Source organism: Paraburkholderia sp. WC7.3g (assembly GCF_050436345.1).
GTDB classification, from domain to species: domain Bacteria; phylum Pseudomonadota; class Gammaproteobacteria; order Burkholderiales; family Burkholderiaceae; genus Paraburkholderia; species Paraburkholderia podalyriae.
This window is the reverse complement of the sequence record NZ_JBNDMA010000004.1, coordinates 1,324,770-1,381,437: the sequence shown is the minus strand read 5'-3', so window position 1 is coordinate 1,381,437 and position 56,668 is coordinate 1,324,770. Positions and strand designations below refer to the sequence as shown.

The following is a 56,668-nucleotide window of genomic DNA, read 5'->3' as shown; positions in this document are numbered from 1 at the left end:
CAAGTCCACCATTTCCACGGTCCCGGCGTCGCGCGCTTGGCAATCTCACGCAGCGTGTTCGTGTCAATGTTCATGCTGCGAGTCTTCCTGAATGATGATGGAGATTGACATGACCCACGCTGAGAACACGTACAACGGATTTCAGTACCTGGTTCGAACGTTTGCGAAACAAGGCGTCGGGGGCGAGCACTTGCAAATATTCGGATTCAACGGTTTCGTGCTTATCCCTAGCGAATTTGATGCAGAGCAACCCATGCAAATCCCCGTTCAATGCCTCGAGGAAGAGGGGTATCGTCAAGAAGACTGGGCGTTGGATGCGGCGATGGATGAAGCGAAGGCGATCATCGACGGCAAGCGTGCGCCGAAAGACCCGAAAAACGGTCCATGGAGGATGATATGTCTGACAAGCAACACACCGGAAGTGCTAGCGAAAGCGAAAGCCCTGCCATCCCCGCGCCAACTCCAAAGGTCAGCCGACCGATGAGGAACAAGGATTGGTGGCCGAATCAGCTGGATCTTTCGGTGCTTCACACGCACTCGCACCTGTCCTGCCCGTTGGAACAGGAGTTCGACTATGCCGAACAGTTCAGGAGTCTTGATGTCGAGGCGCTGAAGCAGGACCTCATCAAGCTCATGACCACATCCCAGGATTGGTGGCCGGCCGACTACGGTCACTACGGGCCCTTGTTCATCCGCATGTCCTGGCATGCCGCCGGCACGTATCGCATCGCCGATGGTCGCGGCGGCGGCGGCGAGGGCCAGCAGCGGTTTGCGCCGCTGAACAGTTGGCCGGACAACGCCAATCTCGACAAGGCGCGCCGGCTGCTCTGGCCCATCAAGCAGAAGTACGGCCAGAAGATTTCCTGGGCCGATCTGCTGATCCTGGCCGGCAATGTGGCTTATGAATCGATGGGCTTCAAGACCTTCGGCTTCGGTTTTGGCCGGCCCGACGTCTGGGAGCCCGAAGACATTTTTTGGGGTCCGGAGGACACGTGGCTGGGGGACGAGCGCTACAGCGGCGACCGGGAACTCGCCAAGCCGCTCGCCAACGTGCAGATGGGCCTGATCTACGTCAATCCCGAGGGACCGGGGGGCAACCCCGATCCGCTCGCTGCGGCCAAGGACATCCGCGATACTTTTGGCCGCATGGCCATGAACGATGAAGAAACCGTTGCGCTCATCGTGGGCGGCCACACGGTCGGCAAGACGCATGGTGCTGCGCCGGCAGCAGGGAATGTCGGTCCGGAACCAGAGGGTTCCTCGATCGAGGAGCAAGGCCTGGGCTGGAAGAACAAGTTCGGCAGCGGCAAGGGTTCCGACGCGATTACCAGCGGGCTTGAAGGCGTATGGACCAACAATCCGACCAAGTGGGACAACGGGTTTCTGGAGAACCTGTTCAAGTACGAGTGGGAGCTGACGACGAGCCCTGCGGGCGCGAAGCAGTGGACGCCCAAGAATCCCGAGGCGAACGACACTGTGCCCGATGCACACGAGGCGTCCAGGCGGCACGCGCCGACGATGCTGACGACAGACCTGTCGCTGCGAATGGATCCGATCTACGGGCCGATTGCGAAGCGTTTCTACGACAACCCGGACCAGCTCGAGGACGCGTTTGCCAAAGCCTGGTTCAAGTTGCTTCACCGCGACATGGGTCCCCGCTCACGCTATTTGGGCCCTTGGGTCCCTGAGGCACAGCTCTGGCAAGACCCGATACCAGCCGTCGATCACGAGCTGGTCAACGAACAGGATATCGTCGCCCTCAAGCGCACGGTCCTCGACTCTGGTTTGTCCGTCCCTGAGCTGGTTTCCACAGCCTGGGGCGCTGCCGCCAGCTTCCGTGGCACCGATAAACGTGGTGGTGCCAACGGCGCGCGGATTCGCCTGGCGCCGCAAAAGGATTGGGAGTCCAATGAGCCGCCGCGGCTGGCAAAGGTCCTGACAGCGCTTGAGCGCATCCAGAAAGACTTCAACGGCTCGCAGTCCGGTGGCAAGAAGGTCTCGCTTGCCGATCTGATTGTCCTCGGCGGGTGCGCTGCCGTCGAGGAAGCGGCCAGAAAGGCGGGATACGAAATTACCGTCCCGTTCGCGCCGGGTCGCACCGTTGCCTCGCAGGAACAGACGGATGAGAGCATCTTTGATGTGCTCGAACCGATCGGCGACGGGTTCCGCAACTATTTCCGGGCGGAAGACCCCCTGTCGCCGGAGGCCCGTCTGCTGGACCGGGCCAACCTCTTAAAGCTGACCGCGCCCCAGATGACGGTTCTCGTCGGCGGCATGCGCATGCTCGGTGCAAACCACGGGCAATCGAAGCACGGCGTGTTCACCGACAAGCCGGGTACGTTGAGCAACGACTTCTTCGTGAACTTGCTCGACATCGGCACAGCGTGGAGACCTTCCGCCTCGGACAAGAACGTGTACGAGGGCAATGATCGCGCTACGGGCAAGACCAGGTGGACCGCGACGGCTGCCGACCTTGTCTTCGGAGCGCATTCTCAATTGCGCGCGCTGGCCGAGGTCTACGCGTGCGACGACGGGAAGGAGAGATTCGTGCGCGACTTCGTGGCGGCGTGGAACAAGGTCATGAATCTCGATCGCTACGACCTGCTCGGCCGGGGAAACGGTCGACGCGCGGTTGCAGCCGCGCTCTAGGCGAGTGTGACGACACCCGCTGCAGCAAGGCGTGGGCGCACCTCCCGAGGGTCGCCTGCGCCTCGTTGCTCGGGCGCGTTGCTCGGCATCATGTGAGGCAAGTCCATGGATCAAGACACCGCGAACCTGATCGCTCGCCTCAGCTCGGTTGCTGTCTCCGTGGAGGACTTGATTCTTGCGAGCCACGAAGTTCATAACCTTCCGCCTGAGAAACGGAACTGGGAGGGGCGGACGAGCTGCGTTGCGCGTCTCTTTAGAGGGCAACATTACAAGGCGTTTGCGGTTCATTCCAGGCTGCAAGCCGCGGCTGCCCTTATCACAAGCGGCAAACTCCCTCTGGCCCTTGTCGCTGAAATGAGCGAGGGCGGCCGAATGGTCGCTGAACCGATATTTACTGCTGCTGCGCAAGAACCAATTCTCTTTACGGAGAAGGAGCCGTTCTTCAATACCGAATCCTTTATTGAGGCTGTACTCCGACACAGTGGCGCGGAGGGACATGCCTAACCGCCTTGCCGATTACACGGCGGGGATTATTTCAAATCGGATCCGCGGCGCCGATCTTCCAGACAGCGCAGGACGCGCTAACGTGATCGCAGTGCACATTCGCGCGATGACGCTATGGCCGTCCGAAACGGGTCGACTGCTGCCCGACGCGCAAGGACGAGCAATCAACCTGCGCGGTGCACGAATCTGGCGTCGTGCTATCTTTGGAGCCGTTTGGACACCTTCCGCACAGGAGGGATCGTGGACGTCGCCGCGTGGCTGTGCAGCCTCGGAATGGAACGGTATCAACGTGTGTTTCGCGAGAACGCCATTGATGCGGACGTGCTGCCCAATCTCACTGCGGACGATCTGAAGGAACTCGGTATTACTTCCGTTGGCCATCGCCGCAAACTGCTCGATGCGTTGGCTGAACTGCGGGCGCGAACCGGGTTCCCGCAGGCGGGCCCGCGCCTGGGTGAGGCAAACGGAGAGCGTCGGCAGGTCGCCGTGCTCTTCGCCGATCTGTGCGGCTTCACGGCGATGAGCAGTGAAGTCGACCCCGAGGAAGTACTCGTGCTGCTCGATCGATACTTCGAGCAGGCCGATCGCACTATCGAGCAGTACGGCGGGCGCGTCGACAAGCACGTTGGTGACTGCGTGATGGCGGTTTTCGGGGCGCCGGTCTCGCATGGAAATGATGTCGAACACGCCGTGCGGGCGGCGCTCGCAATCAGCGACGCGATGCCCGGCCTGTCGCGCTCCCTCGGACGCCCAGTCTCCGTACATATCGGCATTGCCGGTGGCGAAGTCGTGGCAAGTGGCACCGGCAGCTCGACCCACAGGGAGTACACCGTAACCGGCGAGACGGTCAACCTCGCCTCGCGTCTCACCGACGCGGCCGGGGCGGGTGAGATCCTGATCTCGGAAGCCGTGCGGCGGCCGCTGGCCGACCGCCTCGACTGCGCCGAACGCGGCGCGCTTTCCGTCAAGGGTTTCGCGGAATCAGTCCCGGCGTGGTGTATCGCTGGCCTGCGACGCTCAACCCGGGGCCGACCGTTCGTCGGCCGTCGTGACGAGCTGCGCCAGTTTCGGGCGGTGCTACAGGAGTGCCGCAAGACCAGATGCGGACACACTGTTCAGGTATGCGGCGAGGCGGGGATCGGCAAAACACGCCTCGTTGAGGAATTCCAACGTGAGGCACGAGATCTGGGTTTCGTTTGCCATAGCGGCCTCGTGCTCGACTTCGGCTCGAGAAACCAGCGCGACGCCATCCGGTCCCTCGTGCATGGCCTCCTGGCACTCGACGTCGAAGGCGATGGGAATGCCGGTGCGGCCGCCGTCGAACGGGCGATCACCGACGGTTTGATCGATGCCGGCGACGCGCTCTTTCTCAAAGACCTGGCCGATGTACCGCTGGCGTTCGACGACCGGACTGTCTATGAGGCCATGGACAATGCGATGCGCGTTCGCGGCCGACGGAATGTCTTGACCCGGCTCGTCCAACGCGCGAGCCGCCAGCAACCTCGGATACTGGCCGTCGAGGATATTCACTGGTCGGACGGATCGACGCTGCGGGACCTCGCCGGACTATCCGTGACGGTGGCGGAGTGTCCGGCTGTGCTGGTACTGACAGCGCGGACCGTGGGCGATTCGCTGGACGAACCGTGGCGCGCAGCGGCCAGCGGCCAGTACACGCTTGTCGATCTGGGTCCCCTAAGCGCCGGCGAAGCGCATGCGATGGCGGGATTTTTTGCTGGTGCAGAGGCGGGTCTGGCGGAACGCTGTGTCGAACGGGCCGCAGGCAACCCGCTGTTTCTCGAGCAGTTGCTTGACAATGCGGCAGAGAGTGCGGGAACCGGCGTGCCGGGTTCGGTGCGAAGTCTCGTGCAAGCGCGGCTGGACCGGCTTGATTCCACGGATAAATATGTCTTGCAGGCGGCGTCGGTACTCGGCCAGCTCTTTGAGAAGGAAACGCTCGATTATCTTCTCGATGGTACCGGTACAGCGTTGGAACCCCTCCTGACGGGTGGCCTGTTACGGCGCCTGGGCAGCGGATTCATGTTCCATCACGCACTCATCCGCGATGGCGTCTATGACGGGCTCCTGAAGAGCCGGCGTCGTGAGCTGCATCGTCGCGCCGCGCAATGGTACGCCACGCGTGAGCCCGTGCTGCGGGCCGAGCATCTCGATCGCGCGGCGGACGGCGAGGCGGCGCGCGCCTATTGTGACGCGGCGCGCTCGCAAGCGTCCGGATACCGCTATGAATCCGCGCTCCGGCTTGTCGAACGAGGGCTTGAACTCGCGGATTCGCGGACAGACCGCGTCGCACTCGAGTGCCTCCGTGGCAACATCCTGCATGACGTCGGTAACATGACGTCGGCACTCGAAGCATTCGAAAACGCCCTCAAGGCTGCCGCGACGGACGCGCAGCGTTGCCGGGCATGGATCGGGCGTGCCACGGTGAAGCGGGTCCTGGACGATCTCGATGGTGCATGGGCCGATCTCGACTGCGCCGCCGCAGTTGCCACCGCCGAAGGCCTCCTGCACGAGGAAGCACGCATTCACTTCCTGCGTGGCAACCTGTGTTTTCCACGCGGCGACATCGACGGCTGCGTACGCGAGCACGGGCGCAGCCTTGTTCTCGCGCGCGAAATGCGCGACGCCGAACAAGAGGCGGCTGCGCTGGGCGGGCTCGGAGACGGAGAGTACTTGCGCGGCCGGATGATCAGCGCACACGACGCCTTCAGTCGCTGCGTCGAACTCTGCCAACGCCACGGGTTTGGACGGATTGAGGTTGCCAACCGTCCGATGTGCGCGATTATGGCGTGGTTTGCAGGCCAAGTGAGAACCGCACTCGATGCCGCACTCGCCAGCGTCACGGCGGCGGAAAAGGTTGGCCATCTCCGGGCGGCCGCCGTTGCCCACCACGCTGCCTGGCACTGCCTGCACGATCTCGCGGAGTGGGATCGTGCCTGGGAGCAGGTTGGCCCGGCGCTCCAGTGTGCGCGTGAGCTGAAATCAAGGCGCTTCGAAGGCGAGGCTCTCGCGTTTCGTGCGGAATTGCATCGTATCGCCGGCCGTCGGGGTGAAGCACTCGACGATATCGGAGAGGCGCTGGCGATCAGCCGAAAGACCGGCATGACCTACCTGGGCGCAACCTATCTTGGCATCCTTGCGCACGCGACAGATGACGTCGCTGTCTTCGAGCAGGCACTCGCAGAAGGGGAAGCTTTGCTCGCCGCCGGGGCCGTGAGCCACAATCACTTTCTCTTTCGACGTGACGCGATCGACGCATGCGTCGACCGGGGACGCTGGGACGACGCCGCGCATCATGCTGCGGCCCTTGAAGATTACGCGCGCCGCGAGCCATCGCCCTTTTCGGTTTTTTTCGTGGCACGCGCACGCGCGCTTGTCTCATACGGGAAGGGCAGCCGGGACCTGGCATCGTTGAACGAACTCCAGCGGCTCAAGCAAGAGGGCGGGAAGTCTGGTTTCGTTCACGCTATCCAGGCGATCGACGCCGCACTGTCAGGCGAGATGAAGCACGCTGACTAGGATCGACGCGAGAGCAGGGATCGGCGTCGGCGCAAAGACTTGGGGAAGCATTTCAGAAAAAAGCGAAGCCACCCATCGACTAACAAAGGTGCGAATGTACGCTACCGCACGTCGCGGGCTATTCTGGTGCGCATCCTTACGCTTCGCCGTCTACTCTGCTGGGGGCATGAAAGGTGTCGATAGCGTAGCGCATGCGGACACTCCCGGCGCCGCGAATGCGAAAAAATCTCCCGCTATCCGCCGAATCGGCAGCAGCACGCTTTTACTTCTGAACCTCACTGGCAGCAGGGGACTTCGAGGGTTCGCCGTTCCACCGACAGGCACCGCAAGCGACCGGCCGCTTGACACCCCTGCAACCGTCCTGTTCGGGTCTACTCGTTTTCAGTGCAATAAGTGACGGTACGCAGAGCTAGCAACGGTGGGGGAGCGATCCGTACGTCATTGATTAGGTTGACGTTTCTGTTCACGGTTGGATACGTGTTTGGGGGCGTCAATGCGTGGGCGATATCAGCCGACGGCGCTTGTTTTCGCTGAACGTTGTGTCGGTAGGATTTGCCCGGCGTAGCGCTCGACGGGGAAGCGGAAGATGCCCCTCAGATTGATGCCTTCCAGCCGGGTGGGCGCGATGCGGCCGATCAGTTCTGCCGGGATGACTTGCCTCCGATTGGCCGAGCGATCCAGGACCGTCTGCATCTGCGCGGTGTTCCAGGCCATCACAATATTGGTCAGCAAGCTCAGCGCATCGGCCACCGCCTGCATCTCGTCGACGCGCCTGGCCTGCGCGGGGCCCACTCGCCCGGTGTAGATCGCACGCTTGAGTGGGTTGACCGCCTCGCCGCGATTGAGCACCCGCCGCAGTTCTCGCCGAAACGCGGCGTTGACGAAGTAGTCTGCCAAGAAGGTCGTTCGCAGCAATCTGCCGAGTTGTACACCGGCGTCGTAGATCGGATCGCCGCGGGCGGCGGAGCCGAAGCGAGCCAGTGCTGCCACTGCGCTGACGTGGCCGCTCCTCACCGAGGCGCTCAAGTGCACAAGCGCGTCCCAGTGCGACTCGACAAGCGACGTGTCGACGTTTCCCCGATGCGGTGGTCGAGCTTGGCGCGAAGCCTGGTGACCTCGGGATCGTCGTCATCTGCCGGCAGCGGCGAGAGGTGGAGATCGTCGTCGACGCGTAGCACGCCGGACCGGGCAGCCTCTGCCACCGCATCCACGCTGGAACGTACGCGCGCCAACAGCGGTTCAAGGAATTCCGCCGGCTTGGCCGGCAACGACAGACGTGCATAGTGGCGCGTCGCCTCGGTCTTCCAACGCTCTGCAGGCAGGAACAGACGCTCTCGGCCACGGAAGCCCAGGCTGTGTTCGATCCACACCGAGCCGTTGCGCACCGAGCGGCGCAGTGCGAAAAGCGCGGCTACCTCCAAGGCGCGGAACGCTCGTTCCCGGTCGTAGCCCGAGATGGCATCGCGCCAAACTGACCCGAGGCGAGGTGCAGCGGCATCGTCAGGCAACTTCCTGACACCGCGCTCGTACAGGCCACACAACTTGGCCAGCGCGGCGGTGACGGGATGCTCCCCAGTGGCCTGCCATGGCAGCCTGGCGATTGCCACCAGCAGCGATCTCACTGGGCGGATGGCTTCGATCAAACGCTCACGCACAAGAGATGCGCGGCTGGCGTAGAACGAAGTAATGTTGTCACCGGCCAATGCCCGGTAGGAAAGGGCGGGAGCCTTCGAGTTGATAATCATCTGGAAGGCCTCCTTTGCCGCCCCCAAGGTAGTGGGCGGCAAAGGTCTACAGTTGCGGTGCGAACCGCCAACCGACCTGTCAGGAGGCGCATATGAAGTATTGCGGCATCGATCTGCACTCGAACAACGCCGTGGTCGCTGTGATCGACGACCAGGATCGGGTGCTTTACTGCAAGCGGCTCACCAACGATTTGCAGCTGATTATGGCTGCGCTCGAGCCACACAGGGATGAGCTTCAAGGAGTAGTCGTGGAGGCTACGTTCAACTGGTACTGGCTTGTCGACGGACTGATCGCTGCGGGCCTTGCCTTGCATCTCGCCAACACCGCGGCAATTAAGCAGTACGAGGGCCTGAAGTATGCGGGCGACGAGCGTGACGCGGTGTTCCTCGCCCACATCTTCCGTCTTGGACTCCTGCCTGAAGGCTACATCTATCCACCAGCGGAGCGGGCGTTGCGCGATCTCGCCCGCAAGCGGCTACAGCTAGTGCAGCAGCGCACGCTTCACATTCTGAGCATCGAGAGCCTACTGGCGCGGCAGATCAACCTCCGGATGAACGGCGAACACGTCCAGCGACTGGATGATAAGGCCATACGCGCATTCGGCTTACCGGCGCATGTCGAGCGCGCGTTGATGGCCAACATGGTGGTTCTGCGCACGCTGCGGAGCGAGATAGTTGCGCTCGAAACGATCTTGCATCACGAGGCGCGACTACGCCCGGAATTTGTCATGCTGAAAACCACTCCGGGTATCGGTAATGTACTCGCGGCCACGATCATGCTTGAGACCGGCACCATTGCCCGCTTCGCCAGCGTTGGCCAGTTCAGTTCCTACTGCCGGTGCGTCGACAGCAAGCGGATCTCGAATGGCAAGAAAAAAGGCGAAGGCAATGCAAAGAACGGCAACAAATATCTCGCCTGGGCGTTCATCGAAGCGGCAGCTGGGGCGCTTTGCTACTGTCCTCAGGCGAGAAGCTTCTATGACCGGAAAAAGGCCAGGCGTCTTCCGGTAGTCGCGATGAAGGCACTTGCGCACAAGCTGGCGCGTGCGTCCTATTACATGATGCGTGATGGCAAACCTTTCGAGGTAAAGCGATGCTTTAATTAGGTTTGGCGGGGGGCCGAGAGCCCGTTAAAGTTGTTGGTCCGAAACCATTGAGTTGATTGTGCCCGGTCCCCGGCCATCCTGCTGCTGCGAACCCTGAGACGCCCAGGTCGTGAGCCGACAGCTGTCTGGTACCCGCAAGCGGGCAACCATAGAATTGATATGTATCCCTCTGGACACAGGCCTGGCACCGACGATTCTCTGGGGCTCTACTGAGCCAGGGGTGAATGCCGGAACGCGGGCGTTCATCTTGATCCCGATGGGTGACTGGTGCGGATCAGTTCCGCAAACCAAACGACGAGAAACCGGACGCGCCACCAAGCTTCGCATCGCCCCGGGATGGCCAATTCGGCTCTCAGGCGCAGGGCTTGGTCCCTGAAGGGAACGTCTTATCCCTTTACTTCGGCCTTCCAATGGGTGACGACTTTACTTCGTTCTCCCGCGAAGTAAAGTCGTCACTTCGCATCAGTGCGCATTAAAATCGTCAATTCCCGTTCGTCCTAGACCATGAAACCTCAGGCAGGTGGAATACATGGTCGACGTTTTGCGAAGCTTCGAGCCGCTCGCGCTACCGCGTCCTCGCGGCGCGCACCGGTATGACGTCTTCAGTCCAAAGCTCGGGAGACGCCTGACGCTGTACGGGCGCAGCGCCTTCGAGGCCTGGCTGATGCTCGAAGCGGATCCTGCTACGAGGACATTCTGTGAGTCGCCTGGCTTCATGGCAGTTGACGGGCAACGCTGCATCGTCGATTTCTGGGCACGGTCGGATGACCGTGAATGCCTGGTACTACTATCGGAAGCAACGCTGGCGAACGATCCCCCACAGAGTCGTGTTGACTTCGATCCGGAAGCCGTCGCCGTGCGGCACATCGATGCGGCAGAAAGGTCATCTGCGCGTGTCTGGACCGGAAACTGGCAGCGCATGCTGCCCGTCCTAGTCGCCGCACGCGGCCTCGTCAAGCCTTCACTGCTCGGCGCGATCGAGCGGTTTGTCGGTCGATTACGATGCGCCCGTTCAATCATTCGATGTCGAGCAATGGTGAGGTAGAACATGAAAAATGTCACGCTCGGACATCTGTTGCCGACCGCCAGAAAGCAGGCCGAGTTGGGGGGACGACGAACGCATTGTTGCGCTTCTCCGCGATCGATGGATTGACTACCCGCGCGCCACGCAAGTGTTGCAGCAACTTGAGCGTCTGTACGAAACGCCTCGTCGCGATCGGATGCCATGCCTGCTCCTGCATGGCGACTCAAATATCGGCAAGACCAAAATCACCGCGAAATTCCGGCGCTCGCATCCCAACGAATTTGACGACAGGACTGGGGTAGAACGCTGTTCGGTCGTTTCCATGCAGATGCCGCCGACGCCAGACCAGCATCGTTTTTATTCGGGCCTTCTTTTCGAGCTAGGCGCTCCGCACAATGCCGCGGCTGGTCTGGCGTCCCTGGAGCGACTGGCTCGTGACATTCTCAGACGCGTATCCCCACGGATGTTGGTTGTCGATGAGATCCATCATCTGCTGGCGGGCAGCTATCGCGAGCAGCGTGCGTCCCTGAATCTTCTCAAGTTCCTCGCCAATGATCTGCAGATCAGCATGGTTCTGGTCGGAACCCGCGATGCAGTATTGGCGCTTCAAACTGATACCCAGATGATCAGCCGTTATACGCCATTTGACATTCCGCGCTGGCGCGAAAGCGACGGTCTGCGACGGCTGCTTGCCGCATTTGAACGAGTGTTGCCGCTGCGCAAACCCTCGGACCTCGCCCGACGCGAGATCGTTCAGTTTGTCTTGAGCGCGAGCGGGGGATTAACCGGTGAAATATCTACGATGCTGAACAACGCTGCGGAACTGGCGATTCGCAACGGCGACGAATTGATCGACATGACACACCTTGAGCATGTCTACCGAATCACGCAGTAACGCGGTCCTGTGGCCGGTCGCCCCGAGGCCATTTTATGAAGAAGCTTTCGGAAGCTGGCTAGGCAGGGTTGCGACGCGTTATCAGATCAGCGTTGAGACGCTATGGGAATTCAGCGTTTTGGAAGATACGCCTGTATTGGGAACTGCAGGATGGATACTTTTCCCGGCGATTTCGCAACCAGCACTACGGCGATTCGCGACGCTCGCACGTCTTGATGACGGCAGGTTGAGCCACATACAGACGCCACCGGCATGACTCGCTGACCGTCGCTGCATGCCGTACTGCTTCAGATGTCTCGTGCTAAATGACGCGGACGTGTCAGCGCCACGCTGGAAACGTGAGTGGCTTGATCCGACAGCCGAATTCTGTAGCGTGCACCACATGCCTCTTGAAACAGTGCCGGCGTCCGTGTTTCGGCTATCAAATCACTTCGACGCCGCGCTTCGGGCGATCAGCCGTTACCGCGAAAAATGCTTGTTTCGCGCCACCGGCCGCCTGCGCTAGCAGAATTAATGGACAGCATTAGCGCTTGAACGGACACCGCTAGCAAAATTAACGATCTTCAACACCTGTCTTTGACGTTTAGCCATCGGAGACGCGTCGTAGCAGATACACGACAATCACTGCGGAACCGCTGACAAAAATTGCGAGCCCGATCGCTTTACGCGCGAGCGTGTAATGCACAAACCAGGAACTGGTTCTGCGCAACATCATTCACTCCATGGGCGCCTTGACGGGCGCGTCGCGTCGGGAGAGACAGCCCCCTATGTTGCCGCAGCGCAGGCCGTATCGCGACGTGTACTTGCCCTGATCTTTGCTTGACAGTCTTTACCACTTCGAACTCTTTGAACTGAGGAGAGCTGGATAGAGCGGGTAGGTGCCGGTATCCGGGCATTCTGAAACCAGCAACCAGCCTGTCTTCGAACCGTGAACCGCAATTATCGCCCAGATTCAAAGGCACAGAGCAGATGCTTTATGGTCTACTAACAGGTTCTTTGCACCAGCCGGTCCGGACGCAAATCCAGGCGCACATGAACCGGCCCGTTTGGGCATTGGCGCAATGCAGGGATGTCCTCAGGAGCTGCGGCGAGCCTTTGCCGGTTGCCGCCATTGTTCAAGGAAAAACTGCAAGCCGCCCAGCTGCTGTGCGATGTAGCCGCCCGTGGCCATCGATTCCGGTGCGCGCCGGTCGCCTGTAGGTGGGTACTCGGCGGAGAAGTCTGCTGTACCAAACACGATGTCCCAGATCGGGAACACGGCGCCGTAGTTGCAGGAATTCCTGCCGGCCGCGCGCAGGCCGTGATGCAGCCGGTGAAAGCGCGGCGAGACGATCAGCCGGTCTCCGAGCCAGCCGAACGAAAGCTTGATATTGGCGTGGCTCAGGCTTTCGATGAAGCGCATGAACAGGAACAGCAGCGGAAACTGCAGCGGCGGAATACCGATCGCGAGGCCGACGATGCCGAACCAGATTGCGGCGACCAGGTCGTCAAGCAGATGGTTGCGGTCGTCCGACCAGAAACTCATCTGTCGCTGCGCATGATGCAACGCATGCAGTGCGTACCAGCTACGGTATGAGTGCGACAGGCGGTGACGCCAGTAATCGGCACAGTCCAGAATCAGCGCGTACGCGATGAAGGTAATGAGCGGATGTCCGAGAAGCGGCGGTATCAACGTCTCAAGCGTTGGCGGTATGTAGCCGTGATCGACCACGAAGCCGTTCACCCACACCTGCACCTGGTAGAACAGCAGGAAACTGACGACAGGCAACACCCCGACGCGGTTGAGGATCGTATAGAACGCGTCGGTTACGACGGCTTTGCGGTCATCCCAGCGTTCGATCGGAAAGAGTGCTTCGAGCGGCCAGCAAACCGCATACGTGACGATGACCGCGAAGAGGCCATAGACGCAGATCAGCGCCCAGTCGAAGGAAAGCTCTTCCCATTGCATCCAGCCGAAGTGATACAGCAACGGCAGAACGAGATACTGGTCGATTTCACCGGCCAGCATATTGAAGAATCTGTCGAGAAATATCAGCATGATGGGCGTTAGAGCGTTTCGGCGGTAACGAGACCTGGGCGGCTCATTTCGGTGGTGAGGAAGATGCCGTGCGGCGAGCGTCCGACCTCAATGGTCTCGTAGTTGCCGCTGGCTGGATCGAGTACGGCGACCTGCTCCCGGAAACGCAGCGTCACCCATAGCTTGCCGTCGGGGCCAACAGCAATATCATCTGGCCCCGCAGCGTGGAACGGATAGGTACGACGAAGCTCGAGGGTGGTTGGATCGAGCGCCACCAGCGAGCCGCCGATCCGGTTGCTCACGTAGAGCGTCGCGCCGTCGGGCGCAAGAAAGACATTGTGCGGGCCGACGCCCGTTTTCACCCGCCGCAGCACGTTACCCGTCACTGGATCGACTTCCGCCACATGGTCGCTGCCCATCACGCAGACCAGTACCTTGCCGTTGTGCCAGAGCACGCCGGCGGGGGTCGATCCGACGTTCGACTTCCAGCGGATCGTCAGGTTCGTCAGGTCGAATGAAACGAGCGTGCCGGACTCCTGCATCGAATTGAAGCTCCAGCGCGAGTCCGGCGAGAAGTCGAGGTGGCTCGGCATGCCGCCCGGCGAGAAGCGCTTGACGAGCGTCAGGTCGTCGGGGCGGTAGATGTCGACATAGTTGAGCCGCAGTGCATTGACGACGAGGTAGCGGAAATCCGGCGTGAAGCCAAGCTGGTACGGATCGGCGATCACCTTGTGGCCAAGCGCCAAACCGGTGTGCGGGTCGACTATGAACAGCGCATTGCCGCTGGCGTCGGCAATATAGAGCTTGCTTCTGTCGCGCGAAAGCGCCCAGTGACTGGGTTCGCGCAACGTTGGCAATGTCCGGACGATCTTGTGCGACGCCATGTCGATGACCGAAACGCTGGCTTCGCCGGAATTCATTACGATTGCGAGAGAGAGAGGCGCCGCGCTGGCGATACGTGAATGAAGGGCGAGGAAAGGCGACAGGCCGAGACTCAGGGGAATGGCCAGACTACGGCCAAGTACTTCGCGACGTGAAAGCTTCATGGAGGGCATGCATGAGAGAATTAGCCACTCATTCTGCTGGATGGATTCACCGTCAGGCAAGGACGAATTGCGAATGGCGCTGATATGGAGCGACGCTACGACCGCTTCCTGTCAGAGGCCTAACAAATTTCTGGCGAAGCTGACGATCCGCACACGATTTGGCTGCATTTGACCGAGCTTCCTGCGGGTCCGGGCGCGCTTTGCCAAGCACTCGCGTCGATCATCTGCGGCGTTTGGCCGCCCTGTATACCGCCATCACGCGCTAAAAAATCTGGAGTAATAGCATTGCCACGTTCGTCCAGAGAAATCGGGAAGTGTCCATGAACAGCACTACCGGCAAAAATACGCTCACAGATCGCACGACTGTTGCGATTCGCGATGTGCTGGCCGGCAAACGACGCGGCTTGCGCTCTGCGCTGCTGTTCGCCGGACCCGCAGTGATTGCCTCGATCGCCTACATGGACCCGGGCAATTTCGCGACCAACATCCAGGCCGGCTCCCAGTTTGGCTACACGCTGCTGTGGGTGGTACTGATGGCCAACCTGATCGCCATGCTGTTCCAGGCGCTCTCTGCCAAACTCGGCATCGTGACGGGCCGTAACCTGGCGGAAATGTGTCGCGAGCAACTACCGCGCAAGGCCGTCTTCGTCATGTGGTGTGTCAGCGAAGTTGCTGCGATGGCAACCGACCTGGCCGAATTCCTCGGTGGCGCAATCGGCCTCGCGTTGCTGTTCAAAATGCCGTTGATGTCCGGCATGGCGGTGACCGCCGTGGTGACATACGGCATCCTGGTGTTTGAAAAAGGCGGTTTCCGGCCGATGGAGATCATCATCGGCGCGCTCGTTGCCGTGATCGGTCTGTGTTACCTCGTCGAATTGTTCATTGCGCCCGTTGCATGGGGGCAGGCCGGATTGCACTCGATCTTGCCCTCAATGCCGAACCGGGAAGCGCTGACCGTTTCGGTCGGTATCGTGGGCGCCACCGTGATGCCACATGCGATCTATCTCCATTCCGGGCTGACTCAGGGCCGGACTCCGGCGAGCAACGCGGGCGAGCAACGCGCACTGCTGCGTTTTTCGAACCGGGAAGTCATCGTTGCGCTTTTCTTCGCAGGTCTCGTCAACATGGCCATGGTAATCATGGCCAGCGCGGCATTCCATGCCGGCCACCGCGACGTCGCGGAAATCGAAACTGCTTACCATACGCTCACGCCGTTGCTCGGTGCGGGCGCGGCGGCGGTTTTCCTGATTTCGCTCATCAGCTCGGGTATCTCCAGCTCCGTCGTCGGTACCATGGCTGGCCAGATGATCATGCAGGGCTTCGTCGGTTTCCGGATTCCCATCTGGGTGCGACGTCTGGTGACCATGGTGCCGGCGTTCGTGGTGGTCGGCCTCGGCGTGAATGCCACCCAGGCGCTGGTGATCAGTCAGGTTGTGCTTTCTTTTGCGTTGCCGATCCCGATGGTGGCGCTGGTGCTCTTCACCCGCCGCAAAGACCTCATGGGCGAGTTCGCCAATGGCCGGATCACGGATATTGCGGCGATCGCCGCGACGGTCATCATCCTCGCGCTGAATGCGGTGCTACTGCTTCAGACGTTCGGCGTCAGCATTCCGGGCCTGCCTGCACGCTGATGCAGCCCGCCCGGACTCGTTCGGGATGGGCCTCCGCGTCCGGCTCGCTTCTGCTTCGGCCGCGCTCCCGGTGCGATGGACGGCGAAGTTTGTTCGCTAGCCATCGACTGACTCGCAGCAGGTAAGCAATCGCGGCGAAGCTTAGTGCGACAGTCAAACGGCTTAGTCCATAACTCGAGTTAGGGCCGCCTGACCAACCGTCGGCTCGGCTCATCAACCCGCCCCTCTAATCGACACAGCCAGCACTCTTTAACGGCTGCTCTCGCCGACATTTGGGACATTCGAACTTTGGCGCTCAAGGGCTCCTATGGGTCGACAAGAGTCAGTTGTGTTGGCTTGGCGTGGCTGCCGGGCGCTCGGGCGACTGAATCGTGACAGGGTCGCCGAGCGCACCGAAGGTGCTGTCCGAGCGCCGCGCTTGGGGCACGGGAGACTCGACGTCACTATTGATAAAAGCGTATCCGGGAGCGGACATGACGGAGTTGACGGTCAAGGGCGCGGTGGGCGGGATGGGTCTGCTCACGCAGCATGAAACGGAAAGCGGACGCCTGTTTCGCTCGTTATGTCTGAGCGCGAGCGAGGACGGCAAGAGCGTCGTGCTGATCGACATCGACGAACGCAAGGTTGGCGTGCAGCGCGAATACCGCTTTGAAATCACGACCGGCGAACTGATCGCCCTGATTCGCGCCCACGGCGCCGAGCTGACCGGTGAAAACCATGGCAACGCCACTGGCGCCGGCTGAGCGGGCCGACCCCATTCCGCGCGAGCGGTACCTGACGGCCGCCGAGTTCCATCAGCTCGGCGCCGTGCCGGCCGAAGCGGAGTGGTTCGCGAATCTCGACAACCCGCGCACGCGGCGCGCGTACCAGATTGATCTGCGGGACTTTATGGGTTTCGCCGGGATCCGGCAGCCGGACGAGTTCCGGCTCGTCACGCGCGCGCATGTGCTGGCGTGGCGGAAAGCGCTCGAGACCCGCGCGCTGTCGGGCGCGACAATCCGGCGCAAGCTCGCCGCGCTGTCGTCGCTGTTCGAATACCTGTGCGAAAAAAACGCGGTGGATTTCAACCCGGTCAGGGGCGCGAAGCGGCCGAGGGTGGAGAGCGGGGAAGGGAAAACGCCGGCGCTCGGCGACCACCAGGCGCGCGCGCTGCTCGACGCACCCGATCCGGCGACGCTGAAAGGCAGGCGCGACCGCGCGCTGCTGTCGGTGCTGCTGTATCACGGGCTGCGCCGCGAGGAACTGTGCCTGCTGACCGTGCGCGACATCCACGCACGCCGCGGCGTGCCGCACCTGCGCGTGCACGGCAAGGGCGGCAAGACTCGCTACCTGCCGCTGCACCCCCGGCAGCGCCGAACGGATCCACGCGTATCTGGAAGCAGCCGGCCACGGCAGCAAGCCCGATGCGCCGCTGTTGCAGCCGGTGAAACACCGGCAGGGCATGACCCTGGGCGCGGCCATCACGGCCGATGGCGTCTATAAATGCGTGCTCGCGTACGCGGCGCAGGCGAAGATCGCGATCGACGGCTTTGGCGTGCACAGCCTGCGCGCGACCGCCGCGACGAATGCGCTCGAGCACGAGGCCGACATCGCCAAGGTGCAGGAGTGGCTCGGCCACGCGAACATCGCGACCACGCGCCTGTATGACCGGCGCAAGCACCGCCCCGAAGATTCGCCGACGTTCAAGGTGGCATATTGAATCAAACGGCGCCGCAGTCGCGAAGAAGCGCAAGACGGACAGGCACGCACGTGGAGTCGTCGAACGGGACTCGCGATCGCAAGCTCCTGCTGGAGAACCCATGAAAGACGAAATCGTACCCACACCACCGCTGAACGAAGCAGAAATCGATCAGCTCGATGATTTCCTGACCAGCGATTCCGCTTCCGACGAGGCGATGGGCGTTTCGATGATGGACGGGTTTATCACAGCGCTCGCCTCGGGGCCCAACCTGATGATGCCTGGCACCATGCTGGGTTGGATCTGGGATGCGGCGCATGGCGAAGACCTGCCGACGTTCGCCAATGCTGAGGAGTCGAAAGGGCGCTGTCACATTGCCGAAGTGCTCGCGTAAGATGGCCCGATGATGAAATCGAAATCCCTCTATCACGGTCACCGCTTTCCGGCTGCAGTATCAGTTGCGCGGTGCGTTGGCATTTCCGCTTTCAACTGAGCCTGCGCGACATTCAGGAGTTGTTGTTCGAACGCGGCGTGGTTGTGAGCCATGAAACCGTGCGACGCTGGTGCGATAAGTTTGGCACTCGCTTCGCGCATCGCGTCAAGGCCGCGCGTCGCAAGCCCGGCAGCACCTGGCATCTCGATGAGATGTTCGTGACGCTGCGCGGTGAGCCTCATCTGCTGTGGCGAGCGGTTGACGAGCATGGTGCCGAACTCGACATTCTGTTGCAGAAGCGGCGGGACAAAGCCGCTGCGAAACGCTTCTTCAAGCACGTGCTTCGGTCATGTCCCGTGCCGCGCAAGATCGTCACAGATCAATTACGAAGCTATCCGGCCGCGAAGGCCGAGATCCCCGAGTTGGCCGGCGTCAAACACGTGTTCGTCAAGGCTGCTGCACGGGTGAATAACCGGGCTGAGAATAGTCATCAACCTACTCGTGAACGCGAACGACGCATGCGCGGGTTCCGCGACCCGAAGCGAACGCAAGCTTTTCTGTCGAGCTTCGGTCTGATTCGCCAGCACTTTGCTCTCAAACGACATCTGCTGCGCGCCTCTCTTTATCGCAAACAACTCGCCGCCCGATTCGCTGCGTGGCATGCATTCACCGAGCTCAGCCAAAATCCGTCGACCGCTTTCTGAGTAATCTACCTCTTTGGCACTGCGCCGGCTCACCACCGCCAAGTTGACAGCGCCATAATATTGCCTCGGCTTGAAAAAAACATCCTTATTGCGACAGAACCCCGGTATTTGCGCCTTTGCATATGCGACCGGCAGGATTTCGGACGTCGTGCGCAGGGTTCACTTCCGCTTGTTACTGGTCGTGATCGGAGTAAACATGCAGTTCGGATCCTTGTGCAACTTGTCGTTGCAGCATGAAAGCAAGGCTTTGACGGACTTGATATTCGCCTCATTCCACTGTGCTTCACTCATATTGTTGTCCGCGGGCATCCAGTGGCTCAACGGGTAGGTGTTTGCCAACTGATTGTTGCCTGGTGGTGGATTATGATCGGGGAGGAGCACGTTGCCGGTTGCGAAGCCCAGGAAAACATCACAACTCTTTCGGCTACCGATCCGGTGGCAACCCGTGCATGTATTGCCGGCAGTATTGATTGCATCGAGATGGTAGCCCTCGAATGCCGGACCTATGTTTGAATACTTTCCCCATGGATCCGTCGGCACCAGGTGCCAGACCTGGGCGATGTATGGGCTCATGATGTAAGGCCCTGCGTCGTGACACGTAACGCAATTCGCATTTTTGAAGACATCGCCCGGGCTTTTCCAGAATTCCACCGCTGAGATCTTCCCCGCTGGCGGCACCTTCTCGTTCGGCGGGGGTACTCGTGAGGTATCTTTTCTGCCGTCTGCTGACTGGAACCAGCACGTCTTCCCGTTGCCGGTATTATGCAAAACGACATTCACCTCGTCGTATCGAACGTCCTTGTCGTCGAGTAATGTGTTCCGCTTGCAGTACACCGATATCTGCGTGTCGCCGTAAGAGAGGTTTCGTATCTTGGAGTATGGAGCGCATTGACCAGGAAAATCTGAAGTCGGGCTAAGCAATGATGGTCTGTCGCACTGGTGCGGAATTTCGCTTGTCACGAGCTTTCCATTGACTGTAATGGGAATGTTCGTACCGTTACTACAGTCGAAAGCCCGCATATCCCCGATTTCGTTTATGCATTGCTGGGCGTATTCAAGTACTGTCTGCTCATGCCGCTCGGCGAAGAGCGAACTGGACATGAAAACGTATAGCGCCAAGATCCGACATACGATTTTCATTTTCAGGCTCCGCGTTCCGTCCGAGCCTGTACGACCTTGGAAATCGCCTCTTTGTATTTGACGTACCCGGTGCAACGGCACAGGTTTCCACCCACCCATGTCTCGATGGTTCGTTCGAGGTGGCTTGTTTCTACGCGATGACCCTTGAGATGATCCAGCATGGCGGTGGCTGCCATCAGAAAGCCGGGGGTGCAGTAGCCACACTGGAAGGCGAACGTTTCAAGAAAGCTTTCCTGTAGCGGTGAGAGGCGGCCCCCCTGCGACAGGCTTTCGACCGTATAGACGTATTGGTCTGCAATGGCGCTTACGGTCGTTGTGCAGGCGAGGGTCTTCTCCATTAATGCATCAGGCCGGTTGCGCAGGCCTACAGTGCAGGCACGGCAAACTCCGATCCCGCAGCAAACTTTAGTGCCAGTGAGATCCAGTCGTTCGTGAAGATACTCAGCCAGACTCATGTCGGCATCAGCGGCCGCAATCTTGATGGGGTGCCCATTTACGTAGATGTTCAGATCACCATGATTCACTTGAGCGCCTCCATAATGATTGCCGGCGTGACGGGAGTCTGCCGGAAGCGATGGCCTGTGGCCATTGCCAGAGCGTTTAGCAGTGCCGGCGCAATTGGACAAATCACCGCCTCGCCGATGCCGCGAGCGCAATCGTGGTGCTTGTCAGCAGGCGGATCCAATATGATTAATCGCTGCCTGCCGGGGATATCGCACATAAGCGTTATCAGATATTGGTCGAGGTTCCACTTGCCATTTCCTGGCCCTTCGGGACCCAACGGACAAGCCTCGGTAAGTACATTGCCGATTGCCATTGCGACGGCACCTTGTGATTGCCCCTCGACGATTTGCTTACATATCAATCGACCGGCGCTGAGTGCTGTCACTACCTGTTCGACATGGACATGTCCGTTACCAGGATTAACCGATACGGCAACAAGCGCCGCGGAAGGAGCGTAGTCTGTTCGGCCGTATCCGACCGCGCCGGGTGGCGCAGTGACTTTCTCGCATTTCAGTGCGGCGAGGTTCAGTATGTCGTGACCGACCGCTATGAAATCGCAATCCATATCGAAATCGCCGGACTGAAAGACGTATCTCCCTTTCCAAAAGTCTCCGGCGTAAGTGATGTGGGCGGCGGCCACCATATCGAAATGTTCCTCTTTGATCTTGGCAAATAGTGCAGACCAGGTGAGGGGCCGATAGCCGGGTGCCGTCAGCGTTCCATTTACCCATTTGATGGTCCTGGGATCCGGACCGGGGGCCTTCCAGATCTTCCGCGCGGCGGGAAGTACGCTCTGCAGTAACAAGGCTTGCGATGCGGGATCAACGGCCGCGAAATGGTGGAATGCACCGAGGCACGCGCTCGATGAACCGAACGGAAATGAAATTGCGCCGCTGCGCGAGTCGTCCCATTTCCCCAGGCCCTTGAAATCGAAATCACGAATCGAAGCGAACGCGTCGACTTCACTCATTAAGATCTGATGCGCGTTCTGGCCTAGATGATCTGCGGGGGCGAGCGCGAGCGTCGTTGCTGCTCCGTTTCCCATATCCGTATAGTGAGTCAAAACTCGCAGTTTCCCGTCCTGCTTGATTTCGACCATGGCGAAGATCGGGTCCTTCCCGGTTCCATACGCCTGGTTCGACATCGCAAGCCCGACGCCATACTTCAACTTGGAGGACGCTCGCGTTCGATCCTTGTTCACCCATAATGGATCCAATTCGAGCGTGGTCAGCAATTTGTCTAACTGGAGATCAAAGAGAATGGGCGCACCTGTGATCGTCTTGCCATGACCCTTGCGAAGAAGGTTGGCCCGACGGATATCGAATGGACTCTTGTGCAAGGCTTGAGCGGCCTCGTCCAACAAGGTTTCGATGGCCATGTACGCCTGCGGACCGCCAAATCCGCGTTGCGACCCACCGAACACCTCTGGCGTGTAGTTCGCTTGCGCTCGCGCCGCTGCACGCGGTATCTCATAGCAACTCATCGCGCTCAGGGCCGCAAGGTCCGCGACGGAAGCGGACAGGTTTCTCTTGCCCCCCGCGTTCAGGATGAATTGGCTGTCGAGCGCCTGAATCTTCCCGGCATGGTCGACCCAAATTGACTCTTCGAATTCTGTTTCCGACCGCTTCAATCCGACCTGAAACTGCTCGTAGCGCGTCTGCTGCCAGCGCAGCGCGCCTTCGGCAAATGGTGCTGCCAAAGCAAGATAGACCGGGAACCACGACTTGTCCCGGCCGCCAAAACTGCCACCGGGGTAGCAACCGACCACGTGTACCTGCCTGATGCCGATGTTGCTGCCGGAAAAGATGCCAGCGGCCGTTGCGCCGTCGTCGCTCGGAGATTGCGTTCCAAGAACGAGCTGGAGGAAGCCTGTGCTGGCGTCATACCATGCGAGCCCGGCCTCCGGCTCCATAAAGACCGGATCGATCGCCGGAGTCATGAAATGCGCTCCCGACGATGTTCCGAATTCGTACCAGTCGCCTTGCTTCACCTTTCTTGACGCCAGCGCGCATATATCCTTGCGCACGTCCCTGCAGCGCTGCTTGAACTCGTCAGACGGACCGAAATGCGAGTTCTTGTCCGTCGTCATGTTGATGTTCCAGAACGACTTTTCATCGTTCCGTACATAGATTTTGGGCGTTGGGTATACGGTGGGGTTCGACTTGTCCCGGTCAACTGTAACGCCGTATCGAATTACCTCGTTGTTGAAGTCGAGAATCTTTCGTGCTTGCCGGTATGTTTCGAAGTCCCTGAAGATGAGTAGTGCAATGGGTTGACCGTAACAATCGGCGGCCTGTCCCGTTTGCGAAAACAAGAAAATGTCGGGATAGGTTTGAGGGTCCTTCTCCTGATGGAGACTGATGTTGTTGGCTTTGAGCGTGTCATTGTCCACAACGCCGACAGGCTGGATTCGTTTGGGCAGTACGCGAAGATCGTAGCCTTCGACTATTTTGTCGATGCAATTACATCTGAGCGCGTACAGCCAGTTTTCCTGTTTGGGCCAACCGCTAAAGTCTCGTGCCTTGAAGTCGCGTGCAAAGATCCTCGACCCTGTAACCTTGCTAAGTCCGTCAATTCGCCACCGTGCTGTACCTGGCTCGGTCGCCCAGTTGTTCGCGCTACTCGGACTCTCGGCTGTTGTCGGTTCGCTCGACAAGCCTGACGCTTCGTGGTTGCTTGAGGGCGCCGACGCGCAGCCGCTCATCAATGCCGGAATGCCGCTTACGGTAATGGTGACAACGCTTCCACCCATCACCTTCAGAAAAGTTCGACGGCTAACGGGAACTTCGCAAACCATGCTGCCCCCTTCAAGTATCGTTCGCCGAGACCTTACGGGTTCAAACGGTTCCGCAACGCCGCTGTTACCCTCTCGGGCATCGAACTGATGTATCGCATTCGCAAACGCCAGTTCGATCTCGCCAGCGTGCCCTTCAGAGATACCACCTCGACCTCGATTTGGATGGCGGTTCTTTCAGCTCGTTGAGGCACTCGAAAAATGGGCGATTTCTCTCCCGCCTACCGAATTTGCACCACAACCTCGAAAGATAGGAGGGGCTGCGGCGGATGCCGCGCTAAAATCCCCCCGAGAGACATGTCAGAATTCCACGCCGCTCTTGAGCCACTGGTCACGCGGCGTCCGACGTCGCTCTCTCCGGGTTCCCACCTTGGCACGCATTTGATACGTTAACGGGTGGCCTTGCGCCGTGATCTGATTCCAGCCGCCTCCCGATGTCACGTCGAAAGCTCCGATGTAACCACCGGGCATGAGCGCGGGGACTGGCTTCTGCAGATGCTTTCCGTAGTCGAACTGCGTGCTCCCCGGCGGGCGGAACGCCTCGAACCACGATGGAAAGACAAAATCTGAAACCGTTACTCCGTTGATGTCATAGCCAAGTTGATCCGCCTCGCAGGCATCGCAGACTTCATACGCGTAGAGGACGCCCTGCGCGGCGCTAGGCTGCACGAATACCGTGAGGTTGATCTCCGGGTCTGCGAGCATTTCCAGCAACTCGTGGCTTGCAGTCACTGTCCACTTGCTGTTGTATTGCTGGTCGGTCTTGGCAAAGACCTTGCCGAGCGGAAGCCCCTCGTTGGTCACGTCGTGGTAACCGAGGGCGCCCGCTTGGTCCGAGTTGTCGAGGATTGTGAGCCACCAGGAACCTAGCAGGCTGCGGAAATACCTCGCGCTGAAGTCATCGCGACGGATAGCAAAAGCGTTGATGTAAGAACCTCACCCGCCCCCTGGAGATCATGCGCGGCACCGACACGTTCACCGAGAGTCTGTTTTCCGTGCGCAAGCTGGACGATTTCGTTCCGACCTCGCATCCGCTGCGCTCGATTCGCGTCATGGCGAACGAGGCGCTGGCTAAGATGGATGGGGTGTTTGCCGGGATGTACGAGGCCGACATCAAGGGAGGTCGGCCGAGCATCGCGCCGGAGAAGCTGCTTCGGGCGATGCTGCTGCAGGTGCTGTACAGCATCCGGTCTGAACGCCAGCTCATGGAGCAAACGCAATACAACCTGCTGTTTCGGTGGTTTATTGGTCTGTCGATGGACGATTCGGTCTGGGTGCCGACGGTATTCACGAAGAACCGCGAGCGTTTGATCAGGCACGATGCGGTGGTCGAATTCTTCAACGAAGTGCTGTCCATCGCGCAGAAGAAGAACTGGTTGTCGGGCGAGCACTTCAGCGTGGACGGCACGCTGATCCAGGCGTGGGCGGGACACAAGAGCTTTGTGCGCAAGGACGGTGACGACAGGGATAACGACGGCGGCAGCGGCGCGGGCGACTTCAAGGGCAGCAAGCGGAGCAACGAGACGCACGAGTCGAAGACTGATCCCGATGCACGGCTTTACCGCAAGGGCAAGACTGCCAGCGAATTGCGTTACATGGGCCACACGCTGACCGACAACCGCCATGGACTGGTGGTCAACGCCCGCGTGAGTTGTGCTGACGGACATGCCGAACGTGAAGCGGCCAAGGTCATGATCAATGATGCGCGGCAAGCAGCGGACGAAGCGGCTGCGCAAATCACGCTGGGCGCAGACAAGGGTTACGACGCACAGGAATTCATCGAAGCTTGCCAGCAGATGAAGGTCACGCCGCACGTGGCGCAGAACACCTCGGGTCGCCGTTCTGCGGTGCCCGATGCGATTGCGCGCAGTGTGGGCTACGCGATATCGCAGCAAAAGCGCAAGCTGATCGAACAAGGTTTTGGGTGGGCGAAGACCGTGGGGCGCATGCGCCAGGTGATGGTGCGCGGGTTGAAGAAAGTCGACCAGATGTTCGTGTTGAACATGGCCGCCTACAACCTCGTGCGCATGCGTTCGCTAGGACAGGTCCGCCCGTAGTGGCAGCGATTGCGGTAATGAGGGCGAAAACAGGCCTCAAACTGTCGAAAAATAAGCTGGATTCACGTTGAAATTTCGTAATGCAGAAAATTGCGCGGCGGTAGCCGCGCAGAGCGATGGACGTTGCTTTTGGAGGGGTGTATTTCCGCAGCCTGCTAGGGAAGGCTTGGCATTCTTGGGAACGAAGTTGAGATCTGCGTCGATTCCCCATGTCGGCGCAAAGTGCTGGTGAACCTGAGTCTGCAGTGCGGGCAGCGCAGTCTTCACCTCGTCGTCAGTCAAAACCGTGCTTGCATTGATCACTGAAACCCTGATATTTGCCATGTTGCCCTCCTGTGGAACTAGCCGTTCGGCGGCGTTGGCCCAAGAATTCAAAACCAGTCATCGCACGCCTGGGCGTTCGAGCGCTGACCACTTGCCTTGCTAGACGTCCTCGTTTCCCCTCAATCGTGGCGCTACCTTGCACCGCTCATCCGACGGCGTGGCGCCACTCCTGCGATATTGCACTGAAATGGCGCGTCGTGCGTATGTTATGGGCATAGGTATTTCTGTCGACATTGTTTCCGACGCGCTTCATAAGGATACGTGCGAACGGGTATAACTAGCACTACTACATATCAAGGATGGGCGATTTGTGGAGGCTATTAGGCACAAATTTCCTGCACACTGTACTGTGTCACAGTTTCTCGCCGGCGAGAATCCGGTCATTCGTGCGGGCTTTTTCCCGCTCGACGAGCAGACGGGGGAGTCATCGTCACCTTTCGCAAAAACTTCAAGATCGCAAAGCGGGAGAGGTTTAAAGACTTTCGATCATGTGTCGGGTGCTGAGAAAAGAGATCGCCAAAGAATCACCCAAACCGTTCGCCTGGGCGGCGCGTCAGTGGCGCGACGCCTTTTCAAAGGCAATCGTATCGATAGTCGCGTGAGTAGGAAATGCAAGCTTCAGCAATTTCTTGTCCGAAAGTGATCCCGAATTGGCCGGGCAGTGCTCGCTGGCTCTGTGCACGATGCCAAATGCCTTGATGGAGGTGTCGCCCGACAACGTGAATGTTTCAAGACGATGACGAGTTGTGGTCCGCAAGAAAAATGCCTGAATGGGCGCACATTTAGTTGGGGAAAGCGCTCGCTGTAATCGCCGCTCGCAACTACTAGGCTGGATGCAAGTTGGCAAATATCCAGACGAGTTCGATCTGACTGGACCCGTCTGGTGATTTGTGCCTCAGTGGAGGTAAAGAAGGCATGGCGCACGAGTTGGCACATTCGCAATCGCCAGTTTCGGCGTGTTGCAAAATCCGAAACTTAACGGCAGTGTATATCTGTATTTGCACTAGTTTCCGGATGAGTGGCTTAAAGCGGTGCTGTTTGAGAAGATTCGCTTGCATGTTTTCCGATTGGTTCCGAACATCTAAGAGAACTGTGCCGCAGGGAAACTTCATAGATGCGCATTTGAATGACTGACCGACGAACAGCATCTGACGCGGGGGCGAATGCTTAACGACATAGCGCCGCTCATAAGCCGGTTCGACAAGATCGGACCCTCCCAGTGCTTTGTTATTGAGTCCTAGCGCCTTGCGACCGTATACGAGGGACGCGGCTTGCCGCATGTTTAACGGAGAGTATCGGTGCCGCGCTGTCTCGTCACCACTCAGCGCGCGTTGCGGGGGCATGTTCCTACTGCACAGGAAGTCGTGTGCGATGCGCCGGACGTACACGTCATCGACGCGCACGATCCGGAAATGGCGTTGATCGAAACGAGCGAGGGTGCGCTGCTGAGCTCAGGGAACGGCTCGCGGCAACCATTTCGTGGACCCTGAGACGCGCCATGGCTTGCACTAGCGTGTGTCGTCAGGGAAGGGTGAGTGCGGGTCTGGCGTGAGGTGCAGGAATCGATGCCGGCCTGACCACATGTCATCGTGGGAGTTCCGTCATGAATACGCGCCGTGCACTCGGGCTTCGCGCGTGAAGTTGAAGGTATCTGCCCGGGCCGCGCTTGCCCAGCCGGGGGCCGGGAAGATACCGGACCCGGAACGATCAATGCAGTCCGTATCCTCAATCACCTGGGAAGGAGCGCATCATGGAACAGAAGCTGTTGTTGTTCGATCACGTTGTCGTCCTTATGCTTGAGAACCGGTCATTTGACCATCTGTTCGGCTACCTCGGGAAGGGAGAGGGTTTGCCGCCGGATGGTGCAGTCAACTATCTGAAGCCCGGCGATACAACATCGCCTGCCTTCCACACGAGAAAAGGCGGGGATTTCACCTCTGTTGCCCAAGGGCCTTCGCACTCGCTCAAACAGACGAACGAGCAGCTATACGGCACCACGCGCGTCCCGGTAGGCACGCCTGCTACAGATGCGAAGCTCAACGGCTTCGCCTCATCGTTCCGGACGTCCCTGGAATACGACCTCAAGCGACAACCTACGGAGAGTGAACTGCAGCAGGTAATGAATTGCTTCGATCCGGTGCAGTTGCCGGTGCTGTCGACCCTTGCCAAGGAGTTTGTCCTCTGTGACCAATGGTTCGCTGACGTACCTGGACCTACGATGCCTAACCGGGCGTACGTACACGCGGCGACATCGCAGGGGTATACGTATAACGCCGGTTGGAAGCCGAAGTTCACGTGCGACACGCTCTATGACCGTATCAATGCGACCGAAGGCATGTCGTGGCGCGTCTACTATCACGACAACAACGATGTGCTGGAACTCTATCCGGACGTCAGGAAGACACCTCAGAACAATGCTCTCTTCGAGAGTAACTTCCTCAACGACGTCGCGGGCGACCGCCTCGCCACCTATTCTTTTATCACTCCGGCATTCATTGGCTCGCCCGAGCAGCCCGTCAACAGCATGCACGCCCCGGCAGACGTCCGACCGGCAGAAAAACTAGTGGCCGACATCTATAGTGCCCTTCGCGCGCACGAGCCAGTCTGGCAGAAAACGTTGCTGATCATTGTGTTCGACGAAACCGGAGGCTACTACGACCACGTGCAACCGCCGAAGGCCGTGTCGCCGGACGGGATAGCCGGATTGACCGAGCCAGCCTACCTGGTTCCATTCGGCTTCGACCGGTTGGGACTGCGCGTGCCGTGTATGCTCGTCTCGCCTTGGTTTGAGGCAGGGGTGGACTCGACCGTGTACAGTCACTCGACCATTCCTGGCTCAATGATCGAGGCCTACAGGTTGGGGAAATTCCTGACGAAGCGCGACAAAGGCGCGGCGAAACTAACGGACAAGTACCTCCTCAAGAATGGCGAGCGGACATGGCGTAGTGACACACCGGATGTGACGGTTCCGATCCAGCCGGAGGCCATGGACCTGATGCAAAAGGAGATGCTTGCCGGTTCCGTTTATCTGGACCCCCACCCGGAGAGCCGTAACGAGATGCGAACGCGTGACATTCGTGACCCTCAGCATGCTAAGCAGTTCATCAGGACGCAGGTTGCCAAGAATCTGGAGCACTATTTCGCATCGCGTGGCAATGGCAAAGTCGGCGAAACCTTATCAGCCGGTAATCAGGCGGCTGCCCCATCGGTCAGCGCGTCGCGCATTGACGAGTTGAAAGCGTCCGCGGGCCATCGCCATCCACGTGGTGTTCGTCCGTAACCAGCGCAGTTGCGCCTGCCTCCCGAGGCCGATGGACCGCTGGTGTGCACAGGCCGCTTCAGTGGAGGGGCATCATTGACGGGAAAGTGGTCCGCAGGGCATGGTACGGCACGGTGGTGTTGGCGCGCCTGTCGCATCTAGTACGGGGCGGTTGAAGTAGATGTGGACGGCCGCGCCCGTCTTCTTGAGCAGGAGCGAGGGCGCGCCTCAATGCACCATGCGAGGTCTTTCCGAGCGGGTCGTTTCTCAGCCCAGTTTTTTTGTCCGAGCTTCGCAGCGACGGATCAACTCTAGTTCCAGCCGAAGGGCGACGAGTCTCTGAAGGCCAGCGTCGCGACTAAAAGCACGCGGTGTGATACGGCAAGTAATGCCAAGCCGCTGCAGGCATCCACAATGCGAGTCGAAGCTCGCAATGCTGATCTTTACTTCTGCTTGTGAAACGCTGCGATTTCTTCATCACACTAGCCGTCTCAGTTCGTTTAAGTACTAGCGAACCGCGCAACTGATGACGACTGCCGGAAATCGATGACCGTGATAAAGCGATTTCGTCATTTTCATCACGATTTGTTACGCGACCAGCTCAGCAACGTGACAACGCCGTCTGGAGTGTTGCTTCAACAACAATTACCAACACCCGGCTGGCAGGAACTACAACAGGGTTCACAACAGCACGGGGCGCAGCCGCAATCCTGACAACAGTCGTATTCACAGCAGTTTTGTTCGCAGCAACCGCAGCCGCCATACTCTGCGGCGCGATATCCGAGCGCCATGCCGGAGACCCCTTCGAGTGCCCGAGCCCCGCTAAAGAGCGCCGCGTTGACGACGTCGATCCCGAGCTTCAATGTCGTACCCAGCGCACCGAACAACGTTTGCGCCGCGCCGCTCGCTTCTTGAGCCGCTGCCGGCCAGCCGGAGGGCGCCGGTATCGCGGCCACGGAAGGGGGGAGTGCCCATGCGGGGATGCCGGGAATGCCGGGCATGCCGCGTGGCAACCCCACCGGCACCATCATCATCATCTGGCCACCCGTCAATCTCGACGCGTCCAGTCGTTCCTTGTAACGCTGAAATTCGGATTGCGCACTCGTTTGCGCAGCGGATGGGGAGGATGCCGGCGTCTCGGGGTCTGGCTTGCCGGCCTGCTCGTCCTTCGGTTTCGTGGCCATTTTCGATCTCCTCAATGAACGCGGATGCCCGCCTCCGTCAGCAACTGAACACTTCGCACCACCGCACGCGCGCCACCATGTTCGATACCAGAACCGTGACGGTTGCGCCCGGCTTGGTCGTGATGATGCTTTCCTTCACCCGGTAGTGCGCGCCGGCCTGTTCATGGCGCTCCCACCCAAGCACCGTCCCCTCGGAGTCGCGCACCAGCACGGCAACCGCCGACGTAGCGGTGGGCGTGACCGGTGCATATTCGACCGAAAGATGAACGCAACATCCGCCACCGATGAACGCGGTGTTGCTGTTGGCCGCTGCGTTGCCCTGACCCGCCGCGGCGGACGTGCCGAGCAAGGCCGCAAGACCGGTGCGCGTGCTGTCGCCGGTCGTCTTGGACTCGGCCACCAACTCCCGCGGTTCGGTGCGGCATTCCCTGCAACCGCATCGGCATTGCGCACTGGGTTGCCCGCAATGGCGACAGTAACCTGTCCGCATCGGCTCGCGCGGATAGGAAAAAGCCGGCGCCGGCACGCGCCACGCGCCGGTGTATTGCTGAGCGTACTGGCTTGGGTTCACCTCGACCTCCTTTGAATGGTCAAGAAATCTCGCCGGCTGCCTAGCAGCAGATCGATTCACACCATCTGACGCGCGCGTCAACGTTGCTGACCGCCAGCGTCAATTTTGTTCCGGCCTTCACGTGCAGCAGGCCTTCCTGAACGTGGTACCCGACCGCGGGCGTCGAGTCGGTCCACGTCGAAGAAGAGCCATCCGATGCCGTAGTCAACGACACCGAGGGGCTCGCTGCGCCGGTCTCAACCAGGTACTCGACGGACAGCAGCACCTCTTCGTGTCCGCCCACGAACGCCGATTGAGGCGTCGTCGATTGCTGGACTTCGAGGTGACGCGGCACCCGCAGCACCGGGTCACAACCCGGCGCGACCGACGGGACGTACCATACCGGGATATAGAAGGCGCACACGGGGGCTCGCGCGGGTTCGCAACCCGCCGCGGCACTCCAGTTTCCATGTTTCATCTTGCCTCTCCTCAGCAAGCGCGCCCCACGCTTGCGGACAATGTTACGGTTGGTCGGGCGACGGCGCCGCAGGGGCCGCTGCGGGAGGCGGTGTCGAGGGCGCCGCGGGTGCGCTCAGGTCGCGCACGATCTTCAGCGCATCGTCGACGATCTCGAACCCCGAGTTCAGAAAGCCCGTCGCCATCGATGCGACCTTCGAAGCGATCTGCTGATCGATCAACGCACTCGACGTGTCATGAACCAGCTTGGTGACAGAAGCCAATGCAGTCGACATCGTTTATCTCCTTGACGTGTGTGCCGGTTCCCCGTGTCGGCTCGCTGTGTGGCCAGACGCGACCTGGCGGTCGGCCAGACGCATCACGCGGGTTGCTACCTCGATGCCCCAATCGAGCGTCGTGACGGGACTTCGTGCCATATTGACGCCCGCACGGGCAATGCTGCCAACGGCACCGCGCGCGAGTCGCATCGAGCCGAGTACCACGTTGTGCGTGCCGTCAACCGCGGCGTTTGCATCGTATTGCATCAGCGCCAGCCAGGCGGCCAGCTGCTTGGGAAACGCCTGGTACAGCACCAGAGGGGACAAGCAACTGCTTTGCGAAATGACGCCGCTGAAGATGCCACTCGCGAAATCCTTAAATTGTGGGTCGGCGGCCGTCAACGTGCCAATGTTCTTCAAAAGGAAAAGGGCGAAATCCCTGAGGTTGGGGTTCTTGGCGATCGACAGAAATATTTCGGCGGTCTGCCAGTCGAGTCCATACTGCTCGTTCCACCGCGTCTCATAGCGCTTGAGCGACGTGCATGAAAAATCTCCGGCGTCCAACGCATGGCGGCACGTTTGCGCAGCACAAAACGCACTTTCCATGGCCTTGTGGATGCCTCCGCCATTGAGCGGGTCAGCTTGGTTTGCCGCATCGCCGATCAACATCACGCGGTCCGCAATGATGGTTTTTGGCCGATAGAACGCGGCCGACCCGCCGGAGACCGGACCGCAACGTGTCGCGTTTGCGAGCATGCCGGCCACCTCGGTGGCGAGAAAACGCCGGAAGTGCGCACCGAGGTTCTCGAGCATCGGAAAGCTCTTGTCGAACGCGTAGCCGAGGCCGACGTTTGCGAATCCGCTGTCGTCGACAAATAGCCAGCCGTAGCCGGGAAAATAGTCGCGCGCGAAGTAGACCTTGATCTGCGCACCGTCCCATTCGACGTTCCTGAAGTAGGCCCGCAGCGAAGCAGCAATCACGCCATCCTTCAAGGTGTTGCCGATTGCGCGGGAGACCGCCGAGCTGACACCGTCGGCGCCGATCACAACGCGGGCGCGATATTCGGTCGGTTTGCCGCGCGTCTCACCCAGCACGCAGATGCAATCGGGCTCGTACTCGATATCGTGCACGCGCGTATCGGGCTGAAAGTGAGCGCCATGATCACACGCGTTGTTGAGCAGAATATGATCGAAGCGTTTGCGATCGAGCAGAACCGCGAAATCCGGATATTGCGTGTGCGACGGGAAGCGACCCGTCAGCACGAGTTCGCCGTTGATGAACAGATCGCAGGATTTCAGGCATGCGTCGGTGGCCGCGAGAACCTCGTTGACACAGCCGAGTCGGTCGAGCCAGTAGATCGCCTGTGGCGTCAGACCGTCGCCGCATACCTTGTCGCGTGGAAACGTGGATTTGTCGATCAGCAGAGTGGTGATGCCGTCGCGCGCAAGAAAGCTCGCGGCACTACTGCCGCCAGGACCTGCTCCCACCACGATCGCGTCGTAGATCATCGCCTTTGCGCTCACGTCGCCCCGACAACTAGGATCACGGGAATGCGCAGCTCGCTGCCCGATTCGACGACGACCGCACCATGGTAGACGTCCGGCGGCAGATCGGATGGCAGCGTACCCTGGAGCACGAATTTTTCGAAGTCCACCGGTGCAATGGTTTTCTGAGTCGGTTTGACCACCAGCGTATCTGCTTCGAATCGCGCCCCTTGCATGTGGCCGGCGAATCCTTCCACCCGGAGGGACACTTTCTTGGGTTCGGTCGTCGAATCGTTGTTCACCGAGAACGACACGCGCACTTCGCTGCCCGGTATCAGCGCCAGCCGATTGGTCACTGCGTAGCCGCCATCGTCGGGTACGGCGGATTGCGCCGGCGCAGTCACCGAAGCGGACGGCCACGCGCCGCCCTCCGCGCTCGGGCTAGGCTCCGCGGGCGCCGCGCCGGGCATCGATCCGACATGCATTGCGGCGTTGCTCGCGCGCTCGCGAATTTCCTGCTGGGCCACCGCGCCGACTCGGCTGATGAGCGTCACGCCCAGACTCACGCCTGCCTCCGCAAGATCGAGGCCTTTGCTCAGGATCGCGCTGAACTGATCGAGGTGCCCGCGCAGATCGGGAGCGGAACTGGTTGCCGCCTTGGGCTGGTGCGCCGCGCGCGCATTGGGCTCCTCCAGATGCGGCGGTGTTGGCGACCCATTGTCGGGGGAACTGGCGGGCCGCGCCTCGTGCGCGGGACTAGTTGCATCACCGGTCCCGGAGGCTGCCGCTGCATTACTGGTGGCCGACATCGCATGACTCCTTGCAGGGCGCTACACACCCGCAGCCATAAACAGGCGGTATGCAGACGTAACTGACGTGCTGCCGGACGTTGCAGCAGCGACCTTCGCATGGACGGCATGAGTCGCATGGTTGCGGCCAGGGCGAATGGGGCATGTCCCAGATTGCCCGATGCGCGATGTGCCGTGCCGAGAGCGCGCCCGCGTACGCGCGATACGCTGCAGCCGAGGCAAGACCGGCGAGGGCATTGGCAAGGTCGATCAGATTCTCGCTGAGGTTGCGGACACCCGGGCCGGCATCGGGAAGGCTATTGCGTGGCATGGCGTTCAATCTCCACTGGCAACCGAACTGTCAGCGCGGACATTGCGTTGCGCCGCTGGGGCAGCCGCGCTGCCGCGGCCCAAGGCGTAATGAAAGCGTGGCGCGCCGGCACTCAGTCGCGCGGGGTGTCGCGCTTGAGCGGATTGTGCCGGCCAGGGTGCGTCGGCGCAATGCTCGGCGTCACAGGCACCCGTGGGAGGGGCGACGCGAGTGATGGTCTGCGTGCACCGCTGCGTGGTGCGCGTGGGGATCGCCGGATTGCCGGCCGCTGCGACATCGGGAAAGCTGCGTTCCGTTGAGTGCGATTGTTCGCTTCGCGCGCAGTTGCGCGGCACGAGCTTCATTTCGCCATCGATTTCGAATCGCATGATTTCGAAGCCTAGCAACCGCGTTCGAATGCGGTAACGCGCCGGCAGATCGAATCGCTGCTGGAGCGACAACGCTAGCGGCGGCACCCGCCGCACGGACACATCCAGTTGGGGCAACCGACTGAGCGTCAGATTCACGGTCGGCAGATGCGTGACGTTCAACTGGTCGACGCGCAGCGGATCGACGTGACGGATGTGATCGACCCGCAGCGACTCGACCAGCAGTGGCGCGATCTGGTTCAGTTCCTTGATATGGACCGCGGCCGGCGCGATCTTCTGCACGTCGGCGATCGTCAGTGGCTGGATCGGGATCGGATCGACGTTCTGTACGGATTTGATATCGACGTCCATCTGTTGTCTCCAGAGCGGTTTGCCGACGAGCGACGCCGGTTAGGCGGCAGGCCATGTGTAGTTGAGGAGCAGCACGCGCGCGTCGTCGCGAATCGCCGCTTGTGCCGGATCGCGCACGCTTACCGTCACGACCTGCGTCCCGCCGTTGCCGGGTGCCTGATAAAGAAACCATGGATCGGTCGCGCCGCCTTGCACCACATCGTCAACCAGCCATTCGAAGGCCGGTGCGGGATCATGTGACGCGGTGGCGGTGAAGAGCCGCATCTTGTTGCTGTCGTCGATATAGTTGTTGTTGAAGCCTTGCTGATAGTAGAGATTGACCCGCCTTGGCCATATTTCGACCGAGGGCCTCGGTGTCGCCGCGGGTCCGGTGCCGACCAGCGTGACCCACGCGTAGGCCTTGCGCAGCCGGTCCTCGCGCGCGGTCGCGACGACGACCTCGGTGAAACAGTTCGGCAGCGCGCCCTTGGGCGGAGCGCGATACAGGCCCGTCGCATCGATCGATCCTGCACCGGGGTTGCCCAGCACGTCGTGCACTTCCCACAACGCGCCTTGCCCCGAGTTGAATACCGTTGCGGCGAAGCGGGTTTCCGCGTCGATCGGATTTGCCGTCCATTCATCCTCGAAGTTGAGCGTGACCGCTGGCGGCCAGACTTCCACCTGGTGGCAATATTCCACACATCGGTAGGCCTCTCTCACGCAAGCGCTGCACGCGCTCTGGTTCGCCGTGCCGTGCACGGACATTGGGCGCCGCTGTGGTCTGAGTATCACGATTCGTGCTCCGCCACGCAAAGCGTCATTCGCTGTCGGAGCCGTCGACGGCCTCGGCGAGCGCGTTGACGGGGACTTTGCCGGTCACGCCAATCTCGGCCTTGCATGCGCCGGTGCCATGCAAAGTGCTGCTGATCCCTTCCTTGCCGACGACCCCACCGATGCTTATATCGCGGGCATCCAGCTTCACGTCGATCGGATTCAGCTGGAAGCGGGCCGGTCCGACCGACGCGACCACCACGCGCCGACGCCTATGTCGCAGAAACGGAATGGTCAACGAGATGGGCAACTCCTTCAGCGACACTTCGACCGGCCCGGTCGAAAGCGAGAACGACGCACCGCCACAGCATTCGAACGCGAGCGGTGCCGCGTCAATGCGAAGGTTCAGATCCGGGTGCGCGTGAAGGGTGACGCGGGTGCCGAATTTCATGTTTTTCCCCCTTCCGCGACCGGCGCGTGGTTACCTTCCGTGTCGAGATCGGGGTACACACGCTCAGCCAGATCGCTGAACATGTCGTCGACCGTCTTGTTCAGATGCTCGAAGCCGTCCAGCGCCTGGGATATCTCAGTGCAGTTCTGACCTTCGATCTGGAAGTGCACCATCGGTCCCAACCGGATGGACATAGTGATTCTGGGCATCGCATCCTCGCTCATCGCTCATCGCTCATCGCTCATCGCTCATCGACTGGCCGACGCTGATCTGGCTCCGCATCCGTTGCCGAGTCAGTCGTGCGCTGGCCGCGAAGCGCCGTTTCCGGCACGGTGGGCGTTTGCACCGTCCAAACTCGCCTCACACGCGTTCGCACCATTCGCACCATTCGCACCATTCGCACCATTCGCACCGTTAGCACCGTTAGCACCGCTCGTGCCGTTGGCACCGCTCGTACCGTTGGTACCGCCTGTAGCAGCCCCACCGTTTCCGTTTGCGGCGTGCGCACCCGCGCCGTTAGCCTCTCCCACCCCAGCTTCCATTTCGCGCAGAAGCGTGGACAAGCCGTCGAGTGAAGCAAGAACCGTCCCCAGCGCATTTTTTTCCCGCTCACCGAGATCGCGGCACACCCGTTCGATCTGCGCGCCCAGCACCCGTCCTTCCAGCGTGCCGCGGTATTCGCGCCCGCGTTCGCGCAACACACCGCCAAACTGCGTAATGATCGACAGCACCCCGTAAAGCAGGTCGCTCGGCAAATTTCGATCGTCTGGAGCGTCTTCATTGAACACTGGTTTGCACCGTGGGCAAGCGAGTTGCTGTTCGTCGCGGCCGATTCGCCAGACACCATAGAGCGCAGACGTCGATTGCTTCGGTATCGACCGGCAACCCATGCGATGCAATCGTCCTGCTGACGCGTCGAATTGAAAAGGCGCCTGCGAGGCCTCGGCGCGGTTGTCGATTCTCAGCAACGGTTGCTGTCCGTGAAGCCTTCCGACGCTGTGCAACTCCTGGATGTGCAACGCGATCAGATCTGCCGCCCGCGATCCATCGACACCAACGTCATCACTCATAGACTGCCCAGCCAGACGCGGTTTTCAGTTTCTGCTGCCGATGCTTGTCGAGCCGTGTCAGGTAGTAGCGCGTGAGGAATGCGATCAGGAGATCCCGCCCTTTGCCGGGCGGACACAAAAATCCTGCGCAAAGTACGCTCGGGGTATTTGACCTGATTCATGAACGTCACGCGGTCATGCGCCAGATCCGAAAAACAGTCGCCGTGGTCGTCGATGAACATGATCAACGCACCGGCGGTGTAGATCAGTGCAATATAGTTCAGATCGAGTTCAGGCAGTAGAAATGCCGATAACACCAGAATCGCGTGACCGCTGCGATTGCTGGCGCATTGCCTCAATGCGTTCAATTCCGAGCGCCCGGGTCGCGCGTCGCTGTACGCTCGCGCGAGGCGTAATTCGACGTCATGCTTCTGCGCTTCATAAAGCCGGGCGGTTTCAAAGGTGAAGCGCAACAGCGGGTTAATGAACGGAAGCTGAAGTTATGGAAGCGGTTGCGAGCATACGTTCGAACACCTCGAATGGCGAATGAAATGCATGCGTAGCACGCGGTCGGCTGTTGAGGCTGTCGGCGATGGCATCGAGTTCGTCCTGGCTGTAGATCGAGAGGTCGGTGCCTTTTGGCAAGTACTGACGCAGCAGCCCGTTGGTGTTCTCACAGGTGCCGCGTTGCCAGGGGCTGTGCGGATCGCAGAAGTACACGCGCACGCCGGTGGCGGCGCTGAGCTCCTGATGGCGGGTCATTTCCTTGCCCTGGTCGTAAGTGAAGCTCTGGCGCAGGGGCGCAGCGATCGAATTCAGCTTCGCAGTGAAGCCGGCCAGGGCCGAGGCGGCGGTGGCGTCGTCCATCTTCGCCAGCAGCACCAGGCGACTGGTGCGCTCAACCAGCACGCCGACGGAAGACTGGTTGCCGGCACCCTTGATAAAGTCGCCTTCCCAATGGCCTGGCATCACCCGGTCATCGACCTCAGGCGGGCGCACATGGATGCTCACCATGTCGGGGATCTGGCCGCGCCGGTCAGTGCCCCGCTTGCGTGACATACGCGTGCTGTGGCCGTGGCGCAGACAGGCGATAAGCTGGCGGCGCAGCTCGCCGCGTGGCTGGGCATAGATGGCGGTGTAGATGGTCTCGTGCGAGACATGCTGGGTCGGATCGTTGGGCCACATGCGCTTGAGGGTACCTGAGATCTGCTGGGGCGACCACTTCCATTCCAGCAGGGTGAGTACCACGCGCCACGACACGCTTTGAGGGTGCAGCTTGGGACACGGGCGCGCAGCCTCGCGTCGGCTCGTGCTGAGCGCCTGCGCTGGTGCAGACGCATAGCCCACGGCAGAACACGTGTTCCTGGTCAGCTCGCGGCTCACGGTTGACGCCGCGCGCCCGAGTGTTCGGGCGATGACCTGAACGCTCGAACCCTGCTGCTTCATGCTTGCAATCGTCATGCGTTCTTCAGGCTGCAGTTGTTGGTAACTTCTTTTTTGCATTGGCACACCTTACACGAGCAAGGTGTTGCACTTCAAATTTGATCGCGCCCCGCAAAATGGCCTGGCGTGTCGTCGCATTCATGATATCGCGCCCGCTAAAAAGCCTCGAGACGATCACATAGAAAAGTCTCTCGCGATCGTTGCGCAAATCGAACCAGCCTTCGGCGAGCAATACGCCCAGGCGGTCAAGATAGTCGCGCGTCGTCGCATCATCGAAGTCGTCAATGAAACTGTCCGCCAGAAAGCAGCACGCGCCGAACAGGCTGCCGACATGCTGGCGCCGTGCATCATATTCGAACCCTGCAACTTCCGTGCAAGCATGGCCGACCACATTCATCTTGGTGGTCAGTTCAACCATCTTGAGGTACTCGTCACGCGATCCAGTCAGCATCGACGGATGATAGCCGCGTACCAAGGGCTCCAGATGCTGCGTCACCACGTGCCGATACGACCGGATCAACTGGTCGAGCCGTTCGCGCGCCGACCGGGTCGGATCCCAGTCTGCTTCCATCTGCAGAGATGCACCGGACCGGCTCATCGGTACCGCCTCCTTTCAGGAAAGCGATTGCCGCGCGATTAAACACTGCTCTCCAATATAGGTTACGAATTGAGACTTGAAAATGTGATTTGCAGGGAGTGGCCCGAAGAAAACGGCCTGAACTGTCTCCAGATAAAATTCGGATGCCGTATCGACGATATCGTGCTCATCACAAAAGCGGCGGTGCACCTTGGCATCTCTCGTGTTGCCAGTCAACACGCCGCAGCAGTCGATCAGGTCCGCTATGAAATGTCGCGCAGAATCATCGTCGAGGTGGAAGCGGTTCTCGCTATCGCCAGGAATATTCATATTCTCTGAAATTGGATTTCCTCGACCGTCTTCGCCGCACTGGACGAGATATGGGTCGCCACCGTGTGTAGCGTCACCGGCCGCGAGGACGAACGAGCTACCAATCGACCGGAGGACCGTGCTTCGAACCCCACGGACGATCAAATTTCCACGAAAGCAGATGTGCATTGTTCTGACGAACAGTTGCTCACGACGCGTGTCAGGCAATGGCGAACATACTCGCCGTGAAACACGAGCAAGTGCCATTGAAAGTCGCCTCGCCATTTCGTAAAAGCTACGTCTTTTCAGGAACTTACAGTCTTCACTCCGACCTGGTTTCGAAGCTGGCGCAATCTGTGCTTTATTTGCTGCAAACGCCTGATCGTTGTTTTCGTCTCTTTCGGACCCGGCGAATTCGATGGATCGTTCTGCTCAAGTGGGACCGTGCGGGCATCGAAGCTAGATAACAATTTGTGATTACGTCGGCACAGTTGGACAAGCCGGCGACAGTCGGCGCGATATGGCTGGCACGCGTGCGAGGTGCAATACGGCACGACAGCGCGCGAACATGCAAGCAGTTGCGAGAGGCAATCCGCGAGAAAACACGGTGCATGAAGCGGTGCATACGGAGTTGAGACGTGACAAGGTATCTCCTAGAGGATTAGTCAGGAATGCGAAAAATGGGCATTAAGAATATTCCGGCGTTGTTCGTCTTCGATTCGAGCACTGACTTTGCCGAGTCTTAACTGGCCTCACTTCATGTGACAGTGTGACACGTCAAGACTTCATGGCCTGACGGGGTCGTGCCATAGCCAGTTTTTGACAAGAGTTCGTTGACGTCACATGGTGAAGATTGTTTGATGGTGTCCGTGACTACGTAGGTATTTGGTTCTAGCGCTCCCCGTTGCGGGACCAATCGATGTATATGGAGGTGGCAACTTGGTCCCAGCTCAATCTACCATAGAGTTCAAACTGCTCTCATGTCATAGCGGTCCGATTCGTCGCGCATCCGATCTGATCGACCGATTGGACCGAGTAACGAAGAAAGTCAAAGAAGTCGTCCATGCCAGACGGTGCGTGATCCTTCACGAGCGCAAAGGAAGGACAAGTTCTCAAGGGGTCGTCTATCGCGACGGTTCCGCTGACGGCCAACCTGAGGGGCTCCTGGGGCAAACGTTCTGCGGCCCGGCGATCGACATCGAGCAGTACCTTGGATGCTTTGCGATCTCGGAACCACTCGACCATGCCTTCCAGTGGCGTGGCCTCGGGGGCGTATTGCCTGCTCAGGTGTGTCTGCCGGTGCGTGACGTGGCGTCCTATATGCAGGGGGGACAAGGCGTGGCCGCATGCGTTCGCTCGGGTGTGCACGGCATGGGCCATGTGGTCACCATTTTCCAGTTCGAATGTTCGACCGTCAGTACGCATCTCGCGCTGCTGGTGAATTTCATGGCGCTGCATTTGCATTCAATCCTCACGTATGAGGCGTTTGAAGCAGTTCAACCTGAGGTTGAATGCAGTCCACCGGAGGCTTGGCCGGGCCAGCAGTCCGATGTCGCTCAAGTCAGATTGACCGGCAAGGAACGCGATGTGATCAAGTGGGTGATCGAAGGCAAGACGGCGTGGGAGATTGGGAAAATATTGTGTGTCTCCGAGCGGACCGTGAAATTCCACCTTACAAACGTTTATGGAAAATTGAACGTTTCCAACAGAGCGCAGGCGGTGGCCAAAGTTAGTCGACTGGGTTTGATTTGAAGGGGAACCACGATGTCGTTCAAGGACAAGACCATTGCATTTGTCGCGAAGCACGGTTACACGTACCGCAGTTACGTGCTCTCCATATTGTTTCTGCCACCGGCCGCCGTCTATATCGCATGCAGGAAGCCAGGGGTACCGTTGCCGGGCCGCATCGTGCTCGGCGTGATGGGGGTTGTCGCGCCACCGTTCATCGGTGGGGCGACGCTGATGATGCTCAAGTCGCTGGTGGATCTTGTCCGCAGATCGCTTTGGGCATGACTACGCAATGAGCGCCGCGATTACCGACGGCCCGTCGATGCATGCTGATCCGCTGGTACACGCGAATTGGGTACAGCGCAGAGTTCCAGCCGACTCGCAACATTCGCGGATTTGTTCCCGTAAAGGGTTTGCCCCATCGGACAGGTTTTCCCTGGCGATCAAGTTGATATTCTGCGCAAGTGGTTTCCTTCGCCAACGTCTCCCACGGCCCCATTTTGAGCAGCGAACCTCCATTCATCAAGACCATGAACGCCGTCAAACTCGAAGCCATTGAAAAGAGTTACCCCATGGGTGCGGTCAAAGTCACCGCGTTGCAGGACGTCAACCTTGAAATTCGAGGTGGCCGGCTCACGGTGATTTCAGGAGCGTCTGGCAGCGGCAAGTCGACGCTGTTGAATCTGATTGGCTGTGTCGACCGTCCCGGCCGCGGACGCATCTTCGTCGCAGGCGAAGAGGTTAGCCAGTTATCCGACGACGCGTTGTCGGACTTTCGCGCACGGCGCCTCGGCTTCGTCTTCCAGAACTTCAATCTTCTGCCGGTATTGACGGCCCACGAGAATGTCGAGTATCCGCTGCTGCTCGCAGGCATCCGTTTGACTAACGCGCAGCGGGCAGAGCGAGTCAGGGAGTTACTTGACGCGGTAGGCCTCGCCGACAAGGCGGGGCATCGCCCAGGCCAGCTCTCGGGTGGTCAGCGTCAACGCGTCGCGATCGCGCGCGCGCTAATTGCGTCGCCACAACTGGTGCTGGCCGACGAGCCCACCGCCAATCTCGACAGCAAGACGGGCGAGGCGATCATCGGCTTGATGCGCCGGCTGCAACGTGAGCGACGGGCTTCGTTCGTGATTTCCTCGCACGATCCCCAAGTGCTTGCCGAAGGGGACGACGTGATCAAAATCGCCGACGGACGCGTTGTCAGCGTGTCGCGCGCAAGCGCAGCGGAGGTTGTGGCATGAAAACACTGGCACTCGCAATACGCAATCTGCTTCGTAATCGGCGACGTTCGATCACGACGCTTCTGGCGATGATCGTCGGCGCACATGCGGTCCTACTGTTTGGTGGCTACACGCGCAACATCACCTATGGCTTGCAAACCGACTACGTGAAGTACGGCGGACACCTGCAGATCGAACAGGCGGGCTATTATCAGTTCGGAAGCGGCAACCCGGCCGAATATGGGATCGCCAACTATCGAGAGATCATCGACGCGCTGAAGTCCGACCCCGTGCTCGCGCCGATGGTGCTCGTGGTGACGCCGACACTGCAACTTCAGGGGATCGCCGGCAACTTCAAGCAAGGGGTATCGCGTACCGCACTGGCGCTGGGTGTGCTCGTCAACGATCAGAATCGGATGCGCGAATGGAACGACTACCATTTTCCTGTGACGGTACCGCCGCTAGCGTTGACGAGAACTGAAACGGACGCGGCGATCGTCGGCATGGGCCTCGCGCGGGTGCTGCAACTGTGTGGCCAGTTGCACGTGCGCGATTGCGCGCCGCAGACGAACCCGACGGCCAACGCGGGCCCTGGTCTGCCAGCGGATGTAGCTCAACTTGCACGCACGACGCAAGCCGCGCCGACTAGCGCCTCGCAACAGTCGACTATCGAGCTGCTGGCCGCCACCGCGCGCGGCGCTCCGAACGTTGCGGAACTGCACGTCGTTAAGGCGGAGCAGCAGGGCATCAAGGAATACGACGACATGTACGTGGGCCTCCATCTGGCTCAGGCGCAGCGCCTCGTCTATGGCGGCGATCAGCCGAAGGCGACAGCGATTGTCGTACAACTGGCGCATACAGGAGATATGCCCGCCGCCAAGGCGCGGATCGAGATTCTGCTGACGACGAAGTTCAAGCGTGAGGAGACCGAGGTGGTCGACTACACGACGCTGAATCCGTTCTACGGTCAGGCAGTTGCGATGTTCGCCACGCTGTTCGGTTTCATCGCACTGCTGATCGCTGCGATCGTACTGTTTACGGTCGGCAATACGATGAGTATGGCGGTCTTCGAGCGTACCGTCGAAATCGGCACTTTGCGGGCGATGGGGCTGCGCCGCGAAGGTGTGCGCCGTCTATTCATGTGTGAAGGTCTGCTGCTGGGCGTGCTGGGCGCGTCGCTGGGCGTGCTCAGTGCCGCGGCACTCGCCGCCGTCATCAACCATAGCGGGCTCTCGTGGACACCACCGGGCCGCTCGCCGGTGCCATTGATCATCCGGGTGTGGGGTGAGAACGATCTGATTGCGGGGACGGCAATCGGCCTGCTGCTGGTTTCGATGCTCTCCGCGTTGTTCCCGGCGCGACGTGCGTCGCACATGAACATCGTCGATGCGCTTCGCTATGCGTGAGGCATAGCTCGATGCAAAGGCTGATGCCAATCCGGTTCAATCCACCTATCGTTCTTGCGCAGGGGTGAGGATCATGCAAAAGTTGGTCAAGCAGTTTCTGATTGCTTTCATCCTGTCGTGCGGCTTTTGCACCGCGTTCGGCGAACAGGCGCCGGCCAATCTGAATCTGGTGTTGACGCAGCAGACAAGCACAGGCAAGTACGTCGTCGCACTCGAGCCGCCCAAACCGGGCGTGCACATCGGCCAGATCCAGACGTGGCGAATCACGCTGCGCGACGCGTCGGGACAACTGGTGCGAGGGGCAATGATCGACGTCAGCGGTGGCATGCCGCAGCACGGACACGGGCTGCCGACGCAGCCGCAGGTCGTGCAGGAGCAGGGAGATGCCGGGCACTACCTGCTGGAAGGCATGAAGTTCAGCATGACGGGCTGGTGGACGATCAAGCTGGAGGTCAAATCGCCGATCGGTACGGATGTGGTGACATTCAATGTCGTGCTGCCGCCATCGTTGTCATGACCGGGCGCGAAGTTCGTGATAGGTCGAACCATCTGGCATCACGCAATTTCGAAGAGGTTGACATGCGAAGGATCGTAATGTTCTGGCTGCTATTGCTGATGGCTTGCGCGCCGCTTGGCGTCGTGAATCTCGCTCTTGCGGCGTCGGCCAGCACGGCGGCCGCCCAGGCCGACCGCCTGCCGCCCTATCAGCCGCGTTTTAACCGCACCCGACCGGTCGTCGTGGTGGTGGCCGAGAACTACTACACCGAACTCACGGACTATGTGATCCCGTACGGCATATTGACCGCCTCCGACGCGGCCGACGTGATTCCGCTCGCGACACGACCAGGTCCGATCCGCATGTTCCCTGCACCGATGAATGTCAACCCGCAGGAAACGACTGCGCAATTTGACCAGCGGGTCCCCGAAGGCGCGGATTACGTGATCGTGCCGGCGGTGCATCGCGATGACGATCCGACGTTGGTGTCTTGGGTTGCGGAGCAAGCGAAGAAGGGCGCGACGATCGTCGGCGTGTGCGACGGCGTGTGGGTCGTGGCGAGGGCGGGTCTGCTCGATGGCCGGCGCGCGACGGGGCACTGGTACTCGATGAGCGATCTGCGCATGAAATTTCCACGTACGCACTGGGTCGAAGGCAGGCGCTATGTCGCCGACGGGAATGTGGTCACCACCACCGGCGTGACTGCCACTATTCCGGTTTCGTTTGCGCTGGTGGAAGCCATCGCCGGGCACGAACGCGCGACCAAACTGGCGGAGTCGCTGGGCAGACAGTCGTGGTCGTCGGAAATTCCGAGTGAGGAGTTTCATCTCGGGTTGGCGTCGATGATGACGATCGCCGGTAACTACGTGTCGTTCTGGTCGCATGAGGATTTCGGTATCCCAATCGCGCCCGGCGTGGATGAAATCTCGCTCGTGCTGAAAGCCGACGTCTATTCCACGAGCTTCCGCTCCACCGTCTATACGGTGGCAGCTAGCCGGGATCCAATCCGGACGAAACGCGGGCTCATGATCGTGCCGGACCGGGTGGCCGGCGTCAATGCGCCCAACCGCATGCTGCCCCCGCCTGATTCGACGCAGCCGCTGCGGGCGCTAGACGAGTCGCTCAAGGCGGTCGCGAACGACTTCGGCAAGCGCACGGCCGCGTGGGTCGCATTGCAGATGCAGTACCCCGGCTACTAGTCCCCGCGAGTCGCGGCCGCGCGCCAACAGCGCGGTTCCATCCAACGTGTCGCCGCCGGCCTGCTATGGGCAGGCTGGTTTCCTACACCCTTTGAAAATCGTGATCGAAAGAGAGCCTCCCATGTCCAAACTTCTGATCGTCCGTTGGGCCACCGCCCTGACGCTGGCTGCAGCGCTCTGGTCCGCCGCGAAGGCCGCGTCCGTTCCTACCGATGCGCAGAGTATCCTGACCGCGAGCGACGCGATTCGTAATCCCGCCGAACCGTTCTCACTGACGGTGACGTTGACACAATACACCGATGGCAAGCAGACGGATTCCAACGCATTGCAAGCGTACTCGCGCATCGATCCGAGCAGCGGCCAGTTCCGCAGTCTGATCCGCTTCGAGGCGCCCGCGCGTGACGTGAACAAGCTGATGCTGAAAACCGGCAATGACCTGTGGTTTTTCGATCCGGCAAGCAAGGCCAGCATCCGCATTTCTCCACAGCAGCGGCTGCTCGGACAGGCCTCCAACGGGGACGTGGTGACCGTCAACTTTGCGCAGGGCTACAAGGCGCGCATCGAAAATGAAGAAGACGTGCAGGACGGCGATCGGCAGACGCGCCGCGCGTACAAGTTGGCCCTTGCCGAGAGTGTGCCGGACATGACATACAACTCCGTCGAGATGTGGATCGATACGACGACCCAGCGGCCGGTCAAGGCACGCTTTTTCAGCGATAGCGGCAAGCTGCTGAAAACCGCTTTCTATCGACGCTATCAGGAGCAGCTCGGTGCGCTAAGACCGACCGAGATCGTCATCATCGACGGGCTCAATCCCAATCTCGTCACGGTCATGCGATACACGGACTTCACCTCGCGGCAGATTCCTGACAGCTGGTTCCAGCACGATTTCCTGTCGAGCTTTCAGCCCGAATGATGCGAACGTGGGCGGTCTTTCTTGCGATGTTCTGGCTGGCCGGCGCTTGCCATGCGGACGAGGCAGAGGAAGCCGGGCTCAGATTGGCCGATACCACGCCGGCCCAGCAAGTGGACAAATCTGACTATCAGTTTAGCGTTGAACCGGCGTTTCGTGTTGCGACCATGCGGCCCGACGACGCCACGCAGACCGCCGAGCGTCTCTCGATGGATCTGGCGGTGCAGAAAGCGTTCGCGAAGGACTGGAAGTTCAACTTCGCGGACCATCTCGATCTGAACGGCCCGCAGCGTTTCAGCGGAGACCCTGGCGCGATCAATACGCTCAAGGAGCTGTATGTAAACGGACGTATCGGCGAGGATGGTCAGAGCCTTGTCGATATCGGGCGTATCAACATGCGGCTGGGCGTGGCAACCGGCTATAACCCCACCGACTATTTCCGTGACAACGCCGTGCGCTCCGTCACATCAGTCGACCCGGCGAGCCTGCGTGAAAACCGCCTAGGCACAGTGATGCTGCGGGGCCAGCGGATCTGGACAGGCGGTTCGGTGACCGCACTGGTTGCTCCGAAGCTTGCGAGCGAGCCAAACGATGCTGCCTTCGCCGTCGACCTCGGCGCGACCAATCAGAACACGCGCTGGTTGATGGCCGTAAGCCAGCACGTGATCGCCGATCTCTCGCCGCAATTTCTGCTGTATGGCGACGGCAAACCCGGCAGCTCTCCGCACTTCGGCGTCAACCTGACGCATCTGCTGAACAAGGCCTGCGTCGGATATGTCGAGTGGACCGGAGGCCGTAGCCCGTCGACGCTTGCGCGCGCGTTGCAGCAACCGGAAAGCGACGTCGCCTTTCGGTGGCAAATGTCGACGGGTTTGACCTGCACGACGACACACAACCTGTCGGTGACGTTCGAATACGAGTACGACGGCGCGGCGCTCGACAAGGCTGGCTGGGAGGCGCTGCAGAAAGGTCCGCCGCAACAGTACCTTGCTTACCGCAACCTCGCCAACGCTCAACAGGACCCGACGACGCGAGATAACCTGTTCCTGATGCTGCGCTGGCAAGATGCGTTCGTGCCGCGGCTGGATTTGAGCGGTTTCATTCGCATGAGTCTTGCCGATCACAGCCGTCTCACATGGCTCGAAGCACGCTATCACTTCACTCGCACCGACGTTGCCCTGCAATGGCAACTGAATAGCGGCAGCAATCTCAGCGAATTCGGCGCGCTGCCTCAGCACACGCTGTGGCAAGTGCTCGTGAAGCATTACTTCTGAGGCGGTACGTCATGCTCGACATCTGGTATTCGCTGTCGCCGCTGGCCCTTACTCCAACTCTGAGTGACGAGGAACGGCAGCGGCGCGACCAGTTCGTCGACGCGGCGGCGAGCAAGCGCTACGAGAATGCGCACGTGCTGAAACGCCTGGTGCTCGCGCAGTATGGAACCGGATGCGCGCCGCTGGATCTCAACTTCACACGCGGCAGGTACGGTAAGCCGGAAGTCGCTGAACCGTTTCCGTATTGCTTCAACATGAGTCACAGCGCAGCCTGTGTGGCGATCGCCGTCGCCGCCGAAGAGGTCGGTGTCGATATTGAATGGCACCGGCCCGTCGTCGCGTCGTCGTCGCTCGCCCGCTGTGTGTTCAATCGCGAAGAGCGCGGGTGGCTCCTGCGACAATCGTGTTTCGACGACGCCTTCTTCCGTCTCTGGACCTTGAAGGAGGCGCTGCTGAAAGCGGCGGGCACGGGCTTCAGCCGCCCGCCTCAGGAAGCGTGCTGGCACGGCCTGGATGAGCCGCAGGCGAGCGCGTGGTACGCGGGCCGACAATGGGTAGGGCTGTGCAGGCGGATCGGACACGCGACCCTGGCGGTCGCGGTGAGCGTCGATTGCCCAATCTGGCATGCGCGGTTATTGAGTATCGACGGGGCGTCCGATGCGGCTGCTCATGCTGCTGGCGCTAGTGCATTGTGCTGGACCGAGACGTCATGGATGGCAAGTCAAACCCATTTTGAAAGGAGTGGAGCGCTATGAGGCAATTCGTATCGTCTGGCGAAGGACTGCCGCAATGGTCATCGCCGATCAGTCACGCCGTCGTGGTCGATAACATGTGCTACCTGAGCGGCCAACTGGCGCTCGATAGCGAGGGCCACTACGTGTCCGGCTCGCCTGCACAAGAAGCGCAGCTTGCCTTTGACAATCTCTTCCGCGCGCTGAAGGCTGCAGGATTCGAACCCTCGGATCTCGTGTTCGTCGATATCGCGTTTACCGACCTCGCGGCGGTGCCGGAAGTCAATGAAGTCTTCGCCGAGCTGTTCGAGGCAGGTCGACGCCCTGCGCGCACCATCTATCAGGTCGCAGCGTTGCCGTTCGGTGGACAGATCAAGGTGATGGGCGTCGCGATCAGGGAGAGCCGGCCCGGCCATGTGCAGTAGGTGCCGCTGGCCAGTCATTGCGCCTGGCCGTTCTCGATGACGGGACCGGAGAGCGCCCGTAGCAGGCTCAGGAGTTCCTGCTGCTCGGTCTCTGAGAGATTCAGCGTTTTCAGTTCACTTTCTCCGATGATCGCGTGCGGCGGTTCGGCATAGTGGCGCATCACGTCCTCGAGCGTCGCCATCTGGCCCGCATGCATATAGGGCGCCCGAAGCGCGACGTTGCGCAGGCTCGGCGTCTTGAAGGCGCCCAACATGTGAGGATCGTTTTTGGCGATGAAAAGCAATTCGTCGCATTGTTCGGGTTTTGCGTCGCTGAATGGTCCAAGGCAGTTGAATTCGTCCGCGAGCACCTTTTGAATCGCTGCCAGGCGACCCTGATCCGGATGATTCGGGTCGGCGGGCGGAACTCCGATGTTGTGAAACTGGTGGTCGGTAAGCAGTGGACCGTTGTGGCACGTCGCGCATTGCCCCTTGTCAAGGAACAGATGCAGCCCTGCTTTCTCGGCAGGGCTCAACGCCATGAGCAGTTTCGGATCACCTGACTTGACACCGTCGATGTATTGGTCGAAGCGCGATGGTCCGACTCGCAGTGTCGTTTCGTAAGCCGCGAGAGCTTTGCCCATGTTCGCGAAAACCAGTGATACCTGGGCACGCGTTCGACTAGGGAGTGCCTGCCAGGCGGCCTTCTCGGTCCCGGTGCCGAGCGGACTCGCGTTCTGCGGCAGCCCGCGCAGATCCGGCATCGGACCGAACAGGGCCTCGTAGCTGCTGCGGTAATGTTCCTGCAGCACATGGGCGTCGTGCAGGCGGTTGCCGCCGTGCTCCTTCTGATCCTCCAGCGGACCGAGCGCCTGCGCCCACAAACTGTCCTTGCGACCGTCCCAGAAGAACCACGGTCCTTCCGTCACGTCGACCACAGGCATGGTCCGGCGCATACCTTCGCTCAAGCCCAGTGCGCGCGGCAGGCCATCCTGGAACTGCTGGCCCGGATGATGGCAGCTGGCGCACGAAATGGCACCGTTTCTGCTGAAGCGCGCGTCGTTGAAGAGCAGTCTCCCGAGCTGCGCCGCCGCGGGCGTCGCCGCCACGCGATTCGTGGGATCCGTCTTCGCCTTTGCGTCAGGCGTCAGGCGCATCGCGTCGAGTTGCGACTTTTCATCGGGTGTCCACTGATCCTGGCCGGTAAGACTGCCGCCGCCCTGGCTGTCTTGCGGGTGAGCGAGGCACGCGAGCCATGCCGCCGCGACGGCGACCGTCAGTCGCGCGACCAGATGAGTCAGACGTCCGATGGGGTTGGGGCGCGGCGGCCCGCCGCGGTTACGCCGGAAGGCTCGCAAGCTGTTTCTCCGGGAGCAGGCGCGTTGCGTTGCGCGACATCAGCCATGCGCGCTGGTGCGACGAGACCGCCGACAATGGGCCATCCGGGGCGACGAACATGTCCATGACCTTCCGGTGTCCGCCCGAATTGCGAAACAGGGGCCAGTCCGTACCGAACAGGATCTTGTGATTGATGTTCATCCTGAACAGGTCGGCGAGTGCCGCGCGCCAGCCTTGCGGATGCTGGGAGGCAAGGAACGCGCTGATGTCGAGATACACGTTGGGCCGGTATGCACACATACTGACGCAAGAGTCGACGTAATGGACCGCGCCGTGCGCGAGAATGAAGTTGACCTCGGGGAAATCCATCGCGGCCCGGTCGAGCATGTCCGGATGCGACCAGTTGAACTCGAGCGCCGGACTCGTTGGGCCGATGTGCAATAGCACCGGCAGCCGGCGCGCCTGACAGAACTCATAGAAGGGGTAAAGCATCCGGTCACTCGGGCTGTATCCGCAAGGAGGATAGAGCTTGAGACCGGCGAAGCCGAATTCGTCGACTCCCTTCTCGAAGAGCGCAAGCCCGTCCGCACCCCAGCGCGGATCGACTCCGCCGAATACGAAGAAGCGCCCGGCATGACGCTCAAGGATGCCGTGATGCTCGGCAAACATTTCATCGATCGTCAGCTCGCTTTTCATCACGTAGGTGAAATCGGGCAGCAACAGCACGGCTTGGGCGATGCCTGCGGAGTTCATCTCCGTGACGAGCGTGTCGCCCTGATGGTCCTGGCTCAACTTCACATACATGTCGAGCAATTCGGTCAGCGATTTCTTCACGCCCGTCGTCGCAAGCCGCACCTTGACGTTGCGGCATAGTCCTTCGAAAAACGCGAGCGGAATGAATCGCGTCGATGCGATATGGCAGTGGGCGTCGATGACGTGCCCGTCGTAAGTGTTGCCGCTCATGCCGGTTGTACGCCCGACATGGAATGTTCGCCGACGCGCGCCTGAAGCATACCGAGCGCGCGTTCCTTGAGTGCGGATACCTTCTGCATCATGAATTGGCCCGCATGCGTTTTGCCTTGCGCGCGAGCATAGTCGGGCAGCGTGCCGTACGTCTGGAACCCGAAGTGGTCCCATACGCGATGGGCCGGTGTATCGGCGCGCACATCGAGCGTCACCAGTTCGACGCCGTCGGCCTCGCATTGCAACGAGATCTCGACGAACGCCGCAGGCAGCACGCCGCCGCCGCGAAACGCTTCATGAATCATGCCCTTCGCAAGATCGGAGATATGTCGATTGTTCGGATTGAGATTGCGGCGCAGCGTGCAAAGGCCGATCAGTGCGTCGTTATCCACGAAGATCGTCAGCAACCGACACTTCTGCGCGGCCAGGTTGGCCCGCAACTCGCTAAGATAGTTTTCAGCCTCCGCGTCGCTGATCTCTTCGGCAAAACCAATGATCGGCGCTGACTGGCTCGTATGGCGCATCAGTTCGACGATCTGCTGCGCCAGCGTCACATCGACCTCCGACGGCCAACGGTAAATCACACGCGTGACTTGAGCTTTCTCGAAGGCGATCGCGTAATGGGCGCCATCTGCTGCTAAGGTTCTGAGGGAGTCGTTCATGGCTGTAATCACATTCCTAGATGGATTCGAGCGCGACAGCGCGAGCTTCGGTGGTGGCGGTTTCAAGGTCGTGTAGCACGTCCTCAAGTCCGTGTGCATTCAGCCACTCATCGTCATAGAGGGTGTCGAGATATTTGAGCCCGCTATCCGGCAGCACGAGCACGACGTTCGCAGGGCCGTCCAGCTGCTCAACATATTTGCGCGCCGCGTGGACAATCGATCCGGACGATCCGCCGAGCAGCAGACCTTCGTGCAGCGCAAGCCGACGGCAATCGACGAATGCGTCCCGGTCCGATACCTTGACCGTCTCGTCCACCCATTGCATCTGGATGTTGCCCGGTTTGAAGCTAAGCCCCGAGCCGTTCTGCAGATGCGGCGCAAACGTGCCACCGAATACCACCGAGCCCTTCGGTTCGACGCCGAGCACATGCGTGCGGGAATTACGTTCCTTCAGGTATCGGGCAATCCCGCTCAGATGGCTGCCGGTGCTCGCGGAGACGACGACGGCGTCCACTTTGCCCGAAAGCTGATTGACGATCTCCGGGCCCGTCGAGTAGTAGTGCGCGTCGATTGCCGCGGGGTTGTTGTATTGATCGAGGTTGATGCAGTTGGGCACACTGGCCGCGATCGACTTCGCGACGGCGACACGCTTTTTCTGGAAGCTGCCCGTTTCGTCAGGCTGAGTCACCATTTCGACCCGACCGCCGAACGCGCGCACGACATTACCGTTAGCCTTCGGCGTCTTCGGATCGAGCACACAAATGAAGTGATACCCATGAATGGCGCACAGCATCGCGAGCGCGTGACCCATGTTGCCCGAAGTGGACTCGACGATCGACCAGCCCGGTTTCAGGCCGTGATCGCGCTCGGCTTGACGCAACAATTGCAGCGCGCTTCGGTCCTTCACGCTGTAGCCCGGATTGTGGCATTCGAGCTTGCCATAGACGCGGATGTTTCGTTGCTCGTCAGAGAGACTCTTCAGGTGAAGCAAAGGCGTATTGCCGATCAACTCGACCAGGCTGTTTGCGTACATACGATATCCTCCGACCGGCGGCTTGACCTCAGCCAATGCCAGAGACGGCAAAGGCCTGCTTGACGTAGTCACTCTATTGAGATGTGGAAACTGCGTGTAGCTGTCCGTTAGGACAGTGTGAAGAATGTCCAGCCACGTTAGATCTCGCCGAGCACGACCGACCCGTCCTGCTCCAATTGCTCCGCTGGAACGGGAGACAGGCGCGGGTGGGGCGACGCCGTCGATGCGCCGTCAACGGCGAACGCCTTCATCAGCCGCGCAAGCAACTCGGCATTCTGATGGATCAGATGGTGGCTCGCATGACGCAGTTCGAAGTGCAGTGGCCGGCACAGGTCCAAGCAAATCGCGCGAGCCCGTGTCGAGCAGGTCATCGTGTCGTTCTGCCCAGTTACCAGCATGACGGGCAGATCGCGCAGCTCACCTTTGCGAAGCCCTTCGATTCGATGTGCGCGAAAGTTCAGCAATTGCCGGCTGTACTCGACCATGTTTGAAGCAGAAAGAAATGGCGCGTGCAGCCAATGACGGGTTGCATGATCGGCGAGCTCGAAAACGGACGCATTCGTATCGCCGCTCTGGTTGCTCGTGCGTTTTTCCTGCTTGTCGAGTAGCGTGATCATCGACTTTGCCATGCTCTGTGCCGCCTGAGGCATCCGGTCGACTAGCTTGCACATCGTGTGAAGATTGGTCTCGTATATCGAGTCCGACCCGGCATAGCCTTCAGCACCTGCAAACGACGGAGCGAACAGACTCAGCGACGCAATCGAGTCTGGCAGCGTGCGAGCCAGCTCGATCGCGTACTTCGCGCCCCCACACCAGCTCGCCACGTGACAGGTCGTGTAGCCTTCTTCAGCGAGCATGTCGGCGACAGCGCGGATGAAGCGTGGTAACGCATCGGGAGCCGCGTAGTAGGTCCGCGTCAGAGATGATTCTTCGCGTCCCGGCTCGTCATCGATGGTAAACACGTTGAAGCGATCGATCAACGCGTCGGCGAAGTCATGCCAGACGTCGTGAGACAGGCCGAACGCGTTGACCAGCAAAAGCGCCGGCCCATCGTTGCCGGCGCGCAGATAGGTATCGCCTGCGCGGGTGGATCTGCGCTGAAAGCTGGCGAGGCTGCTAAAGCGTGGCGCGGTTCTCTGGCGGTGCGAGGCAAGGCGCGCCGTCACGCGTTCCGTCACGAGACTGCGCCAGTCTAGTGTGCTCGACGAAAGACGATGCACGTCAATTGCCCTGTCATCCCCTCGTGCCAGTTGCGCATCGTCGGGAAGGCCGAGCCATGCACCGACATGACGCAGGGATTGCTCGATGAGCGTCTGGACTGCGTTGGTTCGAGACACACTGTCGGCCTCGCGCACAGGAATGCCAGCGGCGCGCGCGACCGTCTCCGCGAATTCGCGCCAGCTGAACAGCGATTCCCCGCGAAGCACGTGAATGCCGGGGGCACGCGTCGATGCATCATCGGACGCGAGCCATGCAGCGACGGATTCGGCCGTCACGAGTTCCACTCTGCCGATGTCATTGGCCGGCAGTACGAGCGGCTCGTGCTCAAAGTAACCGTCGACACGGCGGCGGACTTCAAAGATCGACTCGGCGACGCCGTCGCTCAGTGCTTCGAGCGGCGTGCGGGAGCGGCCGCCGACGGTATCTTCGGCTTCGCAATCGGCTACGGCATTCGCCAGTACGATTACAGGTACGTTGGAAATGGCGCTAGGCTCCAGACCGAACGCTACGGTGAGCGTTTGCAAAAAGCTATCGAGCTCCGCCGGCTCGGAGAGCCGGGGATCATCGATGACGAGCCGCAGACGTCCTGCGTGGCCTTGCACGAGCATCGCGGCGAGCTCCGAGAAGCGCGCCGTCGAGGGCGATATCGCGCCCCCGGTGCCGGCGGCCCCATGCAACGCGCTGACGTCACGCCTCGTCAGGAAAACAATCCACTCGCTTTCCTCCGCCGCGCTCGCACTGCTCATCAGGCGTTCGCAATGACGTGCGAAATGGTGCTCGAGCGAACGCCCGCGATTATCTGCCGTGTCGGTCGCCATGTGCCCCTCAGACTTTGACTGCAAGAAGCGTCTCGACAAGATCGACCGCGTCGCCGACCGTCGCCAGATCCGCCACTTCCTCCGTGTGTTCGGCGAAGCTGATTCCGAAGCGTTCTTCCGTCAACGCCATTAGCGACAACAATGAAATGGAATCGAGCATCAGATCTCCGGTCAGCGTCGTGTCGCGTGTCAGCGACGCCTCGGCTATCTCAATCGCGGCGATCTGCGGGATCAACCCGGCAAGCGCATCGAACACATTGACGTGATCTTCCATGTGCTACTCCAGTTGTAACAGGCTTTCTGCTTTATAGCCTCTGGAACCGACGATGAAAACCTGATCTGCCGTACAGGTAGTCGGGAGACCGTCCGAACGGACAGGTTTCGGCGTCGACGGTTGGCATTTACAGTCTGGATAACCAACCGACGGGGAACGATCATGACACTAGCTGCTGAAGCCGTTGCGATGAACCAGGATGCGTTTGCGGGTGCGCTGCGTGCGACGCTCGAAGAGCAACTCACGCTCGACCATCCGATTTTCAAGAAGCTATTTACACCGCAACGAAACTGGAAGCTGTTGAAGATCATCACGCTCGAGGGCTATCAGATCACGAAATATTTCCTCGAATACATCGAGAACCTGTATTTCCGCTGTCCGTTTCCGAACCACAAACGGCGCTTGCTGTACAACCTGTTCGAAGAAGAGACGGGGCGCTTCTCCAAGACGAAAAATCACGTCGAACTGATGGAGGATTTCATCCGCGCGCAAGGCATCAGCGATGAAGAGCGCGATGCATGGACGCCGTCAGCGGCTACTCGCGAACTGATCGAATATCGGCTGCAGAACTGCAAGGGTGAAGATACGTACCATATCGGCGCGGCGGCAGTGATGATCGCCAGCGAGGGCCAGAGTCTCGAAACCCGTGCAGGCGACGCCCGCCATACGATTCTCGCGAAATGCTACGGCTTGACGGAGCAGGACACGCGCTTTTTCTCGGTTCACCAGAAAGAAGACATCGGGCATGTCGCCGAGGGCATCCATCTTGTGTCGGAGCTGTGCACGACGCCGAAGATGCAGGAAGAAGCGCTCGTCGCGGTCCGTCACACGTGCCGTCTGTTCTGGAACATGTATGAGAGCGCTGCCCAGAAATACTACGCGAGCGACGCCGACGCCAAGCCTGAGGACTTGCAGGTCGACGCTTGATATTCGTGAGGAGCGTATGCCATGAGGCTTGACGAAATCATCGGTAGTCTTCGCGACAAGCCGAACACCTTGACCTTCGTCGACGACAAAGGTGACCAGACGGTCAAGACATTTCACGAGTTGTTCATCGACGTACTCGCCACCATCGAACGTGGGAAGGGGCTTGGACTCATCCCGGGGTGCCGCGTCGGCATCGCGGCGCCGAGCGCTTATCTGTGGATGGTCTGGGATCTCGCGTGTATCGCGTTGGAGTGCGTGTCGGTAGCGCTGCCGAACGACAGGCTCCATAACCCATGCGCGGCGTCGATCGATCAGTATCAGCTCACTGTCATGGTCGTCGAGCCTGCCTGGCTGTCTCCGGACGCGCCGCCGCATGAGCGCTTGGTCGGCATCAATGTGGCACCCGATACACAGGCTGGCTATTCGCAGCAGCAAGTGTTGCCTGTCGTCGTTCAGCATGCGCCGGATACGCATTCGATGGTTTTCAGCTCGGGCACGACGGGGAAGAACAAAGGGCTGATCGTCAGCCGGCTCGGCACTGAGAACCTGCTCAACCTCTATTTCGATGCGTTCGGCTTCGAGCCTGGCGATCGCTTCCTCACGTTCCTGCCGTTTGCGAACTATCAGCAGCGGATGATCTATTACTA

54 protein-coding genes and 4 pseudogenes (1 of these 58 running past the window's edge) are annotated in these 56,668 nt (G+C 60.2%); 28 read left to right on the top strand and 30 right to left on the bottom strand.

Going from position 1 to position 56,668, the window contains the following annotated elements; genetic code table 11:
* Nucleotides 1–109: 109 nt before the first annotated feature.
* The 4 genes from OKW43_RS39835 (at nucleotide 110) to OKW43_RS39820 (ending at nucleotide 6,687) form a co-directional block, all read left to right on the top strand.
* Complete coding sequence (locus OKW43_RS39835) at nucleotides 110–484, top strand: hypothetical protein (protein WP_429454211.1); 375 nt, start codon at nucleotides 110–112, stop codon at nucleotides 482–484.
* A complete protein-coding gene (gene katG, locus OKW43_RS39830) occupies nucleotides 481–2,649 on the top strand; it encodes a catalase/peroxidase HPI (RefSeq protein ID WP_429454209.1) in 2,169 nt (722 codons plus the stop codon). The genes OKW43_RS39835 and katG overlap by 4 nt, the downstream gene beginning before the upstream one ends.
* 105 nt (nucleotides 2,650–2,754) lie before the next feature.
* A complete protein-coding gene (locus OKW43_RS39825) occupies nucleotides 2,755–3,153 on the top strand; it encodes a hypothetical protein (protein WP_429454207.1) in 399 nt (132 codons plus the stop codon).
* 240 nt (nucleotides 3,154–3,393) lie between these two features.
* Nucleotides 3,394–6,687, top strand: a complete 3,294-nt coding sequence (locus tag OKW43_RS39820; protein WP_429454205.1) for an adenylate/guanylate cyclase domain-containing protein — start codon at nucleotides 3,394–3,396, stop codon at nucleotides 6,685–6,687.
* 507 nt (nucleotides 6,688–7,194) lie between these two features.
* Here the strand turns inward: OKW43_RS39820 and OKW43_RS39815 are convergent.
* Nucleotides 7,195–8,177, bottom strand: a pseudogene (locus tag OKW43_RS39815) (Tn3 family transposase); the annotation flags it as partial.
* Nucleotides 8,178–8,524: 347 nt separating this feature from the next.
* Between OKW43_RS39815 and OKW43_RS39810 the strand changes: the two are divergent.
* The 3 genes and pseudogenes from OKW43_RS39810 to OKW43_RS39800 all read left to right on the top strand — a co-directional run bounded on the left by OKW43_RS39810 (nucleotide 8,525) and on the right by OKW43_RS39800 (nucleotide 11,457).
* Nucleotides 8,525–9,538: an IS110 family transposase gene (locus tag OKW43_RS39810; protein ID WP_187639337.1), complete on the top strand. Its 1,014-nt coding sequence runs from the start codon at nucleotides 8,525–8,527 to the stop codon at nucleotides 9,536–9,538.
* Nucleotides 9,539–10,067: 529 nt separating this feature from the next.
* The gene (locus OKW43_RS39805; protein WP_429454203.1) at nucleotides 10,068–10,583 is read left to right on the top strand and encodes a hypothetical protein; all 516 of its coding nucleotides are present in this window, start codon (nucleotides 10,068–10,070) and stop codon (nucleotides 10,581–10,583) included.
* Between the two features lie 3 nt (nucleotides 10,584–10,586).
* A pseudogene (locus OKW43_RS39800) lies at nucleotides 10,587–11,457 on the top strand (TniB family NTP-binding protein).
* Nucleotides 11,458–12,532: 1,075 nt separating this feature from the next.
* Here OKW43_RS39800 and OKW43_RS39795 read toward each other — a convergent pair.
* Nucleotides 12,533–13,495: a sterol desaturase family protein gene (locus OKW43_RS39795; protein ID WP_429454201.1), complete on the bottom strand. Its 963-nt coding sequence runs from the start codon at nucleotides 13,493–13,495 to the stop codon at nucleotides 12,533–12,535.
* Between the two features lie 8 nt (nucleotides 13,496–13,503).
* A complete protein-coding gene (locus tag OKW43_RS39790) occupies nucleotides 13,504–14,580 on the bottom strand; it encodes a YncE family protein (protein ID WP_429454199.1) in 1,077 nt (358 codons plus the stop codon).
* A 260-nt stretch (nucleotides 14,581–14,840) separates the two neighbouring features.
* Here OKW43_RS39790 and OKW43_RS39785 point away from each other — a divergent pair, with 260 nt between their 5' ends.
* The 6 genes and pseudogenes from OKW43_RS39785 to OKW43_RS39760 all read left to right on the top strand — a co-directional run bounded on the left by OKW43_RS39785 (nucleotide 14,841) and on the right by OKW43_RS39760 (nucleotide 18,966).
* Nucleotides 14,841–16,151, top strand: coding sequence for an Nramp family divalent metal transporter (locus tag OKW43_RS39785; protein ID WP_429454197.1), 1,311 nt, complete (start codon nucleotides 14,841–14,843; stop codon nucleotides 16,149–16,151).
* 473 nt (nucleotides 16,152–16,624) lie between these two features.
* A complete protein-coding gene (locus OKW43_RS39780; protein ID WP_429454195.1) occupies nucleotides 16,625–16,894 on the top strand; it encodes a hypothetical protein in 270 nt (89 codons plus the stop codon).
* Nucleotides 16,869–17,633, top strand: a complete 765-nt coding sequence (locus OKW43_RS39775; RefSeq protein WP_429454193.1) for a tyrosine-type recombinase/integrase — start codon at nucleotides 16,869–16,871, stop codon at nucleotides 17,631–17,633. The genes OKW43_RS39780 and OKW43_RS39775 overlap by 26 nt, the downstream gene beginning before the upstream one ends.
* On the top strand, nucleotides 17,593–17,850 hold the full coding sequence (locus tag OKW43_RS39770; RefSeq protein WP_429454191.1) for a tyrosine-type recombinase/integrase: 258 nt from the start codon (nucleotides 17,593–17,595) through the stop codon (nucleotides 17,848–17,850). Before OKW43_RS39775 ends, OKW43_RS39770 begins: the two co-directional genes overlap by 41 nt.
* A 100-nt stretch (nucleotides 17,851–17,950) precedes the next feature.
* Nucleotides 17,951–18,223: a UPF0149 family protein gene (locus OKW43_RS39765; protein ID WP_429454189.1), complete on the top strand. Its 273-nt coding sequence runs from the start codon at nucleotides 17,951–17,953 to the stop codon at nucleotides 18,221–18,223.
* A 9-nt stretch (nucleotides 18,224–18,232) separates the two neighbouring features.
* A pseudogene (locus OKW43_RS39760) lies at nucleotides 18,233–18,966 on the top strand (IS6 family transposase).
* Between the two features lie 159 nt (nucleotides 18,967–19,125).
* Here the strand turns inward: OKW43_RS39760 and OKW43_RS39755 are convergent.
* The 4 genes from OKW43_RS39755 to OKW43_RS39740 all read right to left on the bottom strand — a co-directional run bounded on the left by OKW43_RS39755 (nucleotide 19,126) and on the right by OKW43_RS39740 (nucleotide 24,208).
* Nucleotides 19,126–20,106 carry a hypothetical protein gene (locus OKW43_RS39755; protein ID WP_429454187.1) on the bottom strand — a complete coding sequence of 327 codons (981 nt, stop codon included), beginning with the start codon at nucleotides 20,104–20,106 and terminating at the stop codon, nucleotides 19,126–19,128.
* 2 nt (nucleotides 20,107–20,108) lie between these two features.
* Entirely contained in the window at nucleotides 20,109–20,630 is a 522-nt protein-coding gene (locus tag OKW43_RS39750) for a (2Fe-2S)-binding protein (protein WP_429454185.1), read from the bottom strand.
* On the bottom strand, nucleotides 20,627–23,407 hold the full coding sequence (locus OKW43_RS39745; protein ID WP_429454183.1) for a xanthine dehydrogenase family protein molybdopterin-binding subunit: 2,781 nt from the start codon (nucleotides 23,405–23,407) through the stop codon (nucleotides 20,627–20,629). The genes OKW43_RS39750 and OKW43_RS39745 overlap by 4 nt, the downstream gene beginning before the upstream one ends.
* Before the next feature lie 297 nt (nucleotides 23,408–23,704).
* Nucleotides 23,705–24,208 (bottom strand): hypothetical protein, encoded by a 504-nt coding sequence (locus OKW43_RS39740; protein WP_429454181.1) that lies wholly within the window; start codon nucleotides 24,206–24,208, stop codon nucleotides 23,705–23,707.
* A 152-nt stretch (nucleotides 24,209–24,360) separates the two neighbouring features.
* Between OKW43_RS39740 and OKW43_RS39735 the strand changes: the two genes are divergently transcribed.
* Complete coding sequence (locus OKW43_RS39735) at nucleotides 24,361–25,461, top strand: IS5 family transposase (protein ID WP_429453442.1); 1,101 nt, start codon at nucleotides 24,361–24,363, stop codon at nucleotides 25,459–25,461.
* Between the two features lie 36 nt (nucleotides 25,462–25,497).
* Here OKW43_RS39735 and OKW43_RS39730 read toward each other — a convergent pair whose 3' ends face one another.
* A complete protein-coding gene (locus OKW43_RS39730; RefSeq protein ID WP_429454179.1) occupies nucleotides 25,498–25,785 on the bottom strand; it encodes a hypothetical protein in 288 nt (95 codons plus the stop codon).
* Nucleotides 25,786–26,338: 553 nt separating this feature from the next.
* On the bottom strand, nucleotides 26,339–26,503 hold the full coding sequence (locus OKW43_RS39725) for a hypothetical protein (RefSeq protein ID WP_429454177.1): 165 nt from the start codon (nucleotides 26,501–26,503) through the stop codon (nucleotides 26,339–26,341).
* 1,032 nt (nucleotides 26,504–27,535) lie between these two features.
* On the opposite strand from OKW43_RS39725, the gene OKW43_RS39720 reads away from it, so the two are divergent.
* Nucleotides 27,536–29,065: an alkaline phosphatase family protein gene (locus OKW43_RS39720; RefSeq protein ID WP_429454175.1), complete on the top strand. Its 1,530-nt coding sequence runs from the start codon at nucleotides 27,536–27,538 to the stop codon at nucleotides 29,063–29,065.
* Nucleotides 29,066–29,554: 489 nt separating this feature from the next.
* Here OKW43_RS39720 and OKW43_RS39715 read toward each other — a convergent pair.
* The 15 genes and pseudogenes from OKW43_RS39715 to OKW43_RS39645 form a co-directional block, all read right to left on the bottom strand.
* Nucleotides 29,555–29,623 (bottom strand): annotated as a pseudogene (locus OKW43_RS39715) (IS6 family transposase); the annotation flags it as partial.
* A gap of 56 nt (nucleotides 29,624–29,679) precedes the next feature.
* Nucleotides 29,680–30,228, bottom strand: a complete 549-nt coding sequence (locus OKW43_RS39710) for a hypothetical protein (RefSeq protein WP_429454173.1) — start codon at nucleotides 30,226–30,228, stop codon at nucleotides 29,680–29,682.
* A gap of 37 nt (nucleotides 30,229–30,265) precedes the next feature.
* Nucleotides 30,266–30,628, bottom strand: a complete 363-nt coding sequence (locus tag OKW43_RS39705) for a hypothetical protein (RefSeq protein ID WP_429454171.1) — start codon at nucleotides 30,626–30,628, stop codon at nucleotides 30,266–30,268.
* 211 nt (nucleotides 30,629–30,839) lie between these two features.
* Entirely contained in the window at nucleotides 30,840–31,256 is a 417-nt protein-coding gene (locus tag OKW43_RS39700; protein ID WP_429454169.1) for a hypothetical protein, read from the bottom strand.
* A 43-nt stretch (nucleotides 31,257–31,299) separates the two neighbouring features.
* Entirely contained in the window at nucleotides 31,300–31,530 is a 231-nt protein-coding gene (locus OKW43_RS39695) for a hypothetical protein (RefSeq protein ID WP_429454167.1), read from the bottom strand.
* Between the two features lie 3 nt (nucleotides 31,531–31,533).
* On the bottom strand, nucleotides 31,534–33,021 hold the full coding sequence (locus OKW43_RS39690; protein ID WP_429454760.1) for an NAD(P)/FAD-dependent oxidoreductase: 1,488 nt from the start codon (nucleotides 33,019–33,021) through the stop codon (nucleotides 31,534–31,536).
* Nucleotides 33,022–33,032: 11 nt separating this feature from the next.
* Nucleotides 33,033–33,806 (bottom strand): hypothetical protein, encoded by a 774-nt coding sequence (locus OKW43_RS39685; protein WP_429454165.1) that lies wholly within the window; start codon nucleotides 33,804–33,806, stop codon nucleotides 33,033–33,035.
* Nucleotides 33,807–34,121: 315 nt separating this feature from the next.
* Nucleotides 34,122–34,835 (bottom strand): hypothetical protein, encoded by a 714-nt coding sequence (locus OKW43_RS39680; RefSeq protein ID WP_429454162.1) that lies wholly within the window; start codon nucleotides 34,833–34,835, stop codon nucleotides 34,122–34,124.
* Between the two features lie 39 nt (nucleotides 34,836–34,874).
* Complete coding sequence (locus OKW43_RS39675; RefSeq protein WP_429454160.1) at nucleotides 34,875–35,495, bottom strand: hypothetical protein; 621 nt, start codon at nucleotides 35,493–35,495, stop codon at nucleotides 34,875–34,877.
* Nucleotides 35,496–35,631: 136 nt separating this feature from the next.
* Nucleotides 35,632–36,036 carry a hypothetical protein gene (locus OKW43_RS39670; RefSeq protein WP_429454158.1) on the bottom strand — a complete coding sequence of 135 codons (405 nt, stop codon included), beginning with the start codon at nucleotides 36,034–36,036 and terminating at the stop codon, nucleotides 35,632–35,634.
* Nucleotides 36,033–36,260, bottom strand: a complete 228-nt coding sequence (locus OKW43_RS39665; RefSeq protein ID WP_149674243.1) for a hypothetical protein — start codon at nucleotides 36,258–36,260, stop codon at nucleotides 36,033–36,035. Before OKW43_RS39665 ends, OKW43_RS39670 begins: the two co-directional genes overlap by 4 nt.
* A gap of 69 nt (nucleotides 36,261–36,329) precedes the next feature.
* The gene (locus OKW43_RS39660) at nucleotides 36,330–37,106 is read right to left on the bottom strand and encodes a hypothetical protein (protein WP_429454156.1); all 777 of its coding nucleotides are present in this window, start codon (nucleotides 37,104–37,106) and stop codon (nucleotides 36,330–36,332) included.
* Entirely contained in the window at nucleotides 37,103–37,558 is a 456-nt protein-coding gene (locus tag OKW43_RS39655; RefSeq protein WP_429454154.1) for a hypothetical protein, read from the bottom strand. Before OKW43_RS39655 ends, OKW43_RS39660 begins: the two co-directional genes overlap by 4 nt.
* Nucleotides 37,559–37,565: 7 nt before the next feature.
* On the bottom strand, nucleotides 37,566–38,588 hold the full coding sequence (locus tag OKW43_RS39650) for an IS30 family transposase (RefSeq protein WP_429445436.1): 1,023 nt from the start codon (nucleotides 38,586–38,588) through the stop codon (nucleotides 37,566–37,568).
* Entirely contained in the window at nucleotides 38,554–39,126 is a 573-nt protein-coding gene (locus tag OKW43_RS39645) for a hypothetical protein (protein ID WP_429454152.1), read from the bottom strand. The genes OKW43_RS39650 and OKW43_RS39645 overlap by 35 nt, the downstream gene beginning before the upstream one ends.
* Nucleotides 39,127–39,195: 69 nt before the next feature.
* On the opposite strand from OKW43_RS39645, the gene OKW43_RS39640 reads away from it, so the two are divergent.
* The 11 genes from OKW43_RS39640 to OKW43_RS39590 all read left to right on the top strand — a co-directional run bounded on the left by OKW43_RS39640 (nucleotide 39,196) and on the right by OKW43_RS39590 (nucleotide 48,806).
* Nucleotides 39,196–39,444 (top strand): hypothetical protein, encoded by a 249-nt coding sequence (locus OKW43_RS39640; RefSeq protein ID WP_429454150.1) that lies wholly within the window; start codon nucleotides 39,196–39,198, stop codon nucleotides 39,442–39,444.
* 909 nt (nucleotides 39,445–40,353) lie between these two features.
* Nucleotides 40,354–41,166 carry a helix-turn-helix transcriptional regulator gene (locus tag OKW43_RS39635; RefSeq protein WP_429454148.1) on the top strand — a complete coding sequence of 271 codons (813 nt, stop codon included), beginning with the start codon at nucleotides 40,354–40,356 and terminating at the stop codon, nucleotides 41,164–41,166.
* A 12-nt stretch (nucleotides 41,167–41,178) separates the two neighbouring features.
* Nucleotides 41,179–41,427, top strand: coding sequence for a hypothetical protein (locus OKW43_RS39630; RefSeq protein ID WP_429291244.1), 249 nt, complete (start codon nucleotides 41,179–41,181; stop codon nucleotides 41,425–41,427).
* Nucleotides 41,428–41,672: 245 nt separating this feature from the next.
* Nucleotides 41,673–42,383 carry an ABC transporter ATP-binding protein gene (locus OKW43_RS39625; RefSeq protein ID WP_429454146.1) on the top strand — a complete coding sequence of 237 codons (711 nt, stop codon included), beginning with the start codon at nucleotides 41,673–41,675 and terminating at the stop codon, nucleotides 42,381–42,383.
* Nucleotides 42,380–43,768 (top strand): ABC transporter permease, encoded by a 1,389-nt coding sequence (locus OKW43_RS39620; RefSeq protein ID WP_429454144.1) that lies wholly within the window; start codon nucleotides 42,380–42,382, stop codon nucleotides 43,766–43,768. The genes OKW43_RS39625 and OKW43_RS39620 overlap by 4 nt, the downstream gene beginning before the upstream one ends.
* A 73-nt stretch (nucleotides 43,769–43,841) precedes the next feature.
* On the top strand, nucleotides 43,842–44,285 hold the full coding sequence (locus tag OKW43_RS39615) for a FixH family protein (protein ID WP_429454142.1): 444 nt from the start codon (nucleotides 43,842–43,844) through the stop codon (nucleotides 44,283–44,285).
* A gap of 98 nt (nucleotides 44,286–44,383) precedes the next feature.
* On the top strand, nucleotides 44,384–45,463 hold the full coding sequence (locus OKW43_RS39610; protein ID WP_429454759.1) for a DJ-1/PfpI family protein: 1,080 nt from the start codon (nucleotides 44,384–44,386) through the stop codon (nucleotides 45,461–45,463).
* A 121-nt stretch (nucleotides 45,464–45,584) separates the two neighbouring features.
* Entirely contained in the window at nucleotides 45,585–46,379 is a 795-nt protein-coding gene (locus OKW43_RS39605) for an outer membrane lipoprotein-sorting protein (protein WP_429454758.1), read from the top strand.
* Entirely contained in the window at nucleotides 46,376–47,650 is a 1,275-nt protein-coding gene (locus tag OKW43_RS39600) for a hypothetical protein (RefSeq protein ID WP_429454140.1), read from the top strand. Before OKW43_RS39605 ends, OKW43_RS39600 begins: the two co-directional genes overlap by 4 nt.
* Before the next feature lie 11 nt (nucleotides 47,651–47,661).
* Nucleotides 47,662–48,405: a 4'-phosphopantetheinyl transferase family protein gene (locus OKW43_RS39595; protein WP_429454138.1), complete on the top strand. Its 744-nt coding sequence runs from the start codon at nucleotides 47,662–47,664 to the stop codon at nucleotides 48,403–48,405.
* The gene (locus OKW43_RS39590; RefSeq protein WP_429291239.1) at nucleotides 48,402–48,806 is read left to right on the top strand and encodes a RidA family protein; all 405 of its coding nucleotides are present in this window, start codon (nucleotides 48,402–48,404) and stop codon (nucleotides 48,804–48,806) included. Before OKW43_RS39595 ends, OKW43_RS39590 begins: the two co-directional genes overlap by 4 nt.
* Before the next feature lie 14 nt (nucleotides 48,807–48,820).
* Here OKW43_RS39590 and OKW43_RS39585 read toward each other — a convergent pair whose 3' ends face one another.
* From OKW43_RS39585 to OKW43_RS39560, 6 genes are all read right to left on the bottom strand, one after another.
* Nucleotides 48,821–49,894, bottom strand: a complete 1,074-nt coding sequence (locus tag OKW43_RS39585; RefSeq protein WP_429454136.1) for a cytochrome-c peroxidase — start codon at nucleotides 49,892–49,894, stop codon at nucleotides 48,821–48,823.
* A gap of 229 nt (nucleotides 49,895–50,123) precedes the next feature.
* Complete coding sequence (locus tag OKW43_RS39580; RefSeq protein WP_429291237.1) at nucleotides 50,124–51,086, bottom strand: amidohydrolase family protein; 963 nt, start codon at nucleotides 51,084–51,086, stop codon at nucleotides 50,124–50,126.
* Entirely contained in the window at nucleotides 51,083–51,748 is a 666-nt protein-coding gene (locus OKW43_RS39575; protein WP_429454133.1) for a GNAT family N-acetyltransferase, read from the bottom strand. The genes OKW43_RS39580 and OKW43_RS39575 overlap by 4 nt, the downstream gene beginning before the upstream one ends.
* A 16-nt stretch (nucleotides 51,749–51,764) precedes the next feature.
* The gene (locus tag OKW43_RS39570) at nucleotides 51,765–52,781 is read right to left on the bottom strand and encodes a PLP-dependent cysteine synthase family protein (RefSeq protein ID WP_429454131.1); all 1,017 of its coding nucleotides are present in this window, start codon (nucleotides 52,779–52,781) and stop codon (nucleotides 51,765–51,767) included.
* A gap of 137 nt (nucleotides 52,782–52,918) precedes the next feature.
* On the bottom strand, nucleotides 52,919–54,820 hold the full coding sequence (locus OKW43_RS39565; RefSeq protein ID WP_429454129.1) for an alpha/beta fold hydrolase: 1,902 nt from the start codon (nucleotides 54,818–54,820) through the stop codon (nucleotides 52,919–52,921).
* 7 nt (nucleotides 54,821–54,827) lie between these two features.
* On the bottom strand, nucleotides 54,828–55,094 hold the full coding sequence (locus OKW43_RS39560; protein WP_429291233.1) for an acyl carrier protein: 267 nt from the start codon (nucleotides 55,092–55,094) through the stop codon (nucleotides 54,828–54,830).
* A 162-nt stretch (nucleotides 55,095–55,256) separates the two neighbouring features.
* Here OKW43_RS39560 and OKW43_RS39555 point away from each other — a divergent pair, with 162 nt between their 5' ends.
* Both OKW43_RS39555 and OKW43_RS39550 read left to right on the top strand, forming a co-directional pair.
* Nucleotides 55,257–56,021 (top strand): TenA family transcriptional regulator, encoded by a 765-nt coding sequence (locus OKW43_RS39555; RefSeq protein WP_429454127.1) that lies wholly within the window; start codon nucleotides 55,257–55,259, stop codon nucleotides 56,019–56,021.
* Between the two features lie 21 nt (nucleotides 56,022–56,042).
* Nucleotides 56,043–56,668, top strand: partial view of an AMP-binding protein gene (locus OKW43_RS39550; protein WP_429454125.1) — the 5' end (the start) only. Its footprint extends 907 nt past the window's final position; only the first 626 of its 1,533 coding nucleotides appear in the window; its start codon is at nucleotides 56,043–56,045; its stop codon lies off the right edge, out of view.

What these genes read in the sequence shown, in the direction of transcription:
- OKW43_RS39835 (WP_429454211.1), top strand. Translation starts at nt 110, where the DNA reads ATGACCCACGCTGAGAACACGTACAACGGATTTCAGTACCTGGTTCGA.
- katG (WP_429454209.1), top strand. Translation starts at nt 481, where the DNA reads ATGAGGAACAAGGATTGGTGGCCGAATCAGCTGGATCTTTCGGTGCTT.
- OKW43_RS39825 (WP_429454207.1), top strand. Translation starts at nt 2,755, where the DNA reads ATGGATCAAGACACCGCGAACCTGATCGCTCGCCTCAGCTCGGTTGCT.
- OKW43_RS39810 (WP_187639337.1), top strand. Translation starts at nt 8,525, where the DNA reads ATGAAGTATTGCGGCATCGATCTGCACTCGAACAACGCCGTGGTCGCT.
- OKW43_RS39805 (WP_429454203.1), top strand. Translation starts at nt 10,068, where the DNA reads ATGGTCGACGTTTTGCGAAGCTTCGAGCCGCTCGCGCTACCGCGTCCT.
- OKW43_RS39795 (WP_429454201.1), bottom strand. Translation starts at nt 13,495, where the DNA reads ATGCTGATATTTCTCGACAGATTCTTCAATATGCTGGCCGGTGAAATC.
- OKW43_RS39785 (WP_429454197.1), top strand. Translation starts at nt 14,841, where the DNA reads ATGAACAGCACTACCGGCAAAAATACGCTCACAGATCGCACGACTGTT.
- OKW43_RS39780 (WP_429454195.1), top strand. Translation starts at nt 16,625, where the DNA reads ATGACGGAGTTGACGGTCAAGGGCGCGGTGGGCGGGATGGGTCTGCTC.
- OKW43_RS39775 (WP_429454193.1), top strand. Translation starts at nt 16,869, where the DNA reads ATGGCAACGCCACTGGCGCCGGCTGAGCGGGCCGACCCCATTCCGCGC.
- OKW43_RS39770 (WP_429454191.1), top strand. Translation starts at nt 17,593, where the DNA reads ATGACCCTGGGCGCGGCCATCACGGCCGATGGCGTCTATAAATGCGTG.
- OKW43_RS39765 (WP_429454189.1), top strand. Translation starts at nt 17,951, where the DNA reads ATGAAAGACGAAATCGTACCCACACCACCGCTGAACGAAGCAGAAATC.
- OKW43_RS39755 (WP_429454187.1), bottom strand. Translation starts at nt 20,106, where the DNA reads ATGAAAATCGTATGTCGGATCTTGGCGCTATACGTTTTCATGTCCAGT.
- OKW43_RS39745 (WP_429454183.1), bottom strand. Translation starts at nt 23,407, where the DNA reads ATGGTTTGCGAAGTTCCCGTTAGCCGTCGAACTTTTCTGAAGGTGATG.
- OKW43_RS39735 (WP_429453442.1), top strand. Translation starts at nt 24,361, where the DNA reads ATGCGCGGCACCGACACGTTCACCGAGAGTCTGTTTTCCGTGCGCAAG.
- OKW43_RS39730 (WP_429454179.1), bottom strand. Translation starts at nt 25,785, where the DNA reads ATGGCAAATATCAGGGTTTCAGTGATCAATGCAAGCACGGTTTTGACT.
- OKW43_RS39720 (WP_429454175.1), top strand. Translation starts at nt 27,536, where the DNA reads ATGGAACAGAAGCTGTTGTTGTTCGATCACGTTGTCGTCCTTATGCTT.
- OKW43_RS39710 (WP_429454173.1), bottom strand. Translation starts at nt 30,228, where the DNA reads ATGGCCACGAAACCGAAGGACGAGCAGGCCGGCAAGCCAGACCCCGAG.
- OKW43_RS39700 (WP_429454169.1), bottom strand. Translation starts at nt 31,256, where the DNA reads ATGAAACATGGAAACTGGAGTGCCGCGGCGGGTTGCGAACCCGCGCGA.
- OKW43_RS39695 (WP_429454167.1), bottom strand. Translation starts at nt 31,530, where the DNA reads ATGTCGACTGCATTGGCTTCTGTCACCAAGCTGGTTCATGACACGTCG.
- OKW43_RS39690 (WP_429454760.1), bottom strand. Translation starts at nt 33,021, where the DNA reads ATGATCTACGACGCGATCGTGGTGGGAGCAGGTCCTGGCGGCAGTAGT.
- OKW43_RS39685 (WP_429454165.1), bottom strand. Translation starts at nt 33,806, where the DNA reads ATGTCGGCCACCAGTAATGCAGCGGCAGCCTCCGGGACCGGTGATGCA.
- OKW43_RS39680 (WP_429454162.1), bottom strand. Translation starts at nt 34,835, where the DNA reads ATGGACGTCGATATCAAATCCGTACAGAACGTCGATCCGATCCCGATC.
- OKW43_RS39670 (WP_429454158.1), bottom strand. Translation starts at nt 36,036, where the DNA reads ATGAAATTCGGCACCCGCGTCACCCTTCACGCGCACCCGGATCTGAAC.
- OKW43_RS39665 (WP_149674243.1), bottom strand. Translation starts at nt 36,260, where the DNA reads ATGAGCGAGGATGCGATGCCCAGAATCACTATGTCCATCCGGTTGGGA.
- OKW43_RS39660 (WP_429454156.1), bottom strand. Translation starts at nt 37,106, where the DNA reads ATGAGTGATGACGTTGGTGTCGATGGATCGCGGGCGGCAGATCTGATC.
- OKW43_RS39650 (WP_429445436.1), bottom strand. Translation starts at nt 38,588, where the DNA reads ATGCAAAAAAGAAGTTACCAACAACTGCAGCCTGAAGAACGCATGACG.
- OKW43_RS39645 (WP_429454152.1), bottom strand. Translation starts at nt 39,126, where the DNA reads ATGAGCCGGTCCGGTGCATCTCTGCAGATGGAAGCAGACTGGGATCCG.
- OKW43_RS39630 (WP_429291244.1), top strand. Translation starts at nt 41,179, where the DNA reads ATGTCGTTCAAGGACAAGACCATTGCATTTGTCGCGAAGCACGGTTAC.
- OKW43_RS39625 (WP_429454146.1), top strand. Translation starts at nt 41,673, where the DNA reads ATGAACGCCGTCAAACTCGAAGCCATTGAAAAGAGTTACCCCATGGGT.
- OKW43_RS39620 (WP_429454144.1), top strand. Translation starts at nt 42,380, where the DNA reads ATGAAAACACTGGCACTCGCAATACGCAATCTGCTTCGTAATCGGCGA.
- OKW43_RS39615 (WP_429454142.1), top strand. Translation starts at nt 43,842, where the DNA reads ATGCAAAAGTTGGTCAAGCAGTTTCTGATTGCTTTCATCCTGTCGTGC.
- OKW43_RS39610 (WP_429454759.1), top strand. Translation starts at nt 44,384, where the DNA reads ATGGCTTGCGCGCCGCTTGGCGTCGTGAATCTCGCTCTTGCGGCGTCG.
- OKW43_RS39605 (WP_429454758.1), top strand. Translation starts at nt 45,585, where the DNA reads ATGTCCAAACTTCTGATCGTCCGTTGGGCCACCGCCCTGACGCTGGCT.
- OKW43_RS39600 (WP_429454140.1), top strand. Translation starts at nt 46,376, where the DNA reads ATGATGCGAACGTGGGCGGTCTTTCTTGCGATGTTCTGGCTGGCCGGC.
- OKW43_RS39595 (WP_429454138.1), top strand. Translation starts at nt 47,662, where the DNA reads ATGCTCGACATCTGGTATTCGCTGTCGCCGCTGGCCCTTACTCCAACT.
- OKW43_RS39590 (WP_429291239.1), top strand. Translation starts at nt 48,402, where the DNA reads ATGAGGCAATTCGTATCGTCTGGCGAAGGACTGCCGCAATGGTCATCG.
- OKW43_RS39580 (WP_429291237.1), bottom strand. Translation starts at nt 51,086, where the DNA reads ATGAGCGGCAACACTTACGACGGGCACGTCATCGACGCCCACTGCCAT.
- OKW43_RS39575 (WP_429454133.1), bottom strand. Translation starts at nt 51,748, where the DNA reads ATGAACGACTCCCTCAGAACCTTAGCAGCAGATGGCGCCCATTACGCG.
- OKW43_RS39570 (WP_429454131.1), bottom strand. Translation starts at nt 52,781, where the DNA reads ATGTACGCAAACAGCCTGGTCGAGTTGATCGGCAATACGCCTTTGCTT.
- OKW43_RS39565 (WP_429454129.1), bottom strand. Translation starts at nt 54,820, where the DNA reads ATGGCGACCGACACGGCAGATAATCGCGGGCGTTCGCTCGAGCACCAT.
- OKW43_RS39560 (WP_429291233.1), bottom strand. Translation starts at nt 55,094, where the DNA reads ATGGAAGATCACGTCAATGTGTTCGATGCGCTTGCCGGGTTGATCCCG.
- OKW43_RS39555 (WP_429454127.1), top strand. Translation starts at nt 55,257, where the DNA reads ATGACACTAGCTGCTGAAGCCGTTGCGATGAACCAGGATGCGTTTGCG.